This is a genomic window from Kitasatospora sp. NPDC088742 (genome assembly GCF_055584905.1).
This window is the reverse complement of the sequence record NZ_JBVJLD010000042.1, coordinates 1-56334: the sequence shown is the minus strand read 5'-3', so window position 1 is coordinate 56334 and position 56334 is coordinate 1. Positions and strand designations below refer to the sequence as shown.

Annotated in this window: 52 protein-coding genes and 1 pseudogene (1 of these 53 only partly in view); 28 read left to right on the top strand and 25 right to left on the bottom strand. The window is 74.2% G+C overall.

The features are described 5' to 3' along the window. Positions 1-443 carry the start of a CocE/NonD family hydrolase gene (locus ACZ6ZR_RS28050; RefSeq protein WP_465646905.1) on the bottom strand. It extends 1189 nt beyond the left edge of the window, so the window shows 443 of its 1632 coding nt (coding positions 1-443); the start codon lies at positions 441-443; its stop codon lies off the left edge, out of view. An 81-nt stretch (positions 444-524) separates the two neighbouring features. Here ACZ6ZR_RS28050 and ACZ6ZR_RS28045 point away from each other — a divergent pair, with 81 nt between their 5' ends. The 4 genes from ACZ6ZR_RS28045 (at position 525) to ACZ6ZR_RS28030 (ending at position 4566) form a co-directional block, all read left to right on the top strand. Then, positions 525-1232, top strand: a complete 708-nt coding sequence (locus ACZ6ZR_RS28045) for a TetR/AcrR family transcriptional regulator (protein ID WP_465646903.1) — start codon at positions 525-527, stop codon at positions 1230-1232. Positions 1233-1456: 224 nt separating this feature from the next. Beyond that, entirely contained in the window at positions 1457-2335 is an 879-nt protein-coding gene (locus ACZ6ZR_RS28040) for an aldo/keto reductase (RefSeq protein ID WP_465646901.1), read from the top strand. Beyond that, a complete protein-coding gene (locus ACZ6ZR_RS28035; RefSeq protein ID WP_465646899.1) occupies positions 2332-3165 on the top strand; it encodes a DUF3626 domain-containing protein in 834 nt (277 codons plus the stop codon). Before ACZ6ZR_RS28040 ends, ACZ6ZR_RS28035 begins: the two co-directional genes overlap by 4 nt. A gap of 129 nt (positions 3166-3294) precedes the next feature. After that, on the top strand, positions 3295-4566 hold the full coding sequence (locus ACZ6ZR_RS28030; protein WP_465646897.1) for an alpha/beta fold hydrolase: 1272 nt from the start codon (positions 3295-3297) through the stop codon (positions 4564-4566). Between the two features lie 102 nt (positions 4567-4668). Here ACZ6ZR_RS28030 and ACZ6ZR_RS28025 read toward each other — a convergent pair whose 3' ends face one another. Then, complete coding sequence (locus ACZ6ZR_RS28025) at positions 4669-5556, bottom strand: SDR family NAD(P)-dependent oxidoreductase (protein WP_465646895.1); 888 nt, start codon at positions 5554-5556, stop codon at positions 4669-4671. Between the two features lie 52 nt (positions 5557-5608). Here ACZ6ZR_RS28025 and ACZ6ZR_RS28020 point away from each other — a divergent pair, with 52 nt between their 5' ends. Then, positions 5609-6223, top strand: a complete 615-nt coding sequence (locus ACZ6ZR_RS28020) for a CGNR zinc finger domain-containing protein (RefSeq protein ID WP_465646893.1) — start codon at positions 5609-5611, stop codon at positions 6221-6223. A gap of 45 nt (positions 6224-6268) precedes the next feature. Here the strand turns inward: ACZ6ZR_RS28020 and ACZ6ZR_RS28015 are convergent, their stop codons facing one another. The 3 genes from ACZ6ZR_RS28015 to ACZ6ZR_RS28005 form a co-directional block, all read right to left on the bottom strand. Further along, positions 6269-6790, bottom strand: coding sequence for a YbhB/YbcL family Raf kinase inhibitor-like protein (locus ACZ6ZR_RS28015; RefSeq protein WP_465646891.1), 522 nt, complete (start codon positions 6788-6790; stop codon positions 6269-6271). A gap of 157 nt (positions 6791-6947) precedes the next feature. Next, positions 6948-7601 carry a GNAT family N-acetyltransferase gene (locus ACZ6ZR_RS28010; protein ID WP_465646889.1) on the bottom strand — a complete coding sequence of 218 codons (654 nt, stop codon included), beginning with the start codon at positions 7599-7601 and terminating at the stop codon, positions 6948-6950. Positions 7602-7681: 80 nt separating this feature from the next. After that, complete coding sequence (locus tag ACZ6ZR_RS28005) at positions 7682-8062, bottom strand: TipAS antibiotic-recognition domain-containing protein (RefSeq protein WP_465646887.1); 381 nt, start codon at positions 8060-8062, stop codon at positions 7682-7684. 591 nt (positions 8063-8653) lie between these two features. Here ACZ6ZR_RS28005 and ACZ6ZR_RS28000 point away from each other — a divergent pair. Next, the gene (locus ACZ6ZR_RS28000) at positions 8654-9031 is read left to right on the top strand and encodes a nuclear transport factor 2 family protein (protein ID WP_465646886.1); all 378 of its coding nucleotides are present in this window, start codon (positions 8654-8656) and stop codon (positions 9029-9031) included. A 64-nt stretch (positions 9032-9095) separates the two neighbouring features. Here the strand turns inward: ACZ6ZR_RS28000 and ACZ6ZR_RS27995 are convergent. From ACZ6ZR_RS27995 to ACZ6ZR_RS27975, 5 genes and pseudogenes are all read right to left on the bottom strand, one after another. Beyond that, a pseudogene (locus ACZ6ZR_RS27995) lies at positions 9096-9213 on the bottom strand (IS630 family transposase); the annotation flags it as partial. An 85-nt stretch (positions 9214-9298) separates the two neighbouring features. After that, positions 9299-10162: a 5-oxoprolinase subunit C family protein gene (locus ACZ6ZR_RS27990; protein WP_465646938.1), complete on the bottom strand. Its 864-nt coding sequence runs from the start codon at positions 10160-10162 to the stop codon at positions 9299-9301. Between the two features lie 71 nt (positions 10163-10233). Further along, positions 10234-10866: a 5-oxoprolinase subunit PxpB gene (pxpB, locus tag ACZ6ZR_RS27985; protein WP_465646884.1), complete on the bottom strand. Its 633-nt coding sequence runs from the start codon at positions 10864-10866 to the stop codon at positions 10234-10236. Next, positions 10866-11642, bottom strand: a complete 777-nt coding sequence (locus ACZ6ZR_RS27980) for a LamB/YcsF family protein (protein WP_465646882.1) — start codon at positions 11640-11642, stop codon at positions 10866-10868. Before ACZ6ZR_RS27980 ends, pxpB begins: the two co-directional genes overlap by 1 nt. A gap of 199 nt (positions 11643-11841) precedes the next feature. Next, the gene (locus tag ACZ6ZR_RS27975; protein WP_465646880.1) at positions 11842-12384 is read right to left on the bottom strand and encodes a hypothetical protein; all 543 of its coding nucleotides are present in this window, start codon (positions 12382-12384) and stop codon (positions 11842-11844) included. A gap of 171 nt (positions 12385-12555) precedes the next feature. Between ACZ6ZR_RS27975 and ACZ6ZR_RS27970 the strand changes: the two genes are divergently transcribed. The 5 genes from ACZ6ZR_RS27970 to ACZ6ZR_RS27950 all read left to right on the top strand — a co-directional run bounded on the left by ACZ6ZR_RS27970 (position 12556) and on the right by ACZ6ZR_RS27950 (position 20751). Continuing rightward, complete coding sequence (locus ACZ6ZR_RS27970) at positions 12556-14079, top strand: hypothetical protein (protein ID WP_465646878.1); 1524 nt, start codon at positions 12556-12558, stop codon at positions 14077-14079. Between the two features lie 214 nt (positions 14080-14293). Continuing rightward, on the top strand, positions 14294-15169 hold the full coding sequence (locus ACZ6ZR_RS27965; RefSeq protein ID WP_465646876.1) for a hypothetical protein: 876 nt from the start codon (positions 14294-14296) through the stop codon (positions 15167-15169). Between the two features lie 46 nt (positions 15170-15215). Next, a complete protein-coding gene (locus tag ACZ6ZR_RS27960) occupies positions 15216-19760 on the top strand; it encodes a hypothetical protein (RefSeq protein ID WP_465646874.1) in 4545 nt (1514 codons plus the stop codon). A 70-nt stretch (positions 19761-19830) separates the two neighbouring features. Further along, entirely contained in the window at positions 19831-20010 is a 180-nt protein-coding gene (locus ACZ6ZR_RS27955) for a hypothetical protein (RefSeq protein WP_465646872.1), read from the top strand. 60 nt (positions 20011-20070) lie between these two features. Continuing rightward, positions 20071-20751, top strand: a complete 681-nt coding sequence (locus tag ACZ6ZR_RS27950) for a DUF6215 domain-containing protein (protein WP_465646870.1) — start codon at positions 20071-20073, stop codon at positions 20749-20751. 7 nt (positions 20752-20758) lie between these two features. Here the strand turns inward: ACZ6ZR_RS27950 and ACZ6ZR_RS27945 are convergent, their stop codons facing one another. After that, positions 20759-21088, bottom strand: a complete 330-nt coding sequence (locus ACZ6ZR_RS27945; RefSeq protein WP_465646868.1) for an ArsR/SmtB family transcription factor — start codon at positions 21086-21088, stop codon at positions 20759-20761. 92 nt (positions 21089-21180) lie between these two features. Between ACZ6ZR_RS27945 and ACZ6ZR_RS27940 the strand changes: the two genes are divergently transcribed. Then, positions 21181-22275 carry an NADH:flavin oxidoreductase/NADH oxidase gene (locus ACZ6ZR_RS27940; RefSeq protein WP_465646866.1) on the top strand — a complete coding sequence of 365 codons (1095 nt, stop codon included), beginning with the start codon at positions 21181-21183 and terminating at the stop codon, positions 22273-22275. Between the two features lie 39 nt (positions 22276-22314). Here ACZ6ZR_RS27940 and ACZ6ZR_RS27935 read toward each other — a convergent pair whose 3' ends face one another. After that, complete coding sequence (locus tag ACZ6ZR_RS27935) at positions 22315-22605, bottom strand: hypothetical protein (RefSeq protein ID WP_465646865.1); 291 nt, start codon at positions 22603-22605, stop codon at positions 22315-22317. A gap of 258 nt (positions 22606-22863) precedes the next feature. Between ACZ6ZR_RS27935 and ACZ6ZR_RS27930 the strand changes: the two genes are divergently transcribed. The 9 genes from ACZ6ZR_RS27930 to ACZ6ZR_RS27890 all read left to right on the top strand — a co-directional run bounded on the left by ACZ6ZR_RS27930 (position 22864) and on the right by ACZ6ZR_RS27890 (position 32708). Continuing rightward, a complete protein-coding gene (locus tag ACZ6ZR_RS27930) occupies positions 22864-23118 on the top strand; it encodes a hypothetical protein (protein ID WP_465646863.1) in 255 nt (84 codons plus the stop codon). Next, positions 23115-24266 carry a hypothetical protein gene (locus ACZ6ZR_RS27925; RefSeq protein ID WP_465646861.1) on the top strand — a complete coding sequence of 384 codons (1152 nt, stop codon included), beginning with the start codon at positions 23115-23117 and terminating at the stop codon, positions 24264-24266. The genes ACZ6ZR_RS27930 and ACZ6ZR_RS27925 overlap by 4 nt, the downstream gene beginning before the upstream one ends. Positions 24267-24352: 86 nt before the next feature. Further along, a complete protein-coding gene (locus tag ACZ6ZR_RS27920; protein ID WP_465646859.1) occupies positions 24353-24517 on the top strand; it encodes a hypothetical protein in 165 nt (54 codons plus the stop codon). 82 nt (positions 24518-24599) lie between these two features. Beyond that, on the top strand, positions 24600-25790 hold the full coding sequence (locus ACZ6ZR_RS27915; protein WP_465646857.1) for a diaminopimelate decarboxylase family protein: 1191 nt from the start codon (positions 24600-24602) through the stop codon (positions 25788-25790). Continuing rightward, a complete protein-coding gene (locus tag ACZ6ZR_RS27910; protein WP_465646855.1) occupies positions 25787-27241 on the top strand; it encodes a hypothetical protein in 1455 nt (484 codons plus the stop codon). The genes ACZ6ZR_RS27915 and ACZ6ZR_RS27910 overlap by 4 nt, the downstream gene beginning before the upstream one ends. Continuing rightward, complete coding sequence (locus tag ACZ6ZR_RS27905; RefSeq protein ID WP_465646853.1) at positions 27238-28836, top strand: ABC transporter transmembrane domain-containing protein; 1599 nt, start codon at positions 27238-27240, stop codon at positions 28834-28836. The genes ACZ6ZR_RS27910 and ACZ6ZR_RS27905 overlap by 4 nt, the downstream gene beginning before the upstream one ends. Beyond that, positions 28829-30613, top strand: coding sequence for an ABC transporter ATP-binding protein (locus tag ACZ6ZR_RS27900; RefSeq protein WP_465646851.1), 1785 nt, complete (start codon positions 28829-28831; stop codon positions 30611-30613). The genes ACZ6ZR_RS27905 and ACZ6ZR_RS27900 overlap by 8 nt, the downstream gene beginning before the upstream one ends. Then, the gene (locus ACZ6ZR_RS27895; protein WP_465646849.1) at positions 30610-31815 is read left to right on the top strand and encodes an arginase family protein; all 1206 of its coding nucleotides are present in this window, start codon (positions 30610-30612) and stop codon (positions 31813-31815) included. Before ACZ6ZR_RS27900 ends, ACZ6ZR_RS27895 begins: the two co-directional genes overlap by 4 nt. Beyond that, entirely contained in the window at positions 31815-32708 is an 894-nt protein-coding gene (locus tag ACZ6ZR_RS27890; protein WP_465646847.1) for a GNAT family N-acetyltransferase, read from the top strand. The genes ACZ6ZR_RS27895 and ACZ6ZR_RS27890 overlap by 1 nt, the downstream gene beginning before the upstream one ends. Before the next feature lie 23 nt (positions 32709-32731). Here ACZ6ZR_RS27890 and ACZ6ZR_RS27885 read toward each other — a convergent pair whose 3' ends face one another. Then, complete coding sequence (locus tag ACZ6ZR_RS27885) at positions 32732-33424, bottom strand: FadR/GntR family transcriptional regulator (RefSeq protein ID WP_465646846.1); 693 nt, start codon at positions 33422-33424, stop codon at positions 32732-32734. A gap of 113 nt (positions 33425-33537) precedes the next feature. Between ACZ6ZR_RS27885 and ACZ6ZR_RS27880 the strand changes: the two genes are divergently transcribed. The 4 genes from ACZ6ZR_RS27880 (at position 33538) to ACZ6ZR_RS27865 (ending at position 37321) form a co-directional block, all read left to right on the top strand. Continuing rightward, positions 33538-34065, top strand: coding sequence for a gluconokinase (locus tag ACZ6ZR_RS27880; protein ID WP_465646844.1), 528 nt, complete (start codon positions 33538-33540; stop codon positions 34063-34065). 34 nt (positions 34066-34099) lie between these two features. Then, positions 34100-35479 (top strand): GntT/GntP/DsdX family permease, encoded by a 1380-nt coding sequence (locus ACZ6ZR_RS27875; RefSeq protein ID WP_465646842.1) that lies wholly within the window; start codon positions 34100-34102, stop codon positions 35477-35479. 88 nt (positions 35480-35567) lie between these two features. Next, positions 35568-36737 (top strand): hypothetical protein, encoded by a 1170-nt coding sequence (locus tag ACZ6ZR_RS27870; RefSeq protein ID WP_465646840.1) that lies wholly within the window; start codon positions 35568-35570, stop codon positions 36735-36737. Between the two features lie 44 nt (positions 36738-36781). Continuing rightward, the gene (locus ACZ6ZR_RS27865; RefSeq protein WP_465646838.1) at positions 36782-37321 is read left to right on the top strand and encodes a hypothetical protein; all 540 of its coding nucleotides are present in this window, start codon (positions 36782-36784) and stop codon (positions 37319-37321) included. Between the two features lie 105 nt (positions 37322-37426). Here the strand turns inward: ACZ6ZR_RS27865 and ACZ6ZR_RS27860 are convergent, their stop codons facing one another. The 5 genes from ACZ6ZR_RS27860 to mmuM all read right to left on the bottom strand — a co-directional run bounded on the left by ACZ6ZR_RS27860 (position 37427) and on the right by mmuM (position 43586). Further along, on the bottom strand, positions 37427-39022 hold the full coding sequence (locus ACZ6ZR_RS27860) for a glycerol-3-phosphate dehydrogenase/oxidase (protein WP_465646836.1): 1596 nt from the start codon (positions 39020-39022) through the stop codon (positions 37427-37429). Between the two features lie 134 nt (positions 39023-39156). Beyond that, on the bottom strand, positions 39157-40677 hold the full coding sequence (gene glpK / locus ACZ6ZR_RS27855; RefSeq protein ID WP_465646834.1) for a glycerol kinase GlpK: 1521 nt from the start codon (positions 40675-40677) through the stop codon (positions 39157-39159). A 91-nt stretch (positions 40678-40768) separates the two neighbouring features. Beyond that, the gene (locus ACZ6ZR_RS27850) at positions 40769-41488 is read right to left on the bottom strand and encodes an MIP/aquaporin family protein (RefSeq protein ID WP_465646832.1); all 720 of its coding nucleotides are present in this window, start codon (positions 41486-41488) and stop codon (positions 40769-40771) included. A 329-nt stretch (positions 41489-41817) separates the two neighbouring features. Continuing rightward, entirely contained in the window at positions 41818-42582 is a 765-nt protein-coding gene (locus ACZ6ZR_RS27845; RefSeq protein WP_465646830.1) for an IclR family transcriptional regulator, read from the bottom strand. Positions 42583-42674: 92 nt separating this feature from the next. Next, a complete protein-coding gene (gene mmuM, locus ACZ6ZR_RS27840; RefSeq protein ID WP_465646829.1) occupies positions 42675-43586 on the bottom strand; it encodes a homocysteine S-methyltransferase in 912 nt (303 codons plus the stop codon). 118 nt (positions 43587-43704) lie between these two features. On the opposite strand from mmuM, the gene ACZ6ZR_RS27835 reads away from it, so the two are divergent. After that, on the top strand, positions 43705-44220 hold the full coding sequence (locus ACZ6ZR_RS27835; protein WP_465646827.1) for an NUDIX domain-containing protein: 516 nt from the start codon (positions 43705-43707) through the stop codon (positions 44218-44220). On the opposite strand, the gene ACZ6ZR_RS27830 is transcribed toward ACZ6ZR_RS27835, so the two are convergent. Together ACZ6ZR_RS27830 and ACZ6ZR_RS27825 are read right to left on the bottom strand one after the other, a co-directional pair. Beyond that, positions 44211-45239: a DUF6777 domain-containing protein gene (locus ACZ6ZR_RS27830; RefSeq protein ID WP_465646825.1), complete on the bottom strand. Its 1029-nt coding sequence runs from the start codon at positions 45237-45239 to the stop codon at positions 44211-44213. The two genes, ACZ6ZR_RS27835 and ACZ6ZR_RS27830, sit on opposite strands and share 10 nt — an antisense overlap. Positions 45240-45664: 425 nt before the next feature. Continuing rightward, positions 45665-45985, bottom strand: coding sequence for a hypothetical protein (locus ACZ6ZR_RS27825; protein WP_465646823.1), 321 nt, complete (start codon positions 45983-45985; stop codon positions 45665-45667). 143 nt (positions 45986-46128) lie between these two features. On the opposite strand from ACZ6ZR_RS27825, the gene ACZ6ZR_RS27820 reads away from it, so the two are divergent. Continuing rightward, positions 46129-47379 (top strand): streptophobe family protein, encoded by a 1251-nt coding sequence (locus ACZ6ZR_RS27820; RefSeq protein ID WP_465646821.1) that lies wholly within the window; start codon positions 46129-46131, stop codon positions 47377-47379. Positions 47380-47402: 23 nt separating this feature from the next. Here ACZ6ZR_RS27820 and ACZ6ZR_RS27815 read toward each other — a convergent pair whose 3' ends face one another. The 3 genes from ACZ6ZR_RS27815 to ACZ6ZR_RS27805 are packed head-to-tail and all read right to left on the bottom strand — an operon-like array spanning position 47403 to position 51224. Then, positions 47403-48362: a serine/threonine-protein kinase gene (locus ACZ6ZR_RS27815; protein WP_465646819.1), complete on the bottom strand. Its 960-nt coding sequence runs from the start codon at positions 48360-48362 to the stop codon at positions 47403-47405. 5 nt (positions 48363-48367) lie between these two features. Continuing rightward, complete coding sequence (locus ACZ6ZR_RS27810; RefSeq protein WP_465646817.1) at positions 48368-48877, bottom strand: hypothetical protein; 510 nt, start codon at positions 48875-48877, stop codon at positions 48368-48370. 10 nt (positions 48878-48887) lie between these two features. Continuing rightward, entirely contained in the window at positions 48888-51224 is a 2337-nt protein-coding gene (locus ACZ6ZR_RS27805) for an FHA domain-containing protein (protein WP_465646815.1), read from the bottom strand. Between the two features lie 178 nt (positions 51225-51402). On the opposite strand from ACZ6ZR_RS27805, the gene ACZ6ZR_RS27800 reads away from it, so the two are divergent. Then, complete coding sequence (locus tag ACZ6ZR_RS27800) at positions 51403-53421, top strand: acetoacetate--CoA ligase (protein ID WP_465646936.1); 2019 nt, start codon at positions 51403-51405, stop codon at positions 53419-53421. A 75-nt stretch (positions 53422-53496) separates the two neighbouring features. On the opposite strand, the gene ptsP is transcribed toward ACZ6ZR_RS27800, so the two are convergent. Next, a complete protein-coding gene (gene ptsP / locus ACZ6ZR_RS27795; RefSeq protein ID WP_465646813.1) occupies positions 53497-55167 on the bottom strand; it encodes a phosphoenolpyruvate--protein phosphotransferase in 1671 nt (556 codons plus the stop codon). Between the two features lie 135 nt (positions 55168-55302). Beyond that, positions 55303-55752: a PTS sugar transporter subunit IIA gene (locus tag ACZ6ZR_RS27790; protein WP_465646811.1), complete on the bottom strand. Its 450-nt coding sequence runs from the start codon at positions 55750-55752 to the stop codon at positions 55303-55305. Positions 55753-56334: the final 582 nt, after the last annotated feature.

The window sequence follows — 56334 nt, the reverse complement described above, 5'->3', positions numbered from 1 at the left end:
TCGGCGGCCAGCGCCCACTGGACGTAGCCGAGGTAGCTGGGGCCGATGGTGCCGAGCGCCCCGTCGAACCAGGGCTGCCCGCGCAGCCAGTCCACGGTGGCCAGGCCGTCCTCCTGTTCGTCCCGCCAGGGGGTGAAGGTCCCGCCGGAGCCGCCGGTGCCCCGGCAGCTCTGGATCAGCACGTTGAACCCCTGCTCGGCCAGCGCCAGCCCGTACAGCGGGGCCCAGGGGAAGCCCCGGCCGTAGGGGGAGCGGAGCAGCACGGTCGGGAACGGGCCGGGGCCGAGCGGGAGGTGGTGGTCCGTCAGCAGGACGGTGCCGTCGGCGGCGGGCACCTCCAGTGCGGGCCGGTACCGGGTCTCGAAGCGCTTCGGGGGCAGGCCGCGCTGGGTGCGGCGGACCAGGCGGGCGGTCCTGGGCGGGCGGTGGGTGGTCTCGGGCATCGCGGGCCCTCCTCTTTTCCGTACGTTGTACGAGAATAGCGAGTGCTTGGATGGGAGTCACCCCTGAGAGAGGAGCGGACCGTGGCGGAGGGCATCGACCCGGAGCGGCTCTGGCTGACGCCGGACCGGTTGGACCGGCCCCGGCTCGGCCGACGGCCCCGGCACAGCCGGGAGCAGATCACCGCCGCCGCCGTCGAACTGGCCGACCAGGAGGGCCTGGCCGCCGTCACCATGCGGGCGGTCGCGGTCCGGCTCGGGGTCGGCACCATGTCGCTCTACAGTTACGTGCCGGACAAGGACACCCTGCTGGAACTGATGGTCGACCAGGTCTCCGGCGCCCTGCCCGCGTCGCCCCCGAGCGGCGACTGGCGGGCCGACGTGCAGGCCATGGCCGAGGCCCAGCGCACCCTGATGCACCGTCACCCCTGGCTGGTCGCCGCTCTGCCGCAGCGCCGCACCATCGGCCCCGGCACCCTGGCCGCCCTGGAGCACGCCCTGACCGTGCTCGCCCCGACCGGTCTCACCGGCGCGGCCCGTACCGAGGTCTTCGCCCTGGTCAGCGGCTTCGTGGCGAGTCATGTCGGCCACGAACTGGCCCAACGCCGCGCCCTGGAGGGGACCGACCCGGCCGAGTTCGGCGCCGCCCAGTTCCGCTACCTCACCACTATGGCCGCCACCGGCGCCTACCCCCAACTCGCCGCCGCCCTCACCGAACCCCCGTCCCCCGCCGACCCCGACGCCACCTTCACCCGCCTCCTCGACCGCCTCATCGAGGGTTTGACGCCGTAGGCGTCAGGGGCGCGGGGAACTGCGCGCAGCGGAAGGTGAAGACCCGTGTGTCGGGTACGGAGATCCACTTGCACGTCAGCGCCCGTACCCGGCACACGGGTCAGTGCCTCCCGCTGCGCGCAGTTCCCCGCGCCCCTGAAACCCGACAGTGATGCCGCGTCCTCGAGGGTGGCCCGCGAACAAACCCCGTGTACCTGCGCGGAGCGCCGTGGCATCATCCGTCGGTGATCACTGCAGCCACCTCCGGTACCTGGACCCTCGGCGACTTCCCCGTGCACCGCCTCGGCTTCGGCGCGATGCGCCTGACCGGCAGCGCCGCCTTCGACCTCGGCGCCCCCAGCGACCGCGCGCGCTCCCTCGCGGTGCTCCGCCGCGCGGTCGAGCTGGGCGTCAACCACATCGACACCGCCGCCATCTACTTCTCCACCCTCCGCTCCGCCAACGAGCTGATCAACAGCGCCCTCGCCCCGTACCCGGACGACCTCCTGATCTCCACCAAGGTCGGCCCGGTCCGCGACGTGACCGGCGAGTGGCTGGACTGGGCCCGCCCGGACCAGCTGCGCGGCCACGTCGAGGAGAACCTCCGTCAGCTCGGCCGCGACCACCTCGACCTGGTCAACTACCGCACCAACGGCCGCGCGTCGGTCGCCGAGCACTTCGGCGCCCTCGCCGAACTCCGCGAGGCCGGCCTGATCCGCCACCTCGGCCTCTCCAACGCCGACACCGCCCAGCTCGCCGAGGCCCGGCAGATCGCCCCGGTGGTCTGCGTGCAGAACCGTTTCGGTCTGGGCGCCACCCCCGCCCAGCGCGCCGTGCTCGACGCCTGCGGTGAACAGGGCGTCGCCTTCGTCCCGTTCTTCGCCATCGCCGGCAAGGGCGCCGAGTCCGGAGCCGAACACGCCGACGGCCCCGCACTCCTCGCCGTCGCCGAGGCGCACGGCGCCACCCCCGCCCAGATCCGACTGGCCTGGACCCTCGCCCAGGGCCCGCACGTGCTGGCCATCCCCGGCACCGGCAACCCCGCCCACCTGGAGCAGAACGTGGCCGCCGGAGCGATCCGTCTCACCGAGGCCGAACTCGCGAGCCTGGACGCCGAAGCGTGACGGACACCCCCGCCGACCTGGCGATCCGTCACGTCACCGCGCTCTCCCGGGGCGCGCCCCTCCCCGCCGGCCTGCGGATCACCCTCAACTTCCACCCCGACCGGACCGCCGACGGCCGCCCGATCCTGGCCGCCCTCGCCCAGGACGGCAGCTACCACTCGCAGTTCGTCACCGGCACCGGCAACGGCGGCCTGACCGCGCACCCCGGCGGCGACCGCTGGAAGTGGGAGAGCCGGATCTTCGGCGGCGCGTACGACCAGGCCCCGGCCGCGGACCGCCCGGTGTACGGCGCCCTCGACTTCCGCCACCGCCCCTACGGCGCCGCCCCGCGCTTCGGCTCCGCCTTCTTCCGCCTGGGCGCCTCGGTGCTCGGCCGCACCACCTTCTGCTACCCGGACAGCTACCTGGAGCCCGAACACTTCGGCACCGCCGAGCGGATGGCCCTGATCGAGCTGGCCGAGGCGGACGACCAGGACGTCCTGGACGACTACGTCGAGGCCCACGTCCACGGCGGCGTCCGCCTCGCCCACGAGGTGGAGGCCCTCGTCCTCGACCCCTGCTACCGGGGCACCGACATCGAAGCGGCCGCAGCCGCGCTGCCCTGCCCCGTCGAGTACCACCCGGGCCTGCGGCTGAGCACCGAGGTGCTGCGCCGTCACCCCGACTACCGGGGACCGGAGTTCGTCGAGCTCGGCCTCGCGCTGGCCCGGGACGGCCACCTCGACCCGCTGGTCCTCGGCGAGGCGGCCCGCTCCGGCGAGCACGACCCGCAGGCCCTCAAACGCGTCTGGCACTACCTGGCCCGCTTCGGCGGCCCCCGCACCGACTGACGGACCCTCACCTCCCCTCGGCCCGGCCCCAGCTCTCCCCGACCGAGGCGGAGGCCCCCGAGGCCCGTCGGCTCGACGCCCTCCACCACGCGCCGACCCGCTGGCCGGCCCCACCGACCGGAGCACCCCGTGACCACCACCGCCCTCCTCCCCGTACCCGGCGCCACCCTCCACCACGAACGCCGCAGCTCCGGCCCGGTCCTGCTGCTGATCCCCGGTGGCGCGGGCGACGCCGGCCTCTTCGCGGGCATCGCCGACACCCTCGCCACCCACTACACCGTGGTCTCCTACGACCAGCGCGGCCTCTCCCGCAGCCCGCTCGACGGTCCGGCCGCCGACCAGCAGGTGGAGGTGTGGGCCGAGGACGCCCGCCGCCTGCTCGACCTGCACTCCCCGGACGAGCCCGCGTACGTGCTCGGCACCAGCTCCGGCGCCATCACCGCCCTGATGCTGGCGGCCCGTCACCCCGACCGCGTGCACCGGGTGGTGGCCCACGAACCGCCCCTCACCGCCCTGCTCTCCGACCCCGGGCCCGCCACCGCCCTCTACACCGAGGTCCGCGACCTCCACCGCACGTCCGGGGTCGGCCCCGCCATGGCCCGCTTCGCCGAGGGCCTCGGCGGCGGCCGCCGGGAGGAATCCTCCGCACCCACCGAACTGGCCCCCGCCATCCGGGAGATGGCCACCCGGATGCACGCCAATCTCCCCTACTTCCTGGAACACGTCCTGGTCCCGTTCACCTCCAGTGCCCCGGACCTGCCCGGCCTCCGCAAGGCGGCCGGCCGACTGGTCCTCGCCGTCGGCCGCGACTCGGTCGACCAGCCCGCCCTCACCGGCCCGGCCCACCGGCTCGCCGAACTGCTCCCCGCCCCCGTCGCCGAGTTCCCCGGCGGCCACCTGGGCTGCACCACCCACCCGGCCGAGTTCGCCGCGCGGCTGCTCACCCTGCTCGACGGTGCGTCAGCTACCGTCCCCGGCATGGACATCGACGCTCTCCCCGTCTTCGAGTTCGCCTTCCCCGGCCCGCTCCGCGACCAGCTGGTCGCCGCCGTCCTCTCCGGCGCCAAGACCACCACCACCGGCCTGGCCGTCGACTACGCCACCACCGGCGACCCCCTGCCCCGCGCCGGCCACCGCGCCGCCGTCATCGACTCCGACGGCCGTCGCGTGGCCGTCATCGAACTCACCGAGGTCCGCGTCCTGCGCCTCGCCGACGTCGACCTCCGCCATGCGGTCGACGAGGGCGAGGGCGACGAGACGGTGGCCCAGTGGCGCGCCAACCACGAGTCCTTCTGGCACGGCCCCGAAGTCCGCGCCGAACTCGGCGCCGACTTCACCGTCGACGACGACACCGAGATCGTCGCCCAGCGCTTTCACGTCATCCGGCAGGCCACCACCTGACACCCCGTCGGCGAGCGCGGGCTCGTGGTAGGACAGGGGGACGGGTCGAAGCCATCTGCAGTGGCTTCGACCCGTCCCCCTGTCACGACCGGGTGGCGAGGACTACCGGTCGACGGCCTCGGTCAGATGCTGCCAGCCGTCCAGCTCCGCGAGCCGCGCCTCCAGGGCGGGGCGCATGGTCGTCGCACTGGAGGCGCCGAGGGCCAGGCGCAGCGGAGGTTTGGGGCTGTCGACCACGGTCCGGATGCCTTCGGCGATCCGCGCCGCATCGGCGAACGCGGACGCCGGCAGCTCTCCGATGCCCTTCTGGACCTCGCGGACGGTCCGGTCGTAGTCGCCGAGGCCGGCCGCGACATCGAGGTTGGCGAGGAAGGGCGTCGCGGCGAACCCGGGCTGGATGATCGTGACCTTGATGCCGAGCGGTGCCACCTCGGCCGCGAGCGCGTCCGACAGCCCTTCGACCGCGTACTTCGTGGCGGCCAGCAGACCCACGCCGGGATGGGCGGACTGCCCGTACACCGACGAGCCCTGGAGGACGTGCCCGGACCGCTGGGCGCGGAACACCGGCAGCGTCGCGCGGAGCACGTTGAGCACCCCGAAGACATTGGTGTCGAACACGGCACGAGCCTGAGTGTCGGAGACCTCCTCGACGGCCCCGAACAGCCCGTATCCCGCGTTGTTGGCCACGACGTCGATCCGGCCGAACCGGGCGAGCGTGCTCTCCACCGCGGCCATGACGGCCCGTTCGTCACGCACGTCAGCCGGGATGAGGAGGAGGCGCTCACCGTGTGCCTGCGCCAGGTCCGCCAGGGGGGAGGTGTCGCGGGCGAGGGCCGAGACGGTGTCGCCGTTCTCCAGTGCTTGCAGGGTCAGTTCGCGGCCGATGCCGGACGTCGCGCCGGTGATCAGCCAGGTACGGGGATTGGTAGCTCGATTCATGTTGCGACCGTATGGCTTTAGGTCGCAACGAGTCAACCTTGATCGGCTCATGCGTTGCGCTCTACCTGGATTAGCTCCTATCCGTCTGATGTACTGTGGGAGGATGGCCGCCGTGACACCCGGATCCCCCGAACCCAGCAGCCCGCGCCCCCTCGCGCCGACGGTGGAGACCGTCCTCGCGTTCGTGAACACCCGCGCGAACGGAGGAGGGCACCCCGAACTGCTCGCAGACGGGGACGCGTTCGCGGCATGGCTGGCGGAGCACGACTCGTTCGGCGGCGAGACGGTGGTGACCGACGCCGACGCCGCGGCCGCCCGCGAACTGCGCGACGCCTTGGCGACCCTGTTGCTCGCACACTCGGGCGACGAGGAGAGCCTCGGCGAACCGCTGCTGCGGGCCGAGCAGTACCTCCGGCGCATCGGTCCGCTCTACCCGCTGGCACCGGTGGTGACGGCCGGCGGCGTGGAACTGGCCTCGACGCAGGACGGAGCGCCGCGCGTCTTCGGCACCGTCCTGGCTGCGGTGACGACCTTCGCCCAGCGCGGCGACTGGGCACGCGTCAAGGCCTGCCGGAACCCGCCGTGCCACTTCGGCTTCTTCGACCGGACGCGCAACGGGGGAGGGCTGTACTGCAGCACCGGCTGCGGCTCGCAGGTGTCCATGCGCAAGCACCGCCAGCGGCAGCACGACGGCCGCGAGGCGGCGGGCGAGGCCTGAGGCCGCCCCTCCGTCGAGGAGGGACGGCCGCGCCCGAGGCCGGACCTACCGGTTCTCGTACTCCGCCACCAGGACGGCCCGGGCGAGGGCGAAGAAGCCCAGGGCGCCGCTGATGGCCGCCGCCGAGGTGTCCGCGTCCGGGCCCAACTTCTCGACCGGGAGCGCGTGCACGGTGAACACGTACCGGTGCGGGCCGTGCCCGGGCGGCGGCGCGGCACCCCCGAACTCCTTGGTCCCGTAGTCGTTGCGCCCGTGCACCGCACCCTCCGGCAACCCCGGGAAGACACCGCTGCCCGCACCGGCCGGAAGCTCGGTGGTGGTGGCCGGAAGGTCGAAGAGCAGCCAGTGCCACCACCCGCTGCCGGTGGGGGCGTCGGGGTCGAAGCAGGTCACCGCGAAGCTCTTGGTCTCGGCCGGAAAGCCCGACCACGCGAGCTGCGGGGAGAGGTTGCCGCCGTCGAGCGTCTGGGCCGGCAGCAGCGTGCCGCCGTCCTTCACGTCCTCACTGGTGACGCTGAACGCCGGTACGGGGCGCAGGAATTCATGGGGCAGCGGAGGCCTGGTCATGGCGGGTCTTCTCCCTGGTCGGAACGGGTACCGGCGGAGACTAGCCCGACCGGCCCGCGCCACGCCCACGTCCTTTTGAATACCCGTTCCGCGCCGGTCGGGCCGCTAAGCTGGGAACCCGAAAGGCCGCAGTCCCGAAATCCGGTCTGAGCACTCGTCACGAAGCGGGCGGCAGACCGAACATCGGCAGACAGGGAGCCAGCCCCTCGACCTCGACGGGGATCTGCTCCTGCTGCTCCCACCGTTCCCGGATCAGCCGCAGCCGCCGCGTCGTCACGGGCCGCCCGCGCACCACGTTCCGGTCGATGCCGTCGGGCTCGTAGCCGTGCTTCCGAGACACCGCGTATGAGGAGGGGTTGTCCTCGAAGGCGCCCGACCGCGCCTCCTCGGCCCCCAGGCCGGCGAAGGCCAGCCGCAGCACGGCGGCGCGCATCTCGGTGCCGATGCCCTGGCCCTGGTGCGCCGCTCCGAGCCAGGAGGCGCTGCTCACCTGCCGCAGCACGGCGAACTCGCGGGCGGCGAGGGTCTGGAGACCGACGACCCGGCCGCCCTCGAACACGGTCAGGTTCAGGGCCCAGTCCTGCGGAGACCAGTCCCCGCGGCGCAGCCAGTGGTGCTGCACCACCGAACGGGCCCGATCCGCCGGAGGGAGGTCGGTCCACGCGTGCAGGAAGGGCATCCGCTCCGGCGCGTGGACACCTGCCGCCGCCAGGTCGGCCAACGCGGCCAGTTCCTCGTCGTCGGGCAGTCGGAGTTCCAGGCGGGGCGTACGGAGGCGTAGGCCGAGCAGCGGCCAGTGGTCGATCAACATGTGCCATTGTCGGAGCCGCCGCCGACTCCCGTCATCCGGATTTCCCGAGCGGACCGGACCCGGTGGCGGCCGTGACCGCCCTACGAGGCGAAACCGGCGGCCCGTTCGGCGAATATCCTCATGGCGTCACCCAGGAACTCCACCAACCTGGGGTCGTAGGAATCGTGAAACGCCCTCATGGCGTCGTCTTCCGCATAGAAGAGCGCCATGCCGACGTAAGCTTTCCTGCTGGGCTTGTAGAAGCGGCAGGCGATGTCGAAGTGCCTGCGGACGAGCTCCTGGACTTCGGGATCGCCGGGCTGTGAGCCGTCCAGGCGGGCTGCAATCTCCCGGTACAGCGCGTCCCAGTCCTGGTGCACCTGGTCTCTGTCCACATGCGCCCAATTGCCGGTCTCGGCAAGACTCTTCGCCTGTTCTTCGGCCAGCGACCGGCGGCACTCGTCCTCGTACTGATTTTCCATGGCACCAATTCTCATCGCTTCTTGCATCTCCAGGCGGATGCTGACATACAGTCACATGTCCGGCAAGCCATTAATCCCCGTGCGCCCCAGGCCCCGAGTGCCGGACCAGCGCCGGCGCCAACTCGCCGGTCGGGCAGCGGTGAGCAGGAGCGGGCTGGCTCAACTCATCACCCGTCGAGGCGACTTCGACGGCGGATCCGGTGCGCTGGCGGTGCTGCGTCGACGGCACGCGGAGACCAGCCAAGGACGACGCGCAGACGGTCCGTCAGGGGGCGTCGAAGGGGGGCGATGATGCGCAAGCGTGCGGGTAGGCGAACAGTGGTACGACAGCGTGGTTTTCGGGTTGCTCCGCGATGAGTGGGCGGCACACCGCGCGTCACCACACGCCATCCCTTAGCAGCAGCTTCCGGGCTGACCTTCGGCCAGAGCTCACCTGGGTCCGGTGAACCGGGGAACGGTCGCTGTCGCCCGGCCGGCGGACGATCGCTTCCGGCCCGTCAGCCGCTGGGAACTCGCCAGGCGGCTCGCGGAGTTGCTCGACGAGGCGGTTCGTGGGACGAGCGCACGCGAAGCGGCTGGTATGACTGGGGTATGCAGGAAGAGACCGCACGCTCCGCGATCGACACGTTCATCTCCGCGTTCAACGCCTCGGACGACAGCTATGTGACTGCCCTGCTCCCCCAGGCCCTGACCTCAGACGTGGTCTTCTGGGGGCCGTTGGGTCGCAGCGAAGGAATCGCGGCGGTCGAGCGGTTCGTGCTGGACATCCGGCGCCACCCGGCGGGGCCCGGCACGATGGTGCGCTGCTCAGCGGTGGACATGCCTGACGAATGGGCCCGGTACCAGTGGGTCTTCACCACGCCTGATGGAGGCCCCCGCCTGGCGGGTACGGACGTCGTCCATCTGCGACGGGGCCTCATCGACCAGTTCATCGTCTTCGCGGGGGAGATCGAGCCGTCCGCCTCCTGAGTCATCCCTCTGTCGCCGGAACGTGCCCCGTCGGCATTCGGCGGGGGCTGCTGTTCACGGTTGGTCAGGCTGCGGTGCGGAGGGGGCGTCCGCCCCGGGCGGATGCCCTTTTCGCTGCGGATGCGGGCGCGCTCCTTGCGTTGGGCGGCGAGTACGTCGCAGTGGCGGGCGTTGGTGCTGCGCCGGCCCGAAGCCGGTCGGCTCCGCGAGACGGCGGGCCACACCACCCGCGAACTGGGCCCCTGCGGCCGGCGCTCCGGCGGTGGGTCAGAGGACGAAGCGCAGCGGGGTGCCCGGGCGGGCCTGGGCGGCGCCCGCGAGGTCGGCGGCCGGGACGACGCCGATCACCGGGTAACCGCCGGTGGTGGGGTGGTCGGCGAGGAAGACCACGGGGCAGCCGTCGGGCGGGACCTGGACGGCACCCAACACCATGCCCTCGCTGGGCAGTTCGGCCGTCCGCCGCCGAGGGAGGGCCGGGCCCTCGGTCCGCAGGGCGATCCGGTTGGACGCCGCCGCCACCTCGTACCGGGCGCGGGCCAGCAAGCGGAACGCCTCCGGAGCGAACCAGTCGTCCCGGGGCCCCGACAGCAGCCGCAGTACCAACTCGGCCGGGGGAGCGGGCAGTACGGCCGGCCCGTCGTACGGCGGCAGCGGAGAGGGCGTCCCCACGGGCAGCAGCTGACCGGCTGTCAGTGGGGCCGGGCCGAGCCCGGAGAGCAGGTCCGTCGAACGGCTGCCCAGCGTCGGCGCCACGTCCAGCCCGCCCGCCACCGCCAGGTAGCTCCGGACGCCGTACGTGGCCGGCCCGACCTCGACCAGCGCCCCGTCCGGCACCGCCACCGCCGCACCCCAGGCCGCCGCCCGCCCGTCCACCCGGACGGCCGCCGGAGCCCCCGTCACCGCGACCACCACCCGCCCGACGGCCTGCAGTGCGACCCCGCCGAGCGTGGTCTCCAACCCGGCAGCGCCCTCGGGATTGCCCACCAGCCGGTTCCCGGCCCGCAGCGCCGGCTCGTCCAGGGCCCCGCCCCGGGGCACCCCCAGGTGCGCGACCCCGCGCCGCCCCAAGTCCTGAACCGTCGTCAGCGGCCCGGGCCGCACCACCACCAGCCCGCTTTCGGAGGAGGTCACCCCGGGATCACCGCGCACGTCCGGCGCGTCCCCGGGGTGACCGTCGTCCTCGGCGCGCGAAGCGAATCGCGTCACGCCCCCGCCTCCGGCACGAACCGCACCCGCGTCCCCGGCGCCAGCAGCGCCGCCGGTTCCCGCTCCGTGTCCCAGAGCACCGCCGAGGTCCGCCCGATCAACTGCCACCCGCCCGGCGAGGACCGCGGATACACCCCCGTGTAGGGCCCCGCCAACGCCACCGACCCTGCCGGGACGGAACTGCGCGGGGTGGCCCGCCGAGGCACGTGGTACCGCTCCGGAAGCCCCGTCAGATACCCGAATCCAGGGGCGAAGCCGCAGAACGCGACCCGGTACTCCACCGCCGAGTGCAGCGCCACCGCCTCCGCCACCGACACCCCCCACAGCCCGGCGACCTCCGCCAGGTCGGCGCCGTCGTACTCGACCGGCAGCGACACCAGCGGCCCGTCCCCGGCCGGACGCCCCGTCAGCCGCCAGCCCGTCAGTTCCCGCCGCAGCGCCGCGACGTCCGCGACCCCGTCCAGCAGCACGGTCCGCGCCGCCGGCACGATCTCCGCCACCTCCGGCAGCGAGCCCCGCCGGGCCAGCAGCTCGGCGTACAGCGCCTCCACCACTGCCCCGTCGGCCGCCTCCACCAGCAGCGCGTCCGTGCCCACCGGCCGGAACACCAACCCCCCGTCCGAGCCCATCAGACGAAGGCCTCTACCCGCACCCCCGCCGAGGCCAGCGCACCCCGCACCCGCCAGGCCAGCTGCGCCGCCCCCGGGGTGTCCCCGTGCACGCAGAGCGAACGCGCCTCCACCGCCACCGGCTCGCCCCCGACGGCGGTGACCAGCCCGTCCCGGGCGATGCCGACGGCCCGGGCGATCACCGCCTCCGGGTCGTGCAGGACGGCCTCCGGGTCGCGTCGCGGCACGAGGGTGCCGGCCCAGGTGTAGCCCCGGTCGGCGAAGGCCTCGGTCACCACCGGGAGGCCGACGCCCTCGGCGACGGCGAGCAGCCGGGAGCCGGGGAGGCCGAGCACCGGCAGCGGGCCGTCGCAGACCGCCCCGGCCCGCAGCACCCCGGCCACCACCGCCTCGGCCTGTTCGGAGTCGCCGACCACCCGGTTGTAGAGGGCGCCGTGCGGTTTGACGTAGCTGACCCGGGATCCGGCCGCGCGGGCGAAGACCTGGAGCGCGCCGATCTGATAGGCGATCTCGTCGGCCAGCTCCTCGGAGGGGACCTCCATCGCGCGGCGGCCGAAGCCGGCCAGGTCGCGGTAGGAGACCTGGGCGCCGATCCGGACGCCGCGTTCGGCGGCCAGCGCGCAGACCCGGCGCATGGTGGACGGGTCGCCGGCGTGGAAGCCGCAGGCCACGTTGGCGCTGGTGACCACGGAGAGCAGGGCCTCGTCGTCGGTCAGGGTCCAGCGTCCGAACCCCTCGCCGAGGTCCGCATTGAGATCGATCACCGCTTCGGTCACGCCAACACCCTCACGCCAAGACCCTCATGCCAACGCCCGTCTCCCGCCCGGCTCCTGGGGTGATCGTAGGGCCTGCGCAGGGGCGCGCACGCACCTGACCCGATGCCGGAGCGCGCACCCGCCGGGTGCGCGCTCCCTCGGATGGAGGAACGTTTCCTCTCAAGTGCCCCAACCGGTCGGCCGGACGGGTGAGCCCCCGTCAGACGGTCGTGACCCTGGGCTCCCGGCGCAGTGCCTCGGCCCACTCCAGCCGCTTGATCCCCCGCAGCACCACCAGCAGCGGCACCGCGCCGAAGACCCCGAACGACATGTCGACGAATCGCCATGCCAGCGGGATCCCCCGCAGCGGCCCGCAGATCAGCGCCAGCGGGATGATCGCCGCGCAGGCGATCAGGGCCCAGCGGATCACCCAGATGTTCCGCACCGGGTCCTTGAGCGGCCCCCAGAACGCGACGGCGATCACCAGGTGGGCGAAGGCCAGCCAGTCGGTGCCGTACGCCAGGAAGGGGTACCGGACGTTGGCGTCGGCCACACCGTCGCGGACCCGTTCGGCCCAGACGAGCACGTCCGGGAAGTGGCCGATCAGCGGCGCCCGCTCGACCAGCGAGACCAGCCAGCGGGTCTCGGTCTCCAGCGGAAAGGCCGTCAGGCCGCTCACCGCGAGACAGACGATGAAGATCCAGATCCACCGGCGGACGTGCCGGAGCGTGCTCGCCTCTGCGGCCTGCTCGTCCTCGGTCATGGTGCCAACCCCCAAGCGGGTAGTGCGGATCGGGTATCCGTCCCGACCTGCGCAGCAGTGACTCTAGACCTACTAACTGAACATGTTCAACTCGCCTTTCGGGGCCGTTCCCGAGCCTCCCAACAGGGACGTTTCGGACCTTGTCGCCATGAACCTCTAACCTTGTCCACCGTGACCACCGCAGTTCAGCCCACCGAGCCCGTGCTCCGGCCGCCCGCCCCCGGTGCCGCCCGCCCCGCCCCGGGCCCGGCCGCCGACGAGGGGCTGGCCCGCCGGCTCAAGGCGCTGGCCTGCACCGCGCCCCTGCACGACCTGGACAGCCGCAAGGTCAACCTGGCGGGCGAGTACACCTCCTACGCGATGGCCGAGGTCGGCCTCTCCGCGATCGACCTCGTCACGCTCAACATGGACTTCGACACCGGGGCCGACCGCGACATAGTGCTGGCCCGCATGCTGCCCCGGGTCGCCGCGCAGAACCCGGCCCGCACCACCGCCGAGCACGAGCGGGTGGCCCGCTGGGTGCTGGAATCGCTGATCAACGTCGGCAGCGTCGACCGCGGCTTCCGCGCCGTCTACGGCACCTTCGGCTCCGACGGCAGCTACGTCAGGCGCGACTACGACTTCAAGCTGATCGAGGAGGTCCCCGGCCCTGACGGCGGGGTCTACCTGCGCACCACCGACGAGGCGGTCAACGTCCTGGTCGGCGCCCTCGACACCGACGTCACCTCGGCCCAGATCGCCGCCGAGGTCAAGCTCGAGGTCCTGATCAGCCGCGGCCGGCTGGCCGACGCCCAGCTCGCCGCGGAGCAGGCCCGCTACCGCACCGTCCAGTTCGCCGAGACCCTGCGCCGCGCCCTCGACGCCACCCGGCGCAACGTCCGCGCGGTCGACTGGATGCAGGCCGTCCCCGACCTGATCGACGAGGCGCTCGGCCACATCTCCGACCGCTACCGGCACGAGAACGCGATCCTCACCAACATCCGCAAGGCCCGCGACGAGGCCGAGGACCAGGAGCACAAGCGCCGCGCCGCCGAGCTGGTCGACATCGTCAAGGACTGCATCCGCCGCCACACCCAGCTGCAGACCCGCCTGCTGGAGGCCGGCCCGCTGTTCCGCGCCGAACAGGACCGGCAGGCCTTCGCCGCCCCCTCCGCCCGCAGCGGCATCGACCTGTACGGGCAGCTGCTCGCACCGCTGCTGGAGCTGCCGGTCAGTCAGGCCACCCGGCCCACCGACGCGTTCTTCACCCGGGGCACCGGGCTGCGCACACCCGTCTCGGTCCGGATGACCGACCTGGTGGACCTGCTGCTCACCCCGCCGGTCGAGCGCGAGCACCTCGGCGCGGAGCTCCCCGACCCGGACCTGGTGGCCACCCCCGACGACAGCCGGTTCTCCGACGAGCAGCTGGAGGCGGCCCAGGAGCTGCTCGACCTCCCGCCCGACGCACCCCGCCGCCTCTCCGGCCTGCTCGCCGAGGCCCGCCTCAAGGACCCCGACCTGCCCTACCTGGTCGCCCTCCTCGCCATCCACTCGGCCAGCCCGCCGGTCGGCACGGCCTACCGCCAGGGCGAGGAACGCCTGCTCTTCGCAGTGGACGACGGCACCCGCCTCGACGACCCCGAGTTCGGCGGCGCCGACCTCATCGTCGGCAGCGCCCTCCTCGACGCCGCAGGCATGGCGGCCGACCGCCAATGACGAGAGTGGCTACCCCAGGGGCGCGAGGAACTGCGCGCAGCGGCAGGCAACCAAGCCGCAGTGAACGACGCACAGTCAGTTGCCGCCTCTGCCGTGACCCGTACCCGCCCACCCACCGGCAACGCCCCACCGTCGCCGGCGTACGGACCCGTGCCGTCCCCCAGCGCGCAGTTCCCCGCGCCCCCGGTGTAACCAACGAGGAGTACCGCACGTGATGACCGACCAGTCCTGGGAGACCGAGGAGGAGCCCGCGGCCCCGGCGCCCGCGGCGGCCCTCACGCCGGCCGACGTCGCCGACGCCGCCCGTCTGGTCTCCTTCGGTCTCCAGGCCAAGCTGCTCCCCGCCCGCGACGCGGAGTACGCCGAGCTGATCCGCCGTCACCGCGAGGACCCGGGCTTCGCCCGCCTCGCGGACGCCGTCGCGGCCGGCCTCGGCCTGGTCGTGCTGGAGGTCTCGCCCCGCGCGGGGATGGCCGTGGCCGCGGCCGAGGACTCGCTCTTCGCGGTGCGGATGGGCGACTACTCCCGCCGCGCCGCCGGCGACGCCACCGACCGCTTCCTGCACGGCCTGGCCCACCTGGCCACCGCCGCGATGGCCTTCCCCCGCCCGGAGGACCTGGCGGACGACGCGTACCTGGGCCGGATCACGGTCAACGGCGTGGACGCCTTCGTCCGGCAGGCCTGCCGCCGTCTCGAAGAGCGTGCCGAGGCCGCCGGGGACAACACCGACCCCACCTCGGACGCCCCCGGTCTCGAAGCCGCCTGGCGCGTCTGGGCCCGCCGCTCCGCGACCGGGGCCACCAAGGATGCCCGCCGGCTCTCCGGTTCGACCATCGGCATCGTCTCCAAGGCGGTGCTGTTCCTGGTCGACTCCGGCTTCCTGCAGAAGACCTCCGACGACGCCGGCGGCACCTACCGCACCACCGCCCGCTACCAGCTCCAGGTCCGCGACCTGGCGGGCAGCGCCGCGCTGGCCGAGCTGATCGACCTGGGCGTGGTCGCGGTCACCGACGGCACCGCCACCCTCCTCCCCGCCGACCACAGCGAGGAGCTGGTCGCCGACGCGGGCCTGCCGTTCCACAGTCTCTGAGCACCCGTCAGACCAACCCGAACCGTCAACTGGAGAACCGCCGCACATGTACGAGCTCAACCGGGTCCGCCTGTACTCGATCGGACCGGCCGGCGCCCGCTACGCCGACACGGTGCTCGACCTGCGCGGCGTCGGTGAGCCGGTGGCCGAGCCGAGGCCGCAGCAGATCGGCCTGTTCGGCGAGGAGCCGGAGGGCCCGCAGCGCCGCCCCGCCCCGGCCGGCGTGCTGTTCCTGGAGAACGGCGGCGGCAAGTCCGTCCTGCTCAAGCTGATCTTCTCCGTGATGCTCCCGGGCCACCGGAACACCCTCGGCGGCGCCTCCTCCGGCGTGCTGCGCAAGTTCCTGCTCGCCGACGACTGCGGCCACGTCGCGCTGGAGTGGCAGCACACCGTCACCGGCGAGCTGATCGTGGTCGGCAAGGTCAGCGAGTGGAGGGGCCGTCAGGTCTCCTCCGACCCGCGCAAGTTCGCCGAGTCCTGGTACTCCTTCCGCCCCGGGCCCGGGATGACGCTGGACGCCCTGCCGGTGGCCGAGCGGGCCGGCCTGGCGGGCGACCAGAAGACCCGGGGCCGCCGCCGCACCATGAAGGGCTTCCGGGACGCGATGACCGAGGCCGGCAAGGCCGCCCCGCACCTGGACCTGGTCTTCGAGGACATCCACGACCGGTGGAACGAGCACCTCGGCGAGCTCGGCCTCGACCCCGAACTGTTCCGCTACCAGCGCGAGATGAACGCGGACGAGGGCGAGGCGGCCGGTCTCTTCGCGGTCAAGCACGACTCCGACTTCACCGACCTGCTGCTGCGCGCCGTCACCGACACCCGGGACACCGACGGCCTGGCCGACCTGGTGCACGGCTTCGCCGCCAAGCTCGGCCGCCGCTCCGAGCTGACCGCCGAGTGCGAGTTCACGGCCGGCTCGCTCGACCTGCTCCAGCGGATCGTGGACGCCACCGCCGCCCGCGAGTCGGTCCGCGAGCTGCACCGCACCGCCGACCGCCGCTCCCGCAGGCTCGCCCAGTCGCTGACCGTCCGGGCCGCCGCCGAGCGGGACCGCGCCCAGGACCTGGCGGTCGAGGTGGCCGCCGCCGCGAGCGCGGTGACCGCCGCCGAGAGCGACCGCACCCGGCACTCGCTGATCACCGCCGAGCTGACCCACCGTCACGCCACCCTGGGCCTGGCCGCCGCCACCACCGAGGCCGCCGTGCTGCGCCGCGAGCTGACCGAGGCCCGCACCCTGTACTCCGCCTGGCAGGCCGCCGAGGCGGTGCTGCGCCACCGCGCCGCCGCCGACCGGGTGGCCAGGGTCGCGGTCGCCATCCAGGAGGCCGAGCTGGACGCGGCCCCCGCGCTGGCCGCCCGGAACAAGGCCGCCGGGGCGCTGGCCCGGGCGCTGGAGAGCGCCGCCGGGGCCGCCGAGCTGAGGGCCGATCAGGAGGAGGCCCGGTCCGAGGAGTTGCAGGCCGACGGCGCCCGGGCGCAGGGCGAGGCCACCGCCGCCGCCACCGCCGCGCAGAAGGCCCGCTCCGAGACGGGCCACCTGGAGCAGCGGCTGGCCGAGGTGGAGCAGGAGACCCAGGCCGCCGTGGAGGCCGGCTGGATCGACGCCGGGACGGAGGAGCCCGACCCGGCCCGGGCCGCGCTGCACGCCGCCGATGCCGAGAAGGAGGCCACCGCCGCCCTTGACCAGGCCCGCGCCGCCGCCGAGCAGTCCGCCGCCCGGGCCCGGGAGACCGGCGCCCTGGAGGCCAAGGCCGAGCTGGCCGCCGCCCGGGCCAGCGACGCGTACCAGAGCGCCCACCGCGCGCTCTCCGCCGAGCAGCGCACCGCCGCCCTGCTGGCCGCCGAGCCCCGCCTGGCCGAGCTGCTCGCGCTGCGGCCGTACCAGGGCGAGGAGACCGAGGGCCATCTGACGCCCGCTCTGCTGGACGCCAACGCCGAGGAGCTGCAGGAGCGGCTCGACACCGCGGTGAGCACCGCCGAGCGCACCCTCTTCGACCTGCGCACCGCCGCGGCGGACGACTCCCGGATCCTGGCCGCGCTCGGCGACGGCGGCCTGCTGCCGCCCGGCCCGGACGTGCTGGCCACCGTCGAGTACCTCGGCGAGCAGGGCATCCCGGCGCTGCCCGGCTGGCGCTACCTGGCCCAGTCGGTGGACCCGGCCGACCACGAGGCGATCCTGGCCGCCCGCCCGGAGCTGGTCGACGGCGTGGTGGTGACGGACCCTCAGTCCCTGGACCGGGCCCGGGAGGCGCTGCAGAGCGCGGCCCTGCTGCCCCGCTCCACCGTGGCGGTCGGCACCGCCGCCGCGCTGATCGCCCCGCTCGGCGGGGAGCCGGCGTTCTTCCTGGTGCCGCCGAACCCGGCCATGCACAACGAGGGCGCGGCCGACGAGGAGCGCCGCGAGCTGCGCACCCGGGCCACCGCCCGCGAGGAGCACATCCGCGAGCTGGCCGCCCGGCTCGGCGGGGACCGCGCGCTCGGTGCCCGGCTGGCCTCCTGGCTCCAGCAGTGCCCGCCCGGCACCCTGGCCGAGCTGACCGAGGCCACCCTGGCGGCCGCCACCCGGGCCGAGACCGCCGCCGCCGAGCTGGCCACCCTGCGGGCCGAGCACGGCGAGGCGGAGGCCGACCAGTACGCGGCCGCCGCCGCGTACGAGGAGCGCCGGGAGGCCGCCCAGCGCACCCGCCGCCGCGCCGACGCGCTGGCCGGCCTGGCCTTCCGGCTGCGGGAGCGGGCCAACTGGGCCCGCCGCCGCCGCGAGCTGGCCGAGGACGCCGCCGAGTGCGACCGCCGCCAGGCCGTCTGCGCCGAGCGCGCCCGGACCTGCGACGAGGACCGCCGGGCCGCCCAGCGGGCCGCCGACGACGCCCGCCGCACCGTCCGCACCCTGCGGGCCGAGCGCGCCGAGCTCTCGGTGGTCGAGGAGACCGAGCGGATCACCGAGGTGGCCGCCTCGCTGCCCGCCCTGCGCGAGGCCTACCGGGCCGCCGCCCAGCTGTACGAGAAGGTCGGCGTCGGCGCCGACCTGCGGGCCGAGCAGGCCCGGGCCGAGAGCGACGAGACCGCCTCGGCCGCCGAGCTTGACCGGCTGACCAACAAGGTCCGCACCCGGGCCGAGGAGCTGCTCGCCAGCCCGGACGGCGCCGACGGCCCGGCCCGGCAGGCCGCCGCCGCCCGGGCCGAGAGCCTGGTCGCCACCATCGAGGCCCGCTCCGCCACCGCCCTGGAGCAGCTCGGCCGGCTGCGCGGCGAGGCCGAGCGCTCCGCCCCCGCCACCGGCGAGGCGCACACCGAGCTGCCCGAGGACCTCGTCCCGGCCGACCCCGAGCACGCCCAGCTGCTGCTGCGCACCGCCACCTCCCGCCTCGCCGAGCGGCGCGAGACGGTGGACACCGCCCGCACCGCGCTGGCCGACCTCCAGCGCACCCTGGACGCCGCCCAGTCGGCGGCCGCCGACTTCGACGAGGCGTCAGGTCAGCTGCGCGACGGCCTCCGTGACCACCACGGCGAGGAGGAGGCCCCGGCCGTCGAGCCCTACCTCGGCTCGCTGGCCGAGGCCCGCACCGCCACCGCCGAGTCCCGGCGCGCGCTGCGCTCCGCCTCGGCGGAGCTGACGGCGGGTGAACTCGCCGTCCGGGACGCCTCCGACGCCCTGGTCCGGCACGCCAACGCGGCCCGTTACGAGGCCGTCCGCACCCCGGCCCGCCAGCAGATCCGCGAGCTGCCCGCCGCCGCCCTGCCCGAGCACGCCGCCGCCTGGGCCGCCGCCTTCGCCCCGAGGCTGCGGGTGCTCACCGACGAGCTGGCCCAGCTGGAGCGCAACCGCGGCTCCATCGTGGACCGGCTGCGCGGTCTGGTGGAGTCCTCGCTCACCACGCTGCGGGCCGCCCAGCGGCTCTCCCGGCTGCCCGAGGGCCTGGGGGAGTGGTCCGGCCAGGAGTTCCTGCGGATCCGCTTCGAGGACCCGGACCACGCGACCCTGGTGGAGCGGCTCGGCGAGGTGATCGACGAGGCCACCCGGTCGGCGGTGCGGAAGAACAGCGACCTGCGGCGTGACGGCATGTCACTCCTGCTCCGGGGCGTGGCCGCCGCGATCGGACCCAAGGGCGTCTCGGTGGAGATCCTCAAGCCCGACGCGGTGCTGCGCGCCGAGCGGGTGAGCGTGGGTCAGATGTCCGACGTGTTCTCCGGCGGCCAGCTGCTCACCGCCGCCATCGCGCTCTACTGCACGATGGCCGCGCTGCGGGCCAACGACCGGGGCCAGTCCCAGCTGCGGCACGCCGGCACGCTCTTCCTGGACAACCCGATCGGCCGGGCCAACGCGACCTACCTGCTGGAGCTCCAGCGGGCGGTGGCCGACGCCCTCGGCGTCCAGCTGATCTACACCACCGGCCTCTTCGACACCACCGCGCTGGCCGAGTTCCCGCTGGTCATCCGGCTGCGCAACGACGCGGACCTGCGGGCCGGCCTCAAGTACATCTCGGTGGAGGAGCACCTGCGCCCGGGCCTGCCCGCCCCGCAGGCCCCGGACGCCCCGGTGATCCACGGCGAGATCACCGCCACCCGGATGTTCAAGCGCCCGACGGAGTGATCCCGGACGGGGCCGGGCGGAGCGAGCGGCGGAGTGCCGCGCCCGGCCCCCGGGGTGTCATGCTGGTGGCGTGTTCGAGGACGAACTGCGTGAGCAGCTGACCCTGGCCCGCCTCGCCCTCTCCCGGGCCCGCGAGGAGGGCGACGACGACGGCGTGGACGCCTACCGCGGCCGGATCCGGGGCCTGCTCCGGATCGCCGCCCACCACGGCGTCGACCTCCCGCACACCCCGGAGGAAGAAAGCTACTGACCGGTTCGTCGAGACGCTATGATCACCCGGCTCGCAAGCGCGATCGTCGGGGGGCGACGGATGACGGACGGTACGGAGGTGCCCGGCAAGGGCACCAGGAACGTGGTGGGCCAGGTCGTGGCGGCGGTGCTGCTGGTGGTGCCGCTGCTGCTCGGGGTCTGGCTGATGCGGGGTCAGGAGCCGTCGGGGTCCAAGGGGCCCGAGTGTCCGGGGGCGAGGGCCCACGACGGCCCCGAGGTCCCGGCGCTCTGCGCGGCACTCATCCGGCCGGGCCTGCCCGAGCTGCTCGGCGTTCCGGGCGACCAGGTCGCGGTGGCGGAGACCGGCGGCGGCACGGTGGACGGCGTCGCCATCGAGAACACCTCGGCCGAGGCCAGGGTGGGGCAGTACCGGGTCAGGCTGGCCGACAACCGTGAGACCTCTCCGGTGGAGGCCGCGTTCCTCGGCTCCTCGGTGACCGACGGCACCCTGCTGGGCCACCGTGCGGTCGCCTTCACCGAGCCCACCATCGGCATCAGGATCAACCTGCTCGGCGGCGGCGGGAAGAGTGCCCCGGGCGGTGTCGCCCAGAACCTCGCGGTGGCCAAGGGCCCGCTCCGGGGCGGTGGCAGCTACCAGCTGACGGTCTGGCGCAACGACGCGCTGCCGGTGGACGAGGCCGTGGTCCGGCGGATCGCCACCGAACTGCTGCCCGTCCTGCCGGGCTGGGTCGCGGACACCGCTGCCCCGCCGAAGGTCTGAGGCCGCGTCAGGGCGCCGCCCGCTCGGTGCGGTGGGCGCCCAGGACGCTGGTCAGCAGGCCGGGGAAGAGCTCCTCCAGGTCCTCGGTGCGCAGACAGCTCATCCGCGAGGTGCCCCGGCGGTGCTGGCGGATCACACCCGCCTCGCGGAGCACCTTGAAGTGGTGGGTGCTGGTGGACTTGGTCACCGGCAGGGCGAAGGCCTGGCAGGCCATCTCGTGGGAGCCGTCCGCGAGTTCGGCCGCGATCCGCAGGCGGACCGGGTCGGCGAGGGCGTGCAGGACGGCGGCGAGCTTGATCTCCGCCAGGGTGGGTTCGGGGAGTCGGGTCTCGGTCACGTGTTCATAGTACGAGAAGCGTCGTAGTTTGACAGCTGCCGTAGTACGAGGGATACCGTAATAGCGAGCACCATCCCGTCGAAGGAGCCACCGTGAGTGCCCTGTTCGAGCCCCTCGTCCTGCGTGAGCTGACCGTCCCCAACCGGGTCTGGATGGCCGCGATGTGCATGTACTCGGCCGCTTCGGACGGCCCCGAGGTCGGCGCCGCCACCGACTTCCACCTGGCCCACTACGCCGCCCGCGCGGCCGGCGGCGCCGGTCTGGTGATCACCGAGGCCACCGCCGTCCTCCCCGAGGGCCGGATCTCGCCGTGGGACCTGGGGCTGTGGACCGACCGGCAGCAGGAGCAGGCGGCCCGGGTGGCCGCGCTGGTCACCTCGCTGGGCGCCGTCCCGGCCGTCCAGCTGGCCCACGCCGGGCGCAAGGCCGGCACCGACCGCCCCTGGCTGGGCGGCAAGCCGCTGCCGGCGGGCTCCGTCGGCGGGCAGCCGGTCGGCCCCTCGGCGGTGGGTTTCTCCGCGGAGCACGTCCAGCCGCACGAGCTGACGGTGGAGGAGATCCAGGAGGTGGTGCGGGCCTTCGCCGACTCCGCCCGCCGCGCCCTGGCCGCCGGGTTCAAGACCGTGGAGATCCACGGCGCCCACGGCTACCTGATCCACTCCTTCCTCTCCCCGCACTCCAACCACCGCACCGACGGCTACGGCGGCGACTTCGCCGGCCGGGCCCGGCTGGCCCTGGAGGTCACCGACGCGGTCCGCGCGGTCTGGCCCGCCGAGCTCCCGCTGCTGTTCCGGGTCTCCGCCACCGACTGGCTGGAGCCGGAGGCCCCGGGCTGGACCTCGGAGGAGACGGTCCGGCTGGCCAAGGAGCTCCAGGCGCGCGGCGTCGACCTGATCGACGTCTCCACCGGCGGGAACGTGGCCGACGCCCACATCCCGGCCGCCCCCGGCTTCCAGGTCCGCTTCGCCACCGAGGTCCGCGAGGGCGCCGGCCTGCCCACCGGCGCGGTCGGCCTGATCACCGAGCCCGAGCAGGCCGAGCGGATCGTCACCGAGGGCGAGGCCGACGTGGTCCTGCTCGGCCGGGCCCTGCTCGCCGACCCCTACTGGCCGCAGCGCGCCGCCCGCGAGCTGGGCGCCGCGACCCGCTACCCCGTGCAGCACGCCTACACCGTGCGCGGGCGCTGACGCACCCTCAGGCCTCTTGTGGCGCCCGGCCGGGAAGACTCAGGCCGGGCGCCGCCGCCGATCACTGCCCGCCATCGGCGAGTTGGCGTGCGGGCCGCGCATCCGCTGGGCGGCGATCTGACGGGAGATCACGATCTCCAGCAGGCTCCACGCGGTGCCGAACACCCCGACGGCCATCGCCACCAGGGCGGGCGTCAGCAGCCAGGTGCGGGCGTACGAGGCGAGGGTGGCGACGATCAGGCCGACCAGGGTGAACGAGAAGGACAACCACGCCCGTACGGCGGCGGCCCGCACCTCGTCCGGCAGACGGCGACGACGTGCAGCTGGCATTCCGGGCACCTCCGAAGCTCGAGCGGGCTCCCCCGCCCGCTCCCACAGCCTGCCCAGCCGGGCCGGAGCCATTCCGTCGGGTCCGTCCGGGCGTGTCCGCATTCCGCTTCCCGACCGGCATATGCCCGTTTCCCCGGTGGGGCGGAAAGGCCTCGCACGACCGTTGACGTGGTCCTGGCGAGCGCAGTAGCTTCGGGGCACTCCGAAAGACCGGAGTGATTCCAGTAAAACGGGGGAACCACCATGGAATCAGAGGTCGTGTCCCGGACGTCCGGATGGATTCTCGAACCGTTCGCCGATCTTTCGGCGGCCTTCGTGTTCTTCGAGTCCCCGGTCCGGGTGGCCGTGCTGGACAGGTTGAGCTGGTACGTCCTGGAGCTCTGCGACGGGCGCCCGGCGGCCGGGATCGCCGAGCGGGTGCGGGCCCTCGGCCTGCCCGGCGGCCCCGAGCGGGCCGGGCGGGTGGTCGCCGAGCGGCTGGGCACCCTGCGGGCGAGCGGGCTGCTCGTATGAGCCCCGCCACCACGCGGCCCCAGGCCTTCCGGGCCGGGGCGCGGGAGCTGCACGCGAGGGTGGAGCGGCACCTCTCCACCGGGATCTTCGGGGACGGCGCCGCCATCGCCGGCACCGCCGCCGCCTACTACCGGGGAGCCGCCCGGGTCTGCGCCGGCGCCACCGGCACCGACCCGGCGGCGGTCGCCCCGACGGACCGTCCGTACGCCGAGAGCCTGCGCCGGGCTGCCGTCGACGAGGCCCTGCGGGAATGCAGCGCCCGGCGGCCGGAGAACGGCCGGGAGGCACTGGCCCGTTATGTCGAACTGAATGCCCGGATATCCGAGGATCCGGAGCTGGAAGCCGATTCGGAGACGAAGGGGGAAAACGGTCCGGAATTCCCCCGGATCGGCCCCGGCCACTGGGCCACCGGGTATTTCCTCGAGCTTTTCGGCTCCACCACGACCGTCGGCGGGGCCCAGGTCGAGGCGCTGCCCGCCGCCGTCACGCCGCAGGCCGAGGCAGCCCGGGCCCGGGCCGTGGCGCTGGCCGCCCGCGGCCTGCCCGGGCTGGCGGGCGGCGTGCTCTCCGCCGCCCGGCGGGTGGTGCCCTACCGGGCGGAGCAGCCGTACAGCGGGTACACCAACGCCGCGCCGCTGTTCGTCTTCGTCGCCGAGCAGACCTTCCGTCAGGACGGGCTGGCCGCCGAGCTCCTGGTGCACGAGAGCCTGCACCAGAAGCTGAACGACATCAGCCTGGCCCGCTCGCTGTTCCGCCCCGACTACCACGACGAGCGGTCCGCCACGGTGGAGGTGCCCTGGTCCTTCGGCTCCAGCCGCACCCGCCGCTTCAGCGCCGACCGGACCTTCGCGGCCTTCCACGTCTACACCCACCAGGCCCTGCTCTACCTCGGCCTGGCGGTCACCGAGCCGGACAGCGAGCGGGAGGCGGCGGCGCTGGCCGAGACAGTGCTCGCCTGGGCCCGCGCCGCACACTTCGCCCGGGCGCTGGACGGCGGCCCGGTGACGGCCGAACTCGGCCCGGACGGCCACCACCTGACGCGCTGGCTGACCACCGCCGTGGACGCCCTCGGAGAGCTCCGCCTCCCCGACGGCTCCGCGCTGCGGGCCCACCTCGGCGCCCACCAGGGCGCCCACGACGCCGCCTGAGCCGCGGCGTCCCACCGACTGCGGCGTCCCATCCCGTCTCCCCGAGCCGCGGGGGAGCAGTGCGTCCTTGGAGAGGAGGTAGTGGCATGAGTGACATCGCCGCACTCGAGTCGGCCCTGTCGGAGGTCTTCGCCGAGTTCGAGGTCGAGGTCGAGGAAGGCACCACCGGTGCCGACGTGATGCAGACGGACATCCGTGTGATCCGCACGGAGCTGTCGGTCCTGGCGGGCTCCCGCCCGTCCGGCAACTGACGAACCGGGGGTCTGGAGGTGGCGCCGCCACCAGGCCCCCGACCGGAACGCACCCGCTCGACCATTCCCAGGAGAGCCGCCGATGCCCGCCACCAACGCCGAGCCCCTGGTCGGCGCCCCCAGCGAGGGCCTGCTGGCCCGGTTGGCCGGGTTGCCCTCGCCCGCGCTGCTGTACGACCTGGACAACCTGCGCCGCTCGGTCGAGCTGCTGCGCGCGGACGTCGAGGCGGTCGGGCACGCCGAGCTCAACCTGGCGCTGAAGGCCTGTCACACCCCGCGGGTGCTCTCCTTCCTGGCCTCGCTGGGCCTCGGCGCCGACGTCGCCTCGGTCGGCGAGCTCGCCCTGGCCGTGCTGGCGGGCTTCGGCCGGATCACCGCCACCGGCCCCTCCTTCCGGGCCGGCGACCTGCCGCTGCTGGAGGAGCACGGCGTGGTGGCGGACGCGAGCTCGGTCGAGCAGCTCGCCGAGTTCTGCACCGCCCGCCCCGGCCGCCCGGTCGGCCTGCGGCTGCGGGTCCCGTTGCCGGAGGCGATCGAGGACGGCTCGACCACCTTCGGAGCCGGCAGCCGCTTCGGCGTGTACGCCACCGACCCGAGGATCGGCGAGGTGCTGGAGCGCACCGGCTGCCGCCTCACCCGGCTGCACACCCACACCGGCCAGATGACGCCCCGTCACCTGCGCTACAAGCTCCGCTACCTGCTCGCGGTGGCCGCCTCCTACCCCGACGTCGAGGAGATCGACCTCGGCGGCGGCTTCTTCAGCCTCTACACCGACCGCCTGCGCACCCTGCGCACCTGGCGGCAGGTGACCGAGGACCTGGCCGACTTCACCCGGCGCACCGGCCGCACCGTGCGCCTGCAGTTCGAGCCCGGCGGCGCCGTCCTCGCCCCGCACGGCTACCTGGTCACCACCGTCCGCTCGGTGGAGCACGACCACCCGCACTTCAAGGCCGACGTGCTCACCGTGGACTGCTCCGCCTGGAACTTCGCCCCCTGGCACCGCCCCCAGCTGGTGCCGCTGACCGGCCCGCGCGAGGACGAACGGCTGCGCCCCACCCTGCTGGCCGGGGACACCCTCTACGAGAACGACTTCTTCGGCACCGACGTGCTCGGCCGCCGCAGCCCCGCCCCGCTGCCCGCCCTGCGGGCGGGGGACCGGGTGGTGCTGACCGCCTCCGGCGCGTACACCCGGACCAACTCCCGGCGGTTCAACCTGCTGCCGCTGCCCACCGAGTACGCGCTCGCCGACGGGAAGGTCGAGGAGCTCGGGTGAGCGGAGAGCTGGCGCTGGAGCGGGAGCTGCTGGCCGGGATGGCCGAGCTGGCCGCCGGGCAGGGCGGCGAGGACGCCGCCGCCTGGGCCGTGCTGGAGCGCGAGGTGCGGGGCACCTCGGGGGAGGGCCCGGAGGCCGAGCGGCGCCTCGAACTGGCGTCCCGTCAGGTCCGCACCCTGCTGCTGCGCCGGGGCCACCGGCTGGACGAGCGCTTCCAGCGCTCGCCCGACCTCGCCCAGGAGCGCACCCTGCCCGGCGGCGCCCCGCTGCGGCACGGCTACGAGCGCAGCCTGCCCGCCGAGGCGGTGGAGCGTTCGCTGGCCGCCCGTTCGAGCGCCCCGCCCGAGGGCTGGGAGCGCACCGTGCTGGCCTTCGGCAGCGGGATGGCCGCCCTCTCCCAACTGGTCCAGGCGCTGGCCTACCTGACGGCCCCCACCGAGCGCCGCCCGCTGCGGGTGGACTTCTGGGGCGACTACTTCGAGACCGGCCTGCTGCTGGAGTACCTCTCCGGCGCCACCCTGCGCCCGCGCGCGCTGGCGCCCGGCCGGCTGGCCGAGGCCTGGGCCGGGCCGGAGGCGCCGGACGTGCTGCTGGCCGAACCGGTCCGCTACAACTGGGCGTTGGACGTGCTGGACGTCGGAGCCCTGGTGAACGGCTGGCGGCGCGGCCCGCACCGGCCGCCGGTGGTCGTGCTGGACACCACCCTGGTCTCCCCGGCCTGGCCCCGGGCCGCCGTGCTCAAGGCGCTGGCCTCGCCCGCCGGGGCACCGCTGGTGGTCGAGGTGCGCTCCGGCCTCAAGCTCGACCAGCAGGGCCTGGAGGTGGCCAACCTCGGCGTGCTGGAGATCCACCAGCACCGCACCCACACCGGGGAGCTGACGGCCCGTCGGCTGGCCGAGACCTTGCGGCTGGCCCGGGCCACCGCCGGCCAGGGCCTGGCCGCCCCGGCGGTGGCCGCCCTGGACGCGCCCTTCCTGCTGGACGAGACCTGGACCAGACGGCACGCCGGGCAGGTGTACCGGAACAACGCCCGCCTGGCCGAGCGGCTGGCCTCCGCGCCCCGCCCGCTGTTCCGCACCGTCGCCCACCCGGCGCTGGCCTCCTCCGCGCCGGGCCCCGCCGCCTGGCGCGGACAGAGCCCCTTCGTGGTGGTCGAGCTGCGCGAGGACGCGCTCGCCGACCACGGCCTGCTGCTGGCGGCGATCCGGCACGAGGTGGCCCGGCGCGGCCTGGCCGCCGTCTACGGCAACAGCTTCGGCTTCCGCACCACCCGCTTCGAGACCGTCGTGCCCCGCACGGCCACCGGCGAGGGGCTGTTCAAGCTCGCCGCCGGCTCCCGGGGCGGCCCCTCGCTCGACCTGTTCTGTGACCTGCTGCTCGACATCGGAGACCACCAGTCCATGAAAGACCTGCGCGCGACCTACGACCTGGCACCGGTGGGGCTGACGTGAGCGACCCTCAGACGGACGCCCCCCTGCGGGAACTGACCGCCCGGATCCTGCGGGACGAGCGGCGCCCGCTGGCCGCCTTCGCCGTGCTGGCGCTGGCCGGGGCGGCGGCCGAGGCGGCGCTGCCCTGGCTGGTCGGGGCCGCCCTCGGCGCGGCGGTCGGCGAGGGCGGCGGGCTGCCCCGGTACGTGGCCGCGCTCGGCGCGGCGATCGCCACCGGCGTCGCCACCAACGTCACCCGGCACGTGATCGCCGCCCGGCTGAAGCTGCGGGCCACCGCCGCGCTGCTGACGGAGATCGGCGAGAAGACCGCCCGCGCCCCGCAGGACGTGGCCGCCCACACCCCGCCCGCCGAGGTGGCCACCGTGGCGGCGTACGACGTCGGCCGGGTGGCCGGCTTCCCGGTGGTGCGGATCAGGCTGGCCGCCTCGGTGCTCGGCCTGCTGGTGGTGGCGGCCTACCTGCTGCTGATCTCCCCCTGGGTCACCCTGCTGGTGCTGGCCGGGGTCCCCGGCCTGATGTGGCTCACCGGCAAGGTGGCCGAGCCGCTGGAGGAGCGCCGCGAGCAGCAGCGCGAGGCGCTCGGCACGGTGGCCGCGCTCAGCTCCGACATCGGCCTGGGGCTGCGGGTGCTGCGCGGCCTGGGCGCCGAGCGGGTGGTGCGCGAGCGCTACCGTGCCGCCTCGGCCGCCACCGAGCGGGCCGGGGTGGCGGTGGCCCGCACCGAGGCCCTGCTGCTGGTCTCCGGCACCCTGCTGCCCGGCCTCTTCCTGGCCGGCCTGGTCTGGCTCGGCGGCACCCTGGCCGCCGCCGGATCGGTTCCCGCCACCGACCTGGTCACCTTCTACACCGCCTCCGCCTACCTGGTCGCCCCGGTCACCACCGCCGCCGGGTACGGCGCGGCCCGGGCCGGCGCCCGGGTGGCCGCGCGGAACGTCACCGGCCTGCTGGCCGCCCCCGAGCGGCCCTGGACGGGCACCGCCGAGGTGCCCCGCGACGCCGAGCCCGCCGACGGCCTGACGGGCCTTCGGATCCCGCGCGGCGGCCTCAGCGTGCTGGCCGCCCCCGGCGGCTACGACCCGGACCGGCTGGCCCGCCGCCTGATCGGCCTGACGGTGGAACAGGGCGCCACCCTGGCCGGCCGCCCGGTGCGCGAGTACGACCCCGAGGCGCTGGGCGCGGCCGTGCGGATCCAGGGCGCCCGCCCCGTGCTGTTCTCCGGCCGGGTGCGCGAGGTGCTGGACCCGGCCGCCCGGTACGGCGACCGCGAGCTCACCGCCGCGCTGCGCGCCGCCGCCGCGGACGACGTGGTGGAGCGGCTGCCCGGCGGCCTTGACGCCCGGATCGACGCCGAGGGCCGCAACCTCTCCGGCGGCCAGCGCCAACGCCTGGCGCTGGCACGCTCGTTGGTCGGCGACCCGCCCGTACTGGTACTGGTCGAACCGACCACCGCGCTGGACGCCGTCACCGAGATCGAGATCGCCCGCCGGGTGGCCGAGCACCGGCGCGGCCGCACGACCCTGGTGCTGGGCTCCGCCGGGGCGTTCCGCGCGGTGGCCGACCACGTCCTGGCCGTCGAGGAGGGCTGCGATGTCTGACACTCCCTCGGTTTCCGCCGTCCTGCCGGTCGCCGACCGCGCGGCCGTCCGCCGCCGGGTCCGTGAGCTCGCCGCCCGCTTCAAGGGCCGGCTGACCGCCGTCGTGCTGGTCCACGCGGCCGCCGTGGCCGGCGGGCTGGTGCCGCCGCTGGTGCTCGGCTCCCTGGTGGACCGGATCGCGGCCGGGCGGGACGTCGGCCTGCTCGGCCCGGTGCTGCTGATCCTGGCCGCCCTCGCGGTCCACGCCGGTCTGGCCTTCGCCGCCGCCTCCTGGTCCTTCGCCCTCGGCGAGCGGATCTTCGCGATCCTGCGCAACGACTTCCTGGACGGCCTGCTCGCCATGCCCGTCCAGGAGGTGGAGCGGGTCGACCAGGGCGAGGTGCTCTCCCGCTCCACCTCCGACATGGACGCCGTCCAGGACATCACCCGCACCGGCCTGCCCGAGACGGTGGTCGGCACCGTCACGGTGGCGATGACCCTCGGCGCCGCCTTCCTGGTCGACCCGCTGGTCGCGCTCGGCTGCCTGGTCGGCGTCCCGCCGATCCTGCTCTCCACCCGCCGGTACGTGCGGCGCGCACCCGAGGCGTACGGGGCCGAGCTGGCCGCCCGGGCCGCCGCCACCGGGGTGCTCACCGAGACCGTCCGCGGCCACGAGGCGGTCGCCACCCTGCGCCTGGGCGCGGTCCGCCGGGACGAGGCCCGACGGAGCGTCACTTCCTGGCACCGGCTGGCCGGGGAGCCGGTCCGGCTGGAGCGGTCCTGGTTCCCCGCCGTGCAGGCGGGCTACCACCTGCCGCTGCTGGTGGTGGTCGGCTGGGGTGCCTGGCTGGTGCGCGGCGGCCACGCCCAGGTCGGCGACGTGGCGGTGATCGCGCTCTACCTGCGGGCGGTGCTGACCCCGCTGGACGACCTCATCTACTGGTTCGGCGAGGCCCAGGCCGCCGGAGCCGCACTCGGCCGCATCCTCGGTGTCGGCACCGGCTCCGAGGAGGTCGAGCTCCCGGCCGCCCGGACCTCGCCGGACGGGGCCGGGCTCCCGGTCCGCTGCGAGGCCGTGTCCTTCGGCTACACCGAGGGTGCCCCCGTCCTGCACGCCATCGACCTGGACGTGGCGGCCGGCGAGCGGGTCTGCCTGGTCGGAGCCTCCGGGGCGGGCAAGACGACCCTCGCCACCCTGCTGGCCGGCAGCCTGCGGCCCGGCTCCGGGCGGGTGCTGATCGGCCGTCAGGAGGCGTCCGCCGGCGGCCGCGAGGAGGTGGTGCTGGTCGCCCAGGAGGACCACGTCTTCCACGGCACCGTCCGGGACAATCTCACCCTGGCCCGCCCCGAGGCCGAGGACGCGGAGCTCTGGGCGGCCCTGGCCGCCGCCGATGCCGACGGCTGGGTCCGCGAACTGCCGGACGGCCTGGCCACCGCGCTCGGCGAGGACGCCCACCCGCCGACCCCGGCCCGGGCCCGCCAACTCGCCCTGGCCCGGCTCTTCCTGCGCCGCCCCCGGGTCCTGCTGCTCGACGAGGCCACCGCCGGCCTCTCCGAACGGGCCGCCGAGCACTTCACCGCCGAGCTCTCCCGCTCGCTCGCCGGCACCACCGTGATCCAGGTCGCCCACGACCTCTGGGCGGCCGAACGCAGCGACCGGGTGGTGGTGCTGGAGCACGGCCGGATCGTGGAGAGCGGCGCCCCGAAGGAGCTGCGCGACGCGGACGGCCCGTACGCCCGGCTGCGCACCGCCTGGCTCACCACCGTCGACCTCGCCCACGAGGGGCGGCGGAGATGAACGAGACCCTGATGGTCACCCCGGGCGCGGCCCGGCTGGAGGACGGCGGCGAGGAGAGCGAGCTGGTCTGGCCGGAGAGCGGACGCAGCGTCAGACTCGGCCGCCGGGCCCTGCACGTACTCTCCCAGTTCGCCGTCCCCGCCACCGCGGAGGCGGTCGCCGCCCGGCTGGAGCGCACCGCGCCCGGCAGCGCCGAGGCGGTCCGCCGGACGGTGGCCGTGCTGGTCGAGGCGGGCGCGCTCCGGGCCCAGACCGGCGCCGCCGGGCCCGAGCGCCGCACCGGCCTGTACGGCACCCCGCTCTCCACCGTGGCCGAGGCGCTCAACGGCCCGGCCGAGTTCGTGGTCCTCGGCGCCCCGTACGACCAGGGCGTCTCCTACCGGCCCGGCGCCCGGTTCGGCCCGGAGGCGCTGCGCCGGGTCAGCACCACCGTCTTCCGGAGCGACCCCGCGCTGCGCGGCATGTACGACGCCGAGCGGGACCGATGGCTGCTCGCCGGGGTCGGCCTGGCCGACGTCGGGGACCTGACCGCCGAGCCCGGAGCGGGCGGCGCGGACGTGCTGGACGGGGTAGAGCAGCTGGTCGCGCTCACCGCGCGGGCCGGCAAGGTCCCCGTGGTGCTCGGCGGCGACCACTCGATCACCCTGCGGGTGGTGGACGGCCTGACCCGCCGTCACCGCCGGATCGGCGTGCTGCACTTCGACGCCCACCACGACTACGGCCGGGCGCGCACCGGCCCGCGCACCGGCGTCCACCACGGGAACTTCCTGGACTGGGTGGTCGGCAGCGAGGCGGTGGCCTGCGTCGCCCAGTTCGGCGTCCGCCAGCTCACCCGCAACCGCCCCGAACCCTCCGACAAGCTCCACCGCTGGCCCGGCCGCACCGCCCTGGAGACCGACCCGGACGAGATCGTCCGCCGCCTGCCGGCCGGCCTGGAGTGGCACCTCAGCTTCGACCTGGACGTGCTCGACCCGGCCGTGATGCCCAGCACCGGCACCGTGCTGCCCGGCGGCTGGTCCTACCGCGAGGCGCTCGGCCTGGTCACCGCGCTCTGCGACCGCCTCCCGGTGGCCGGCCTCGACCTGGTCGAGTACCTGCCCGGCCCCGAGGAGGCCCCCGGCGTCACCGCCGCCGCCCTGCTGCTGCGCGCCCTGCACCACACCGCCGAGCACCGTCTCGCCGACCACCACCGGAGAACGTGATGACCGAGCTGCGGCAGCTGACCCAGGATCAGCTCCCCGAACTGAACGACGCCCTGGAGACCCACGGCCGGGGCGGCGCCGCCGGGGTGGACGGCCAGCGGATGGCCGTACTGGCGCGCTCGCTCGCCGACGGCGACGCCGTGGTGGCCCGGGTGGACGGCCGGATCGCCGGCTACGCCGCCAACCGGCAGGACTGGGGCGGGGGTTTCGCCCTGGTCGAGTGCGCGGGGGAGGTGCTCGGCCCCTGGCGGCGGCGCGGCTTGGGCGGCGCCCTGCTCGACTGGGCGGTGGACCGGGCCGCCGCCACCGCGTCCTCCACCCTGGTCGAGCTGGTGGTCGACTGCCTCGGCCACGACACCGGCCTGCGCGCCCTGCTGACGGCCCGTGGCTTCTCCGCCACCCCCTACCTGGAGGCCAGCGCCCCCGTCCGCCCGCTCCCGGCCGCCGACCCCGGCCTGGCCTTCCGCCTGCTCCGCCCCGGCGACGCCGGCCGGATGGGCGAGCTCTACCGCCGCGCCACCGCCGGAGCGGTCCGCACCCGCGGCGGCGACGAGGCGCTGGTCTCCACCCTCCGCCACCCCTGTCTGCGCCGGGAGTCCTGCCTGCTCGCCACCCTCCCCGACGACGGCCCCCCGGTTGGCTTCGCCCTCGCCCTCGAATGGCCGGACGCCCCGCACGACCTCTGGATCGACACCCTCTGCGCCGACCCCGACGCCCCCCGTCCCGGCATCGCCCGCGACCTGGCCGCCGAACTCATCCGCCGCGCCCCGGCCCCCTACCGCACCATCAGCCTCGGCGGCACCGCGGCCCTCCTCACCACCCTGACCGGCCTCGACTTCCACCCCACCCGCGAGTGGACCCGCCACGCGCTGCTGCTCACCGCAGCGCTGTAGGCGCTCTAGTGCCGGGCACGGCACTAGCCGAGTACGGCGTTCAGCTCGTCCAGCGCGCCCTGCACGATGGTGCGCATGGCCGTCTCGGCGTCCCCGGAGCGGCCCTCGCAGATCGCGTCGGCGACCTCGCGGTGCAGCGCGACCGCGTACGGCTCGGGCTGATGCGGCATCAGCTGGTGCTCGGTGCGGCCGGTGAGGACGGCGCCGACGGTGTCGCCGAGGTGGGCGAACATCTCGTTGCCCGAGGCGCGCAGCACCGTCGCGTGGAACGCGATGTCGTGCTGGAGGAAGACCGAGAGGTCGGAGCGGGCACTGACCGTCAGTTCGACCGCCAGGGCGCCGAGTTCGCGCCGGTGGTCGTCGGTGGCGTGGACGGCGGCCAGCGCGGCGGCGGCCGGCTCCACCGCGACCCGCAGCGAGCCCAGCGAGCGCAGCTGCGCGGAGCGGTCCGCCCCGGCGAGGCGCCAGCGGATCACCAGCGGGTCGAAGACGTCCCAGCCGGCCTTGGGCTGCACGGTGATGCCGACCCGGCGCCGGGAGGCCACCATCCGCATCGACTCCAGGATGCGCACCGCCTCCCGGACCACCGTCCGGGACACCCCGTACCTGGCCTCCAGCTCCTCGCCGCGCAGCACCGCGCCCTCGGGGATCTCGCCGGAGGCGATGGCCGGTCCGAGGTCGGCGAGCAGTCGGCCGGGCAGGCCCTGGATCTCCATCTGGTCAGGATATCTTCGCCACATATGTATGACGATTGGGTTGCCGCGTCTTGAATAAGTCATACCTTTGCGGCAGTGTCAGTCCTGACCAGCCAGAACAAGGAGCACCAGCCATGGGTCTCAGCGTCGAGAACCGGCCGCCCACCCTCGTGGTGATGGGCGTGTCGGGCGTCGGCAAGACCACCGTCGCCCGCCTGCTCGCCGAGCGGCTCGCCCTCCCGTACGCGGAGGCCGACGACTTCCACCCGCCCGCGAACATCGCCAAGATGGCCGCCGGCATCCCGCTCGACGACGCCGACCGGCAGCCCTGGCTGCTGGCCCTGGCCGACTGGCTCGGCGGCCGGGTCGCCGAGGGCACCGGGGGAGTGGTGGCCTGCTCCGCCCTCAAACGGAGCTACCGGGACACCCTGCGCAGCCAGGCCCCGGCCACCCGCTTCGTCCACCTGACCGGCGACCAGGCCCTGATCCGCTCCCGGCTGGCCGCCCGCACCGGCCACTTCATGCCGCCGGCGCTGCTCGACTCCCAGTACGCCGCGCTCGAACCGCTCCGGCCGGACGAGCCCGGCTTCGCCCTGGACGTCGACCCCACCCCGGCCGAACTGGCCGACCGCGCCGCCGCCCTGATCACGGCTCAGCGCTGACCCCCACCCCCGCGCCCGTCAACGGAGACCACGCGTGACCACCACCCCCCACCTCCTCGCCGCCCCGCTCCCGCACACCTCCAGCGACGGCGTCCTGCTGCTCGCGGTGCTGCTCGGCATCGGCGTCATCGTGCTGCTGATCACCCGCTTCAAGCTGCACCCCTTCCTCGCCCTGATCCTCGGCTCCGGCGTGCTCGCCGCCGTCGCGGGCGCCCCCTTCGACAAGCTGCTCGCCAGCTTCTCCACCGGCTTCGGCTCCACCGTGGCCGGCGTCGGCCTGCTGATCGGCCTCGGCGCCATGCTCGGCAAGCTGCTGGCCGACTCCGGCGGGGCCGACATCGTCGCCGACACCGTGCTGCGCCGCTCCTCCCAGCGGATGCTGCCCTGGTCGATGGCGCTGATCGCGGCGGTACTCGGCCTGCCGCTGTTCTTCGAGGTCGGCGTGGTCCTGCTGATCCCGATCGTGATCCTGGTCGCCCGCCGCGGGAACGTCCCGATGATCCGCCTCGGCATCCCCGCCCTGGCCGGCCTCTCCGTCCTGCACGGCCTGGTGCCCCCGCACCCCGGCCCGCTGGTCGCCGTCGACGCCCTCAAGGCCGACCTCGGCGTCACCCTCGCGCTCGGCCTGCTGATCGCGGTGCCCACCCTGATCGTGGCCGGCCCGCTCTTCGCCCGCCTCGCCGAGCGCTGGGTCGGCCCGCTGGAGCTGCCCCCGGCCCCGCCCGCCACAGAGAAGCCCGAGCGCACCCCCTCCTTCGCCGCCGTCCTCGCCACCATCCTGCTGCCGGTGGTCCTGATGCTCGGCAAGGCCCTGGCCGACGTGGTCATCGACGACCCCAAGGCCATGCCCCAGCGCATCGCCGACTTCATCGGCTCCCCGCTGATCGCGCTGCTCGCCGCCACCCTGCTCGGCATGCTCACCCTCGGCCGTGCGGCCGGCTTCACCAAGGCCCGGATCTCCACCACCATGGAGAAGTCCCTCGCCCCGATCGCCGGCATCGTCTTCATCGTCGGCGCGGGCGGCGGCTTCAAGCAGACCCTGATCGACGTCGGCGTCGGAGAAGCCGTCAGCTCCTGGTCCGCCAAGTGGCACATCTCCGCCCTGCTGCTCGGCTGGCTGATCGCCGTCCTGATCCGCCTCGCCACCGGCTCCGCCACCGTCGCCACCATCACCGCCGCCGGCATCGTCGCCCCACTCGCCGCCGACCTCTCCACCACTCACGCCGCCCTGCTGGTCCTCGCCATCGGCGCCGGCTCGCTCTTCTTCTCGCACGTCAACGACGCGGGCTTCTGGCTGGTGAAGGAGTACTTCGGCATGACGGTCGGTCAGACCCTCAAGTCCTGGTCGGTGATGGAGACCCTGATCTCGGTCACCGCGATCGCCCTGATCCTCCCGCTCAGCCTGATCATCTAGTGCCGTGCCCCTCCAGGCCATGGACGGCCGTCACCCTCCGCTGGAAGGGTGGCGGCCGTCCGGTGTTTCGGCAGCGAGGGGGATGGACGTGTCGGCGAGGTACTGGGACCCGGTCCCCACGGCCCGCAAGCTGGTCTCAACGAACGGCGACCCGTTCGACGGTCGCTGGGCCGAGCGGAACTGGCGCGGCGTGCCGGGCCCGTTCTACGGCACCACCCGCGAGGAGGGCTTCGGGCCGCGCGACGCCGCGGAACTGCTCGCCCACGAGGAGCGCGCGGTCGTCGACCTGGTCTACCGTCAGCCCGTCGACGCCGCCCAGGTCCAGGGCCTGGTCACCGACGTCCGCCGCCGCACCGACGGCCACTACGGCATGGACGGCGACGAACACTGGACGCCCGCCGCCGTCCGGGCGTGGTGGCACGAGCGCGGCCGGGTCAAGGAGTGGGCCCTCAAGGCCGCCGGGTTCTGGCAGACCAGGCCCAGGTACGCCGAGAGCGGGAGCCGCTTCACGCTGGACCACGAACTGCACGGCTACGTCGAGTACATCGACCTCCGGCTGGAGGAGGACCTGCGCGGCTACCTCTTCTGGCTGGAGGAGCGCCGCCTCCCGGAGCGCTGCGACGCGCTGCCCCTGCTGACGAAGCGGACCCGCCTCCTCCCGCCGCCCCGGACGCCGGACGAACCCTCGGTGGTGGCCGGCTACCTGGTGGCCGAGGACCACGCCGGGCAGGTCTCCGTCGCCGCCTGCCAGGTGCGCCAACTGCCCCGGGACGACGACTGGTTCTCCTCCCGGGAGGCCGCCCTGGCCGCCTGCGCCCAAGTACCGGTCGGCCCGACGGCCCGGGTGCTCGCGCTGCTGGTCACCCGCGAGCAGGCGAAGTCCCTGGCAGAGGCGGTCCGGAACGCCGAGGGCGACGAGCCTGTGCTGCTCGCCAACCTTGACTGGCCGCCCCCGCTCGCAGAGGACGGCACCCGGCTCGGCTGGGAGGTGCTCGGCTACGACGCCGGCCACCTGCACACCTGGCGCTGCCACGACCCGTCCGGAGCGGTCCTCGCCGAACTCGGCCTCCACCCCGGCCCGGACGGCCTGTTCCCCGACCTGGCCGACGCCGAGCGCGTAGCAGCCGGGCTCAACGCCTGGGACGACAGCAAGCCGGCCATCTGGTTCGCAGGCGAGGTGACCGGCTGGCCCGACACGGTGGAAGGCACCCCCGCCCGAGCCACCGCCCGCTCCCTCTGGAACCGCCTGCGCGGCTGACGGCCGGTCGGGTCGGTGCGGACGCGCGGTGCGATCATGGGCGGATGACGAACGAGCTGGTGACGGCCGGATACCTGGTGGTCAGACCGGAGAAGCTGACGGGCGGTGACTTCCCGGAGACCGACGCGCTGCTCTCAGCCTCCTCCTGCCTGATCGACCACCTGCCCGAGGACGACAGCTGGTTCGCCACGGCGGCGGACGCCCGATCTGCCCTGACCGAGCCGGGTGCACGCCTGGTGGCCCTGCTGGTCCCGCCCGAGCGCGCGGCGGCGCTGGCGGAGGCGATCCGGGCGGAGGGGGAGTACGAGCCGGTGCTGCTGCCCACCCTGGAGGCGCGCGGACCGCTCGCCGAAGGCGGCACGGTGCTCGGCTGGGAGGTGCTCGGCTACGACTTCGGCCACCTGCACACCTGGCTCTGCCGCGACCTCCACCGCGACGCGGTCGCCGAGTTGGGCGTGCGGACCGGCCCCGGCGGGCTGCTCACCACCCGGGCCGAGGCGGAGCGGGTCGCGGCCTGGGCCGTCGCGCGCGGGGACACCGAGCCGGTCGTCTGGTTCGCCGGAGCACTGGCCGAGCCGGCCTGAACGCCGAACGGCCCGCCCCCCGTGGCAAGGGGCGGGCCGTTCCGGTGTCCTGACGGACGCTTACTTCTTGCCGCTACTTCTTTCCGCGCTTCGCGAGGCTGTGTCCTACTTCTTTCCGCGCTTCGCGAGGAAGGCCTCGACCTCCGCGCGGATCTCCGGAGTGTCGAGCCCACGGACCGTCATGGTGGTGCGGCGGCGCAGCACGTCGTCCGCCGTGTACGCCCACTCGTTGTCGGCGGCGTACGCGACCTGGGCCCAGACGTCCGGGCCGTCGGCGTGGATCGGCTCGCCGAGCTCGGGGTTCTCCGCGATCAGGTGGGCGATCTCGAAGGAGAGGGTGCCGTAGTGCGAGGCCAGGTGCTTGGCCACCAGCGGCTCCATCCGGGAGCCGGGCTCGCGGTCGACCAGCAGGCGGTGGGCCACCGCGTTCGGGGCACCGACACCGGGGAGCGGGACGGTGGCCGGGATCGGGGACATGTCCTCGCGCAGGCCGGTGCCGGGCACGTGGGCCAGCTTCTCCAGGACGGTGCGGCCGATGTGACGGTACGTCGTCCACTTGCCGCCGGCCACCGAGAGCATGCCGCCCCGGCCCTCGGTGACGACCGTCTCGCGCTTGGCGGCGGCGGTGTCGCCGGGGCCGCCGGGCAGCACCCGCAGGCCGGCGAAGGAGTAGGTGATCAGGTCGCGGTCGAGGTGCTCGTCGCGGATCGCGTGACCGGCCTCGCCCATGATCTGGTCGATGTCGGCCTCGGTGGCGCGCACGTCGCGCGGGTCACCGGTGTACTCCTCGTCCGTGGTGCCGAGCAGGACGTGGTCCTCCCACGGGATCGCGAACGACACGCGGTACTTGTCGATCGGGATGGTGAGCGCCGCGCGCCACGGCGTGCGCCGCTTGACGACCACGTGCGCGCCCTTCGACAGACGGATGGACGGGGCGGCGCCCGCGTCCTCCATCTGGCGCAGGTGGTCGACCCACGGGCCGGTGGCGTTGAGCACCAGGCGGGCGTTGACGCCGAACTCGGTGCCGTCCAGACGGTCCTTCAGCTCGGCGCCCGTCACCCGCGTGCCGGTGAACCGGAGCCCCGTCACCTCGGCGTGGTTGAGCACCACGGCCCCGGCCTCGACCGCCGCGCGCACCGTCATCACGGCGACCCGGGAGTCGTTCATCTGGTGGTCGCCGTAGACGGCGACGGACCGCAGGCCCTCGGTACGCAGCGCGGGCACCTGCTGGGCGGCGTGGGCGGCGGTGGAGACCCGGCCCATGCCGTCGCGGAAGGCGGAGAGCGCGGAGTAGAGGAAGACGCCGGCGCCGAGCTTGGTGGCGCCGTGCGGGCCGCCCTTGTAGACCGGCACGAAGAAGGTCAGCGGGTTGACCAGGTGCGGGGCGACGTCGGTGGAGAGGACGCGGCGCTCCTTGTGGTTCTCCGCGACCAGCTTGACCGCGCCGGTCTGCAGGTAGCGCAGACCGCCGTGCACCAGCTTGGAGGAGGCGGAGGAGGTGGCGCCGGCGAAGTCGCCCGCGTCCACCATGGCGACCTTGAGGCCCGACTGGGCGGCGGTCCAGGCGGTGGCGGTGCCGAGGATGCCGCCGCCGATCACCAGCAGGTCGTAGGTGGCCTTGCCGAGCAGCTCGCGGGCCTCGGCACGGGAGGCGGTACGGCCGTTGGTGTAGCCGGCGCCCAGGGTCGGGATGGAAGCCATGGTGTGTGTTGCGGTGCCGGTGCGGGCGGCGCCGCATCTCCTCTCGTTGTACTGCGCTGCGGCCTCCTGCTGAGAGGCCGTCAAGAAACCACGTTGGCCGGTCGGGGCCGCTGCGGCCCCGACCGGCGTGACGGTCAGCTCTCCTCGTCCTCCTCCACCCAACCCATGGTGCGCTCCACGGCCTTGAGCCACTTCTTGTACTCCCGCTCGCGGGTGGCCTCGTCCATCCGGGGAGTCCACTCGGCGGCGCGGTGCCAGTTGGCCCGCAGGGTGTCCAGGTCCGGCCAGAAGCCGACCGCCAGACCGGCCGCGTAGGCCGCGCCGAGGGCGGTGGTCTCGGCCACGTAGGGCCGCTCGACCGGGGCGTCCAGGACGTCCGCGATGTTCTGCATGAGCAGGTTGTTGGAGGTCATCCCACCGTCCACCTTGAGGGCGGTGAGCTCCACGCCGGAGTCCTTCTGCATGGCGTCGACGACCTCGCGGGTCTGCCAGGCGGTGGCCTCCAGCACGGCGCGGGCCAGGTGGCCCTTGGTCACGTACCGGGTCAGACCGGCGATCACACCGCGGGCGTCGGAGCGCCAGTACGGGGCGAACAGGCCGGAGAAGGCCGGCACGAAGTAGGCACCGCCGTTGTCGTCGACGGTCGAGGCCAGGGTCTCGATCTCGGCGGCGGTGGAGATGATGCCCAGCTGGTCGCGCAGCCACTGCACCAGCGAGCCGGTGACCGCGATCGAGCCCTCCAGGGCGTAGACCGGGGCCTGGTCGCCGATCCGGTAGCCGACCGTGGTCAGCAGGCCGTGGTACGAGTTGACGATCTTCTCGCCGGTGTTCAGCAGCAGGAAGGTGCCGGTCCCGTAGGTGGACTTGGCCTCGCCCTCGTTGAAGCAGGTCTGGCCGAACAGCGCGGCCTGCTGGTCACCGAGCGCGGCCGCGACCGGGACGCCCTCCAGGTCGCCGACCGCGTGGCCGTAGACCTCGGCGGAGGAGCGGATCTCCGGCAGGACCTGCATCGGGACGCCCATCGACTCGGCGATCCGCTCGTCCCAGGCCAGGGTGGCCAGGTTCATCAGCATGGTGCGGCTGGCGTTGGTCACGTCGGTGATGTGCTTGCCGCCGTTGACGCCACCGGTGAGGTTCCAGATCACCCAGGTGTCCATGGTGCCGAACAGGATGTCCCCGGCCTCGGCGCGCTCGCGCAGGCCCTCGACGTTGTCCAGCAGCCAGCGGATCTTCGGGCCGGCGAAGTAGCTGGCCAGCGGGAGGCCGGTCTCGCGGCGGAAGCGGTCCTGGCCGACGTTGCGGCCCAGCTCGCGGCAGAGGCCCTCGGTCCGGGTGTCCTGCCACACCAGCGCGTTGTGCACCGGCTCGCCGGTGTTCTTGTCCCACAGCACGGTGGTCTCGCGCTGGTTGGTGATGCCGACCGCGCGGATGTCGTCCTTGGTCAGTCCGGCCTTCTCCAGCGCGCCGCGGACCACGGACTGCACCCGGGTCCAGATCTCGGCGGCGTCGTGCTCGACGTAGCCGGGCTGCGGGAAGATCTGGCGGTGCTCCTGCTGGTCGACGGCGACGATCCGGCCGTCCGCGCCGAAGATGATGCAGCGGCTGGAGGTGGTGCCCTGGTCGATCGCGGCGACGTAGTTGCCAGTGGAGGTCATGGAGGGTCCTCGGCTCGAATGGGGGTTCGGGAAGATCGGGCTGACGAGTGGTCAGTCCCCGTGCTCAGGAGTGGGGCAAACCAACAGGCTGTCAGAACGCCAGGTGGTAGAAGCCGCCTGCCAGCAGACCGCCGATGACGGGGCCGGCCACCGGGATCCAGGCGTAGGACCAGTCGGAGCCGCCCTTGTTCGGGATGGGCAGCAGGGCGTGCACGATGCGCGGGCCGAGGTCACGGGCCGGGTTGATCGCGTAGCCGGTCGGGCCGCCCAGCGAGAGGCCGATGCCGACCACGGTGAGGGCCACGATCAGGATGCCGGTGCCGGAGAGCCCCAGGCCCTTGTTCAGGCCCTGGGTGAGGATGGCGAGGGCGAGCACGAAGGTGCCGATGATCTCGGTGAGCAGGTTCTGCACCGGGTTCCGGACCTCGGGGCCGGTGGAGAAGATGCCCAGGGTGGGCTCCTCGTTCGCCTGGAACTGGCCCAGGTAGGTGACCCAGACCAGGGCGGCGCCGATCATCGCGCCGAGCAGCTGGCTGCCGAGGTAGAGCGGGACCTTGCCCCACTCGCCGGTGTCGGCGGCGATGGCCAGCGTCACGGCGGGGTTCAGGTGGGCACCGGACTTCGGGGCGGACATGTAGGCGGCGATCATCACCGCGAAGCCCCAGCCGAAGGTGATGGCGAGCCAGCCGGCGTTGACGGCCTTGGACTTCTTCAGGGTCACTGCGGCGCAGACGCCGCCGCCCAGGAGTATCAGAGCGGCGGTGCCGAGGGTTTCGCCGACAAAGATGTCGCCGTTGGTGAACGCGGACACAAAGGACTCCTTCGTCCGTGACCGGAGCAGGTGGGGGGAGGTGCACGGTCCCGTCCCGGGGTCGTGCGCCGACGGGTGGCGTTCCGGTCGCTCCGGACACCGTTCGACAATGTCGACCGTCATGCGGAAGCTTCCCTCTGTCGTCGGCCCCGCGTCAAGGGCGGGTGACCGACCTGTGATCCATCACTCACGGTGATCCCCCGGTGCCCGCGAAATCAGCGCCCTTGTCACCGGAAAAGCGGACAAAACACCAAGGCGCGGGCAGGAATCAACCTGCCCGCGCCTGCGGGAAACTCACGAAGCGTCAGAAACGACGGCCGGGGGCGGCCCTAGAAACGGCCGGCACCCAGGTCCCGGGAGATCGCCCGGGCCGCACTGCGCACCGAGGCCACCAGTGAGGGCTTCACGAAGCCGTCCTCGCAGACCCGCTCCACCGCCCCGCTGATGCACACCGCCCCCACCGGATTGCGCCGGCGGTCCTGGATCAGCGCGCCGATCGAGGCCACGCCCTCCCAGGTCTCCTCCACCGCCGCGGCCCAGCCGCGCTCCCTGGTCAGCGCCGCCTCGGCGTCGATGTCCGCCAGGTCGGTCAGGGTCCGCGCGGTGTACGACTCCAGCGGGCCCTCGCCCAGCTCGCCCCGGGCCACCGGGTCGTACGCCACCAGCACCTTGCCCAGTGCGGTGGAGTGCAGCGGCTGCATCGAACCCACCTCCAGCACCTGCCGGGTGTCGTCCGGGCGGAACACGTGGTGCACGATCAGCACGCCCTGCTGGTGCAGCACCCCGAGGTAGACCGTCTCCCCGCTGGCCCGGGCCAGGTCGTCGGCCCAGACCAGCGCCCTGGCCCGCAGCTCGTGCACGTCGAGGTAGCTCTGCCCGAGCCGCAGCAGCTCGGCGCCCAGCTGGTACTTCCCGCTCTCCGGGTCCTGCTCGACGAAGCCCTCCATCTGGAGGGTGCGCAGGATGCCGTGCGCCGTACCCTTGGCCAGGTCGAGCGCGGTGGCCACCTCCGACAGGCCCAGCCGCCGTTCGCCACCGGCCAGCAGCCGCATGATCGCGGCAGCCCGGGAGAGCGACTGGATCGGCCCTGGCATGTGTACCTCCGCTGACAGGCGGTCGACATTGTCGACCGCAGTGGTATCGCCCCGAGTCTGCCAGGCCGACGGCCGGGCGCGCACGTTCTCCGTCAGCGGCTGTCAGTTCGCTCGGTCACGTCCGCCTCCCGGACCACCCGGGCGAGCGCCGCGATCTCCGCCGGTCCGACCCGGCAGCACCCTCCCACCAGCCGGGCCCCGTCCGCCAGCCACTGCGCCACGCGTTCGGGCACGAAGGTCGACCCGCCCCGCCAGTCCCGGGCCCCGGCGTCCCAGTCCTCCCCGCTGTTCGGGTAGACCACCACCGGCTTCCCGGCCGCCTGCGCGACCACCCCGACCGCCCGGTCGGCGTCCTCGGGGGAGCAGCAGTTCACCCCCACGGCCAGCACCTCGGGCACCCCGGCGGCCAGCGCCGCGGCCTCCGCCAGCGGCTGCCCCGCCCTGGTCCGCTCCCCGTCGACCGAGAACGACAGCCAGGCCGGCACCCCGAGACCGCCCAGCACCCGCAGCACCGCCTCGGCCTCGTCGGCGTCCGGCACCGTCTCCACCGCCAGCACGTCCGGCCCGGCCGCCGCCAGCACCTCCAGCCGCGGCCCGTGGAAGTCCACCAGCTGACCGACCGTCAACCCGTACCGCCCCCGGTACTCCGACCCGTCCGCCAGCACCGCCCCGTACGGCCCCACCGAGGCCGCCACCCAGGCCGGCCCCGCCGCCCGGGCCAGCGCCACGCTCTCCCCGAGCAGCCGGGCGGCCTCCGCCCGCGAGGCCCCCCGCCGCGCGAAGCCCTCGAAACTCGCCTGGTAGCTGGAGGTGATCACCACCTCCGCCCCCGCCTCGACGTACGCCCGGTGAGCCGCCGTCAGCGCCGCCGGGTCGTCCGCCAGCAGCCGGGCCGACCAGAGCTCGTCCGAGAGGTCCTGCCCCGCGTCCGCCAACTGGTTCGACAGACCCCCGTCCAGCACCAGCGGCCCCGCCGCCAGCGCCCGCGCGAACGCGTTCGTCACTGTCCTCACCCTCCGTACGCCGACCACCGCACGCTACAACGCGCAAGATCGCACCGTACGCCCGGTCCGTCCCGCAAGACACTGACGCACCGTCACCCGTCGGCACTAGCATCCAGCCATGACAGGCCCCTTCACGCACTGCCACTGGTGCGGCACCCCGTACGCCCCCGGCCTCACCACCTGGCCGCGCACCTGCCCCGGCTGCGGCGAGATCAGTTACCGCAACCCGCTGCCCGTCGCCGTCGCCCTCCAGCCGGTCGAGCAGCCGGACGGAACCCGCGCCCTGCTCGTCATCCGCCGCACCATCGAGCCCGGCTACGGCGAGCTCGCCCTCCCCGGCGGCTACATCGACTACGGCGAGAACTGGCAGACCGGCGCCGCCCGCGAACTCCGCGAGGAGGCCGGCCTGGCGGTCGACCCCGCCCACGCCCGCCTCGCCGACACCGGCAGCGACGAGCGCGGCGCCTTCCTGATGCTCTTCGCCCTCTTCCCGTCGCTCGCCCTCGACGCGCTGCCGCCCTCCGTGCCCACCGACGAGACCGACGGCTGGCACCTGATCACCCTGCCGACCCGGCTGGCCTTCCCGCTGCACACCCAGATCGCCGAGGCCTGGTTCAAGGGCGCCTACGACTGACCGGCCGCCGGGCTCCGGACGGCGCTGCGCTCCTGCGCCGGGCTCTGCTGCTGCCCCTGACTCTGGGCCGGGCTCTGCACCTGCGCCTTGCTCTGCCCACCGGACGGCGACGCCGCCCCGCTGCGCAGCGCCGGGCCGGACCCGGACGGCGCCCCGGACTCCTGCTGCCCGACCGACGGCGCGGAGGACGGGGCCCCCGGCGACTTCGAGCCCGGCGAGGCGGAGCCCGACCCGGACGGCGACCCCGACCCCGACCCCGACCCCGACGCCGGCCCGGACTTGGACGCCGATGCCGAGCCGGAGGCCGACGGCGAGCCCACCCCGTGCGCGTACGACTGCCCGCTCGACGGGTCCACCACCGTCACGTCCTTCAACGGCGACGGCGCCGGGCTCACCACCACGGTGTCCTGGGGCTTGAACGCCGGCCACGGCGTCCCCGAGTACGCGGGCGGCGTCACCAGCGCGGCCGGCGGCAGCAGCGGATTGCCGCAGGCGCACCGCACCCGGGGCAGCCCGCGCCCGTCGATCAGCACCGCCGTTCCGCTCTGCAGCACCGACTGGTACGGGGTGGCCACGCCACCCGCGAAGCCGTGGTTGGTCACCCGGGTGTCCGAACGGAGCACCACCGGGGTCAGCGAGCGCAGGTAGGCGTCGATGGTGGACGGGTCGATGCCCAGCACCCCGGCCCAGGCTCGGCCCTTGGCCTGATCGGCCGTCAGGAAGGCCGACAGCTTCGGCACGTCACAGCTGGCCGTCTGCCGGCTGCCCCCGTACAGCCCCGGGTCCGAACCCGTCACCGTCCGGCCCGTCGCCGACCCCGAGGCACTCGCCGCCCCGGAGGCCGTCGCACTCTCCGACATCGCCACCACCGCCACCGACCCGGTGAACGGATCCGGCCCCGACGCCGCCACCGGCTGCAACGCCACCTGCTGCATGGCCTCGGTCTTGGTGCCCTTGCCACCGCCCCCGTTGGTCAGCACCACCGTCAGCACCGCGGCCCCCGCCGCCACGGCCACCACGGCCAACCCCTTCGGCCCCCGCCACCACGGCCGCGGCCGACCCCCGTCGCCGCCCCCGGCGGGCACCAGCCGCCGCCCGGGCGGCTCACCCCCTGACGCACCGTCACCCGCCGCCGGCGGCCCCCCGTTCGGCCCCGACAGCGGCCCGGACGGCGGCCCCGACACCACCCCACCGGAGGACGGCCCGGACGCCGGCCCGCTCGGCGGCTCCACCGACCCGCCCGAGGGCTGCGGCATCGCGGGCTCGGTCGGCGAGGGCCCGCCCCCGCCGCCCGAAGGCGGCTTCGAGTACGGACCGGTGGGCTCGGACGGGGGGTGGGAGTTCACGACCTGCCTCCAACGGCTGGAATCCCCCGCCGCTCATTCTCGACCCGCCCGTCCCGCACGTCTCGCCGACCGCCGCCGCCCGGATGACGGGCACGGCACTAGCTCCGCAGCGCCGAGAGCTCCAGCCGGAACGGGATCCCCGGTATGAGCGGAGTCCACCCTGCCGCGAGCGCGGCCCGGACAGCCGGTGCCACCTCCGCCGGAAGGACCGCCACGGGAGGCTCGCCGGTCCAGCTCCCGGGGTGCGAGCGATCGGTCTCCACCACCAGCACGACGCCCCGGGCCGTCGCGTCCTCGACCGCGAAGGTCAGCGGCGACCAGCCGTTGCCCTGGCAGTACGTCGGCTTGTGACGGACCCGCCAGCGGTACTCGACCCCGTCCACCACGATGCTTCGCGAGCGCTTCCCGACCAGTGCCACTGCCGCCCCTTCCGTCCGAGCGACCTTCACAGTCCGCCTGTCGGATCCGCAACGGCTTTTCCGCCCGGCCCGCGCGGCTCGCCGAGGCCTTCCCGGTGGCCGAAGCTGGAACGGTCCGGAGTCCCCGCCCGTCGGGAGCCGCCATGTCACCCGAGCCCGGTCCGCCGAGCCCCGCCGCACACCGCCTCCGCCCCTGGGCGGACGCCGCGCTCACCGCCGTCGTGCCGTTGCTCCTGATGGCCGCCCTCGCCGCCCTAGGCCTCTGGCCGGCCGGAGCCGACGCCCTCCCCGAAGGCGCCTTCCCCTCCGTGGTGGCCGCCACCGTGCTGATGGCCCTCGGTGTCCCCGTCGAGCTCAACGGCACGGCGGCCTTCGTCGCCGAGGCCCAGGGCGGGCTAGAGGCCATGCCGCTCTCCGTCACCCTCCTCGGTGCCCTGGCCACCGCCTGGCTCTTCCTCCGCCCACTCCGCCTGCGCGCCGTCGTCACCCCCGCCGAACTCGCCGTCAGAGCGGGCCGCACCGCCCTGTTCTGGCTGGTCCTGCTCGCCCTGCTCCGGCTCCCCGCCGAGCACAGCTTCACCGTCCCCACCGGGGACCCGCTCCTCGACGACCTCGGCGCCGCGTTCGGCGCGGCTCCCGCGGTCGGCTTCCGCACCGCCCTGCTCCCCACCCTCGGCATCGGCCTGCTCTGGCTGGCCGGCGTCCTCCTCCTCACCCTGCTGGCCTCCCGCCGCGCGCCCCTGCCGCCGGCCCTCCTGCGCCACCGCTCCGCCGTCCAGCCCGCCGCCCACGCCGTACTGACCCTCCTGCTGCTCTACGTCGCCCTCGCCGCGCTGGCCGGCCTGGTCACGGCCGCCGTCGACGGCCACCCCCGCACCACCTTCGCCGTCCTCCTGCTCGCCCTGCCCAACCTCGCCTGGATGGCCCTGGGCATCGGCCTCGGCGGCTCCTGGCACGGCTCGGCCCCCAACGACATCGGCCTGCCCATGCCGCCCGCCCTCGCCGAGGTGCTCCGCGTCCCGTCCGGCCAGGAGGCCACCCTCGACCTGAACTCCCTCGCCGCCCAGGACGGCCGCGCCTGGCTGCTGGCCGCCCTCGCCGCCGTGACGATCCTGCTCACCGGCTACGGCGCGGCCCGCCGCACCACACCCGGGACCCGCCTCTGGCAGTACGCGGCACACCTCGCCGCCGCCCTCGCCGTGGCCGTCCTCCTGCTCGGCCTGGTCACCCGGATCTCCGCCGCCCTCGGCCTCTCGCTCCTGGGCTTCGACGCGGCCGGCGGCGGCGTCTCCCTCACCCCGGACCTGCTGCGCACCGTCCCGCTCGCCGCCCTCTGGGGCGCCATCGCGGGCCTGCTCGGCGGCCTGGCCGCCCGCCGCCGCTCCCGAGCCTGACGGCCCGTCACCCCTCCCGGACGTCACCCCTCCCGGACGAACACCGGCCACGCCCACGCGGGCGGCACCGGCAGCTCCTCCACCACCGGCACCACCTCCGTCGGGGACGGCCCGGCAGGAGCGGCCACCGGCGCCCCGGCGTCCACCGCCCGCAGCGCCGCCACGAACTCCAGGCAGCTCCCGAACCGCTCCTCCGGCGTCTTCGCCAGCGCCCGCCCCAGCACCTCGTCCAGCCCCGCCGGCAGGTCCGGTCGCAGCTCGCTCAGCGAGGGCGCCTCGTCGTGCAGGTGCGCCCAGAGCAGCGCCAGGTCGTCCTCCCGTCGGAACGGCGGAGCCCCCGTCAGTTCCTCGTACACCACGCACCCGAGGCTGTAGATGTCGCACCGCCCGTCCACCGGCCGCCCGGAGATCTGCTCCGGCGCCACGTAGTCCAGCGTCCCCACGAACTGCCCCACCGTGGTCAGCCCGGTCAGCGAGAGCGACTTCTTGGTCAGTCCGAAGTCGGTCAGGTAGACGTGCTCGGGGTGGTCGCTGTCGGTGCCCTCCGCCACCAGCACGTTGCCCGGCTTCACGTCCCGGTGCACCAGCTGGTGCGCGTGCGCGGCGTCCAGCGCCGAGGCCACCTGCGCGGTGATCCGCACCGCCTGCCGCACGGTGAGCGGCCCCTGACGGTCCAGCAGCGCCCGCAGGTCGCGGCCCCGCACGTAGCGCATCGCGATGTACAGCACCCCGTCCGACTCCCCGGCCTCGTACACCGGGACGATGTGCGGGTGGTCGATCGCGGCCGCGGCCCGCGACTCGCGGGCGAAGCGCTCGCGGAACACATCGTTGCGGGCCAGCTCGGGCGCCAGCAGCTTGACCGCCACCGTCCGCCCCAGCCGCAGGTCCTCGGCCCGGTAGACCACCGCCATCCCGCCCCGCCCGATGATCTTCTCCAGCCGGTACCCGCCGAGCTGCTGCCCGGTCAGGTCGGCCTGCGTCACCCCGTTCACGCCTTCGCCGCCCGCCCCGCCCCGCCCTCGGCCGGCTCCACGGTGGCGAACGGCTGCAGCTGCGCCGCCTGGCAGTACGACCAGCGCCCCCGCTCCAGGTCCAGCAGCCAGACGGAGGGCCCGTCCAGCACCGCGCCGACCCGCAGCCCGGCCGTCCGGGCCCGGAAGCCCTCCAGGTCCAGCCGCCCGTCCGCGTACAGGTCCAGCAGCTCCCGGTACCGGGCGATCGCCGCCTCCAGCTCGGCCAGCAGCGGCCGAGGGTCGGCGTCGGTGGCCGTGGGCAGCCCGGCCGCCGGCGGGCGCTGGGGGAGGGCCACCAGCAGGCGGCCGTCCACCCAGCAGGTCCAGCCGTTGGAGCAGACCACCCGGGCCCAGTCCCCGCTGGTGCCCGCCAGCATCACCGGCAGTAGGGCGTCCAGCCGCGCCGTGGGCCGGGAGGGGTCGGGCCCCTCCCAGCTGGGCAGCCCGCCCTCGGGCACCACGTGGGTGCTGCGGAAGCCCTCCACCGTGCCCGCCCTACCCGCGCATCACGGCCGGCTCCTGCCGCCGCAGCAGCCTGAGCACCAGTACGCCGAACAGCACGGACAGCCCGGCCAGCACACCCATGTCGACCAGCCAGGTCGACAGCTGATGGCGGAACAGCGGATCCTCCGTCAGCTCGCCCGGCACCGCCTGCCGCAGGTCCACCGTGGCGGCCATCGCGGCCAGCGCCCAGCGGGAGGGCACCAGCCAGGAGAGCTGGTTGAGCACCGGCACCCCGTTCAGCTGGAGCAGCGCCCCGCAGAACACCACCTGCACGATCGCCAGCAGCACCAGCAGCGGCATGGTCACCTCCTCCTTCTTCACCACGGCGGAGACCACCAGGCCGAGCATCATCGCGGTGAAGGAGAGCATCGCCACCGCCAGCGTGATCTCCACCAGCGGCGGCATCAGCACCCCGCCGCCGCCCTGCGGTCTCAGCTTCACCCCGGCCAGGCCGACCAGCGTCAGCACCACCGCCTGGACCACCGTGATCGTCCCCAGCACCACGATCTTCGACCAGAGGTACGCCGATCTGGAGAGCCCGACGGCGCGCTCCCGCTGGTAGATCGAACGCTCCTTCACCAGCTCGCGCACGGCGTTGGCCGCACCCGTCAGCACGCCGCCCACGCAGAGGATCAGCAGCCCGTTCAGCGCCGTGTCCGGCCCCAGCTTGCTGCCCGCCAGCGCCCGGGCCATCGCGCCCATCACGAACGGCAGCGCGATCATCACCGCCAGGAAGGTCCGGTCCGCCGTCAGCGCGTTCGCGTACCGGCGCACCAGCGTCCCCAGCTGCGACCACCAGCCCTGCGGCGGCGGCGCGGGCGAGGGCACCGCGGCCTGGACGGCCGGCCGCACCGGGCGCCCCATGGTGTCCGCGATGTACCGGCGGTGCTCGTCCGAGCCGAGGTACTGACCCGCCCAGTCCCGGGCCCGGTCCTCCTCGAAGGCCTCGAAGGCCTGCGGCCACTGCTCGAAGCCGAAGTAGCCCAGCGCCTCCCCGGGCGGCCCGTAGTACGCGATCTTCCCGCCCGGCGCGAGCAGCAGCAGCCGGTCGCACAGGTCCAGGCTCAGCACGCTGTGGGTGACCACCACCACCGTCCGGCCGTCGTCCGCCAGCCCGCGCAGCATCTGCATCACCGAGCGGTCCATCCCCGGGTCCAGGCCCGAGGTCGGCTCGTCCAGGAAGAGCAGCGAAGGCTTGGTCAGCAGCTCCAGCGCCACGCTCACCCGCTTGCGCTGCCCGCCCGACAGGCTGGAGATCACCTGGTCGGCCCGCTGCACCAGCCCCAGCTCGCCGATCACCTGCTCCACCCGGGCGGCCCGCTCCTCGGGCGTGGTGTCCCCGGAGAACCTCAACTCGGCCGCGTAGCGCAGCGCCCGACGCACCGTCAGCTGGGTGTGCAGGATGTCGTCCTGCGGCACCAGCCCGATCCGGCGGCGCAGCTCCGCGTAGTCCCGGTACAGGTCACGGCCGTCGTAGCGGACCGAGCCCTGGTCGGCCGGGCGGAGCCCGGTCAGCGCGTTCAGCAGGGTGGACTTGCCCGCCCCGCTCGGCCCGGCCACCGCCAGCAGGCACTTCTGCCCGACCGGGAAGGTCACCCCGTCCAGCAGCCGCCGCCCGCCCGCGACCTCCACCACCAGCCCGTCCACGTCCAGGTCCACGTCCCCGGTGTCGGCGAACTCCTGCAGCTCGTCCCCGACCAGGCAGAACACGGAGTGCCCGATCCCGACCAGGTCCTCCGGACCGACCAGCGCCACCGTCACCGGCGAGCCGTTCAGGAAGGTCCCGTTGTGGCTGCCCACGTCGGCGATCTCGTACCGGCCGTCGGGTCTCGCCCGCAGCTCGGCGTGGTGCCGGGAGACCGAGAGGTCGTCCAGCACCAGGTCGTTGTCCTCGGCCCGGCCGATCCGCACCACCCGGTCCGGCAGCCGCTGCACCCTGGTGGGCGGCCGGTAGGAGCCGGTGATCCTGGTCAGCGCCGACGGGGCCCGCACCGTTCTGGTGGGCTCCGGCAGTGGTGCCAGGGTCGCGTACGGGCCGTCCTGCGCGCTGCCGAAGCGCAGCGTGCTGCCCGGCGTCAGATCCAGGTGGCTCACCCGTTCCCCGGAAACCCAGGTCCCGTTGGTCGAGCCGGTGTCGTCGAGCGCCCAGTGGTCGCCGTCCACGTGGAGTACCGCGTGATGCCAGGACACCCGGGGATCGCTGAACACGACCTCCCCGGCGGGATCACGCCCGACGTGGTACTCGCGACCCGGGCTCATCACCTGCGAGTCGCCGTCGGTCTCCAGGAGGAGCTGCGGCGCGTAGGGCGCGAAAGTTCGCTCTCCCATACCCCGATGCTAGGCCCAGGCCTCCGACCAGGCCCGGTGACCGAGAATCACCGAGGTGGCGAAGGCTCCGGGACACCCTGGCGCCGATCACGATCACGTGGCAGAGTCCAGCCGTCAGCGACCCTCGGACGGCCGCAACGAGGCGTTCCGTCCCCTGCCCGGCCGGGAGTACACCACCGTGAGCACCCCACACCAGGACCAGCCCCTCTGGCGGCCCGACCCCGCTCGCGCCGCCGCCACCCAGATCGTCGCCTTCCAGGCCTGGGCCGCCGAGCACCACGGCGCCCCCGCCGCCCCGCTCGCCCCCGCAACCGGCGACGATGAGGCCGCCGCCCGGTACGCCGCGCTGCACGCCTGGTCCACCGAGGACCTGTCCCGGTTCTGGCGGGCCGTCACCGAGTGGTACGACGTCCGCTTCTCCACCCCGCCCACCGCCGTCCTCGGCTCCGCCGCGATGCCCGGCGCCGAGTGGTTCCCCGGCGCCCGGCTGAACTACGCCGAGCACGTGCTGCGCCACGGCGAGGCCGCCGAGAACGCCGACAGGCCCGCCATCCTGCACCTGGACGAGAAGACCACCGAGCCCGTCCCGGTCAGCTGGGCCGAGCTCCGCCGCCAGGTCGCCGCCCTCGCCGCCGCCCTGCGCGAGCGCGGCATCGCCCCCGGCGACCGGGTCGCCGGCTACCTGCCCAACGTCCCGCAGGCGATCGTGGCCCTGCTCGCCAGCGCAGCCGTCGGCGCCGTCTGGACCAGCTGCGCCCCCGACTTCGGCGCCCGCAGCGTGCTCGACCGCTTCCAGCAGCTCGCCCCCGTCGCCCTGATCACCGTCGACGGCTACCACTACGGCGGCAAGGACCACGACCGCTCCGAGGTGGTCGCCGAGCTCCGCCGCGAACTGCCCTCGCTGCACACGGTCGTGCACGTCCCGCTGCTCGGCACCCCCGCCCCCGAAGGCGCCCTCTCCTGGGACGAGCTGACGGCCGGTCAGGCCGAGCCGGTCTTCGAGCAGGTGCCCTTCGACCACCCGCTCTGGGTGCTCTACTCCTCCGGCACCACCGGCCTCCCGAAGGCGATCGTCCAGGGCCAGGGCGGCATCCTGGTCGAGCACCTCAAGCAGGCCGGCCTCCACTTGGACCTCGGCCCCGAGGACCGCTTCCTCTGGTACACCTCCACCGGCTGGATGATGTGGAACTTCCTCGTCGCCGGCCTGCTGGTCGGCTCGACGGTGGTCACCTACGACGGCAGCCCCGGCCACCCCGACACCGGTGCCTTCTGGTCCGTCGCCGCCCGTACCGGCGCCACCGTGCTCGGCACCTCCGCCGCCTACGTGATCGCCAGCCGCAAGGCCGAGCTGCACCCCGGCCGCGACCTCGACCTCTCCGCCGTCCGCTGCCTCGGCACCACCGGCTCGCCGCTGCCGCCCGACGGCTTCCAGTGGATCTACGACGAGGTCAAGGCCGACGTCTGGCTCGCCTCCGTCAGCGGCGGCACCGACGTCTGCTCCTGCTTCGTCGGCGGCGTCCCCACCCTCCCCGTGTACCTCGGCGAGATCCAGGCCCCCTGCCTCGGCGCCGACGTCCAGGCCTGGGACGTCCAGGGCAAGCCGCTCACCGACGCGGTCGGCGAACTGGTCGTCACCAAGCCCATCCCGTCCATGCCGGTCGGCTTCTGGGGCGACGAGGACGGCCGCCGCTACCACGACAGCTACTTCGACACCTACCCCGGCATCTGGCGCCACGGCGACTGGATCACCGCCACCTCCCGCGGCACCGTGGTCATCCACGGCCGCTCCGACTCCACCCTCAACCGCCAGGGCGTCCGGATGGGCTCCTCGGACATCTACGAGGTGGTCGAGCGCCTCCCCGAGATCCGCGAGTCCCTGGTGATCGGCCTGGAGGAGGAGAACGGCGGCTACTGGATGCCCCTCTTCGTCGTCCTCGCCCCCGGCGCGGAGCTCGACGAAACCCTGACCGGCCGCATCCGCACCTCGCTGCGCACCGAACTGTCGCCCCGTCACGTCCCCGACGAGGTCATCGCGGTCGAGGGCCTGCCCCACACCCTCACCGGCAAGCGCATCGAGGTCCCGGTCAAGCGCCTCCTGGCCGGCACCCCCCTCGACCAGGCCGTCAACCCCGGCTCCGTCGACAACCTCGACCACCTGCGCTTCTTCGAACACCTCGGCCGCGCCCGCCGCGGCTGACCCGCCGTCAGCGGACGCGAAGGAGCGGTGCTCTCCACCCCCACGGGGAGAGCACCGCTCCTTCGCCGTTCGGCCCTACTCGCCGGACAGCACCTGCTGCGCCGCCGCCTTGGCCTCCTCGGCCGAGTCCGCCGCGCGGGCCGCCACGGCCGCCCGCTGACACTGCGCCAGCGTGTACTTCGCCAGCGTCGACCGCACGTACGGGATGGACGCCGAACCCATCGACAGGCTGGTCACGCCGAGACCGGTGAGCACACAGGCCAGCAGCGGGTCGGAGGCCGCCTCGCCGCAGACACCGCAGCTCTTGCCCTCCGCCTTGGCCGCGTCCGCCGAAAGCGCGACCAGATCGAGCAGCGCCGGCTGCCACGGGTCCTGCAGCCGGGCCAGCGCGCCGACCTGACGGTCCGCCGCGAAGGTGTACTGGGCCAGGTCGTTGGTCCCCAGCGAGAGGAACTCGACCTCCTGGAGGATCGAGCGGGCCCGCAGCGCGGCCGACGGGATCTCCACCATCGCGCCGAACTTCGCCTTCAGCCCCGCCTCGCGGCACGCCTCGGCGAACGCCTTGGCGTCCGTCCGGTCCGCCACCATCGGGGCCATCACCTCGAGGTACACCGGCAGACCCTCGGCGGCCCGGGCCAGTGCGCGCAGCTGAGTCCGCATCACCTCGGGGTTCTCCAGCAGGGTGCGCAGCCCGCGCACACCCAGCGCCGGGTTCGGCTCGTCCGCCGGGGTCAGGAAGTCCAGCGGCTTGTCCGCACCGGCGTCCAGCGCCCTGACCACCACCCGGCCCTCCGGGAAGGCCTCCAGCACCTTGCGGTACGCCTCGACCTGCTTCTCCTCGCTCGGCGCCTTCGCCGAGTCGTCGAGGAAGAGGAACTCGGTGCGGAACAGCCCGATGCCCTCGGCGCCCGCCTCCAGCGCGGCCGGCAGGTCACCCGGACCGCCGATGTTGGCCAGCAGTGGCACCTTGTGCCCGTCCGAGGTCTGCCCCGGGCCGGAGGAGGAGGCCAGCGCGGCCTTGCGTTCGGCGGCCAGCGCCCGCAGCTCGGCCTGCTTCTCCTCGCTCGGGTTGATCAACACCTCACCCGTGGACCCGTCCACCGCGGCGAACACGCCCTCCGGCAGCTCGGTCGCCCCGGCCAGTGCGACCACGGCCGGCACGCCCATGGCCCGCGCCAGGATGGCGCTGTGGCTGGTCGGCCCGCCCTCCTCGGTCACGAAGCCGAGCACCAGCGTCGGGTCCAGCAGCGCGGTGTCGGCCGGCGCCAGGTCCCGGGCGAACAGCACGTACGGCTCGTCGCTGTCCGGCACGCCCGGCATCGGCACGCCGAGCAGCCGCGCCACGATCCGGTTCCGCACGTCGTCCAGGTCGGCCACCCGGCCCGCCAGGTACTCCCCGGCCGCCGCCAGCAGCGCCCGGTACGCGGCGAAGGCGTCGTACACGCCGCGCTCGGCACTGCTGCCGACCGCGATCCGCCGGTTCACGTCGGCCATCAGCTCGGGGTCCTGCGCCATCAGCGCCTGGGCCTCCAGCACAGCCTGGGCCTCACCGCCGGCCAGGTTGCCGCGGGCGATCAGGTCCGCCGCGACGGCGTCCACGGCCGCCTGGGCACGGGCCTGCTCGCGGGGTGCGTCCTCGGTCGGGATCTGGGTGGCCGGGGGCTCCAGCACGGCCGTGCCCATGTGCCGGACCTGGCCGATCGCGACACCGTGGCTGACACCTACGCCTCGCAGCGCCTGTTCCATGAGTGGGTTCCTTTCACCCGGGTGCGGGCCCGCCGTCCGGACGTGGGGTCACGGCCGGGCCGGGTACTTGCCGGCCGCCCCACCCTCGGTCGGGGAAGTGGGACGGCGCGGCGGTCTTACGGGTTCTCGGTGGAGCTAGTTCCAGATGAAGAGCGCGTCGCCACCGGCGACGTCCCCGGTCTCGGCCACCCCGGCCAGCGCGTCCGGCGCGGCCTCCAGCGCCACGATCGGGGAGATCGGCGACTTGCCGGCCTTCTCGACCTCGGCCGGGTTCCAGCGGATGACCGCCTGCCCGCGGGTGACGGTGTCGCCCTTGTTCACCAGCAGCTCGAAGCCCTCGCCGTTGAGCTGCACGGTGTCGATCCCCAGGTGGGTCAGTACCCCGTGCCCGTCCGCGTCCACCACTACGAAGGCGTGCGGGTGCATCGACACGACGACCCCGTCCACCGGAGCCACCGCCTCGGTGACCTCCCGGACCGGGTCGATGGCGGTGCCGGGGCCCACCATCGCCCCGGCGAAGACGGGGTCGGGCACGTTCGCGAGCCCGACGGCACGACCGGCCAGCGGCGAGGTCACAGTGGTCATGGTGGGGTCCTCCCAGAGACGCGGCACAGCGAGCCGCCGCGGGCAGCGACGGTGTGATCGTTCTGAAGCCTAAATCATGCCAAGTTCGGACATTTCGCAAGCGCCGTCCAGAGCGGTTCGCGGGTGGCGATCCCGCCCGGCCGGCGCACAACTGCACTCGGTGCCACCCGCCACCCCTGCTGGCAGGGGCCTCAGTGGCTTCAAGTGGTCTAGTCCTCTTGGTCGATGCGCCGAACTCTACGCCATGCGGGTGAGCCTGGACGATCGCGCCGATCGGGGTGCATAGAGGGGTGTGAACAGCGGGCGACGGGCCGAACGGGTGACCGGGGGCGCGGCTCGATTAGGCACTCCGTCGCGGAAGGGCTATGGTTTGTCGAGTCGCCGCAAGACGGTGATGAACACCAGATGTCGGAACCGCAAAAACTTGGTGAAAACCTAGTAAACGGATCTGCTAAGCTGGTGGAACGAACGAAGCGCCCGGAGGGCTCGCTGGAAGGCGGCCTGAAGGAAGTGACCGTTCCTTGAGAACTCAACAGCGTGCCAAAAGTCAACGCCAGATATGTTGACATCCCCGGCCTCACC

Bases quoted from the DNA above. Each gene is read 5' to 3' on its own strand.
- ACZ6ZR_RS28025 (WP_465646895.1), bottom strand. From the start codon at position 5,556: ATGAGCCGATCAAGGTTGACTCGTTGCGACCTAAAGCCATACGGTCGC.
- ACZ6ZR_RS28020 (WP_465646893.1), top strand. From the start codon at position 5,609: ATGGCCGCCGTGACACCCGGATCCCCCGAACCCAGCAGCCCGCGCCCC.
- ACZ6ZR_RS28015 (WP_465646891.1), bottom strand. From the start codon at position 6,790: ATGACCAGGCCTCCGCTGCCCCATGAATTCCTGCGCCCCGTACCGGCG.
- ACZ6ZR_RS28010 (WP_465646889.1), bottom strand. From the start codon at position 7,601: ATGTTGATCGACCACTGGCCGCTGCTCGGCCTACGCCTCCGTACGCCC.
- ACZ6ZR_RS28005 (WP_465646887.1), bottom strand. From the start codon at position 8,062: ATGGAAAATCAGTACGAGGACGAGTGCCGCCGGTCGCTGGCCGAAGAA.
- ACZ6ZR_RS28000 (WP_465646886.1), top strand. From the start codon at position 8,654: ATGCAGGAAGAGACCGCACGCTCCGCGATCGACACGTTCATCTCCGCG.
- pxpB (WP_465646884.1), bottom strand. From the start codon at position 10,866: ATGGGCTCGGACGGGGGGTTGGTGTTCCGGCCGGTGGGCACGGACGCG.
- ACZ6ZR_RS27975 (WP_465646880.1), bottom strand. From the start codon at position 12,384: ATGACCGAGGACGAGCAGGCCGCAGAGGCGAGCACGCTCCGGCACGTC.
- ACZ6ZR_RS27965 (WP_465646876.1), top strand. From the start codon at position 14,294: ATGACCGACCAGTCCTGGGAGACCGAGGAGGAGCCCGCGGCCCCGGCG.
- ACZ6ZR_RS27960 (WP_465646874.1), top strand. From the start codon at position 15,216: ATGTACGAGCTCAACCGGGTCCGCCTGTACTCGATCGGACCGGCCGGC.
- ACZ6ZR_RS27950 (WP_465646870.1), top strand. From the start codon at position 20,071: ATGACGGACGGTACGGAGGTGCCCGGCAAGGGCACCAGGAACGTGGTG.
- ACZ6ZR_RS27935 (WP_465646865.1), bottom strand. From the start codon at position 22,605: ATGCCAGCTGCACGTCGTCGCCGTCTGCCGGACGAGGTGCGGGCCGCC.
- ACZ6ZR_RS27925 (WP_465646861.1), top strand. From the start codon at position 23,115: ATGAGCCCCGCCACCACGCGGCCCCAGGCCTTCCGGGCCGGGGCGCGG.
- ACZ6ZR_RS27920 (WP_465646859.1), top strand. From the start codon at position 24,353: ATGAGTGACATCGCCGCACTCGAGTCGGCCCTGTCGGAGGTCTTCGCC.
- ACZ6ZR_RS27915 (WP_465646857.1), top strand. From the start codon at position 24,600: ATGCCCGCCACCAACGCCGAGCCCCTGGTCGGCGCCCCCAGCGAGGGC.
- ACZ6ZR_RS27900 (WP_465646851.1), top strand. From the start codon at position 28,829: ATGTCTGACACTCCCTCGGTTTCCGCCGTCCTGCCGGTCGCCGACCGC.
- ACZ6ZR_RS27895 (WP_465646849.1), top strand. From the start codon at position 30,610: ATGAACGAGACCCTGATGGTCACCCCGGGCGCGGCCCGGCTGGAGGAC.
- ACZ6ZR_RS27890 (WP_465646847.1), top strand. From the start codon at position 31,815: ATGACCGAGCTGCGGCAGCTGACCCAGGATCAGCTCCCCGAACTGAAC.
- ACZ6ZR_RS27885 (WP_465646846.1), bottom strand. From the start codon at position 33,424: ATGGAGATCCAGGGCCTGCCCGGCCGACTGCTCGCCGACCTCGGACCG.
- ACZ6ZR_RS27880 (WP_465646844.1), top strand. From the start codon at position 33,538: ATGGGTCTCAGCGTCGAGAACCGGCCGCCCACCCTCGTGGTGATGGGC.
- ACZ6ZR_RS27865 (WP_465646838.1), top strand. From the start codon at position 36,782: ATGACGAACGAGCTGGTGACGGCCGGATACCTGGTGGTCAGACCGGAG.
- ACZ6ZR_RS27860 (WP_465646836.1), bottom strand. From the start codon at position 39,022: ATGGCTTCCATCCCGACCCTGGGCGCCGGCTACACCAACGGCCGTACC.
- glpK (WP_465646834.1), bottom strand. From the start codon at position 40,677: ATGACCTCCACTGGCAACTACGTCGCCGCGATCGACCAGGGCACCACC.
- ACZ6ZR_RS27845 (WP_465646830.1), bottom strand. From the start codon at position 42,582: ATGCCAGGGCCGATCCAGTCGCTCTCCCGGGCTGCCGCGATCATGCGG.
- ACZ6ZR_RS27835 (WP_465646827.1), top strand. From the start codon at position 43,705: ATGACAGGCCCCTTCACGCACTGCCACTGGTGCGGCACCCCGTACGCC.
- ACZ6ZR_RS27820 (WP_465646821.1), top strand. From the start codon at position 46,129: ATGTCACCCGAGCCCGGTCCGCCGAGCCCCGCCGCACACCGCCTCCGC.
- ACZ6ZR_RS27805 (WP_465646815.1), bottom strand. From the start codon at position 51,224: ATGGGAGAGCGAACTTTCGCGCCCTACGCGCCGCAGCTCCTCCTGGAG.
- ptsP (WP_465646813.1), bottom strand. From the start codon at position 55,167: ATGGAACAGGCGCTGCGAGGCGTAGGTGTCAGCCACGGTGTCGCGATC.
- ACZ6ZR_RS27790 (WP_465646811.1), bottom strand. From the start codon at position 55,752: ATGACCACTGTGACCTCGCCGCTGGCCGGTCGTGCCGTCGGGCTCGCG.